Source organism: Microbacterium sp. AG790 (genome assembly GCF_003634765.1).
Lineage (GTDB): Bacteria > Actinomycetota > Actinomycetes > Actinomycetales > Microbacteriaceae > Microbacterium.
Window position 1 is genome coordinate 1 of the sequence record NZ_RBWZ01000010.1, and the last position, 55,407, is coordinate 55,407.

Sequence of the window (55,407 nt, forward strand, 5' to 3'; positions counted from 1 at the left end):
AGTGCGGGAACTAGACAGCTCCACTCTCGACCGGGAGGTCCTCACCCGTCTATCGCGTCACACCTCAACCAACGTCCCTGGGCAGCACAGCTAGCGGAACCCGCGTCGAGATGCCACTGAACATCGCCTCGAAGACGGTCTCCGCGAGCGAGTCGAGGTGGGCGAGAACCTGGCGGCGCTTGGAGCGGATCGCGTCGGCCCGGTCGAGCATCGCGGCAATCCGCCGCTGCTCGTCTAGAGCCGGCACTGACACGGGTATGCGATACACGTCGTCTCGATTGAGCCCAGGAACCGCCGCAGATTTGTTCATGCTCGCGAGCGGCAAAGAGGTGAGCAGCCAGTAGACCCATCGAAGATCAAGACCGGCCGTCTTCAGCTTGACGTAGTATGCGGTGTCGATCGGCCAAGCGGGCCCGTCGACCCACGTGATCGACCCAATGCTCCCCTTCCGGCCGACCACAATGGTCTGGTCTGTGGTGATGGCTTCCGAATGGGCCCCGACGACTCCCCCTGAACCGACGACAGGCACGCTACCGCCAGAGCGGTCTTCGGCTTTCAGCGCCTTTCCGTAGGCCAGTTCCAGCAGGTCCCCCACGGTGTTCACGACAGCATCGCCTTCAGTTCGGCGAGGTCGGCGGCGATCTCGGCGTCCAGATTCTCGATGTCGGCGATGATGTCGAGCGGAGCGCGGTGCTCGACCTCTTCGTGGACGACTTCCTTGTACCGATTGAGGGAGAGGTCATATCCCTGCGCGACGATGTCGGCCTTCGGAACGAAGAACGACGGGTCGGTGCGCGCACGATCCTTCTCGCCATCCCGGTTGCGCCACCGCGCGAGCACATCGGGCAGGTCGTTCGCTTCGACCGGGTTGCGCTTGTCGTCGAGGGAGAATCCGTCGGCGCGCACGTCGTAGAACCACACGTCATCGGTGCCGCCGGAGTTCGTCTTGGTGAAGAACAGGATCGCCGTCGAGACACCGGCGTAGGGCCGGAAGACACCCGAGGGCAGCTTGACCACCGCATCGAGCTTCTGGTCTTCGATGAGCATCTTGCGCAGCGCCTTGTGCGCGGTGCTCGACCCGAAGAGGACGCCATCGGGCACGATCACAGCGGCACGCCCACCGGGCTTGAGCAGCTTGAGGAAGAGAGCGAGGAACAGCAGCTCCGTCTTCTTCGTCTTGACGATGCGCTGCAGGTCCTTCGCGGTGGACTCGTAGTCGAGCGACCCTGCGAACGGCGGATTGGCGAGGATGAGCGTGTACTTCTCGGCATCCGTCGCCGCCCCCTCGGACAGGGAGTCGCGATAGCGGATGTCGGGCGCCTCGATGCCATGCATGAGCATGTTCATGCTGCCGATGCGAAGCATGACGTTATCGAAGTCGTACCCGTGGAACATCGAGTGGTGGAAGTGGCGACGCTGCTCGGCGTCGAGCAGCGCGTCTGCGTGCGTGTCGCGCACGTACTCGGATGCCGCGACGAGGAATCCGGCGGTACCGCACGCCGGGTCGCAGATCTCATCACTCGGAGTCGGTGCAGTCATCCGCACCATGAGCTCGATGATGTGGCGCGGTGTACGGAACTGGCCGTTGACACCGGCCGACGCGATCTTAGACAGCAGGTACTCGTAGAGGTCGCCGTTGGTGTCGCGGTCGGTCATCGGGATGCCGTCGAGCATGTCGACGACCTTGGACAGCAGCGCCGGGGTCGGGATGGTGAAGCGGGCGTCCTTCATGTGCTCGCTGTAGGTGGTGCCGTCGCCCATCTGGCGAAGGAACGGGAACACCGCGTTGCCGACGATGGTGAACATGACCTCGGGCGAGGTGTTCTTGAAGTGACCCCACCGCAGCTCGGACTGTCCGGGCAGAAAAACGGGGTCCTCGAGCGGCGTGCCCGTGGTGCGAGCCTTCTTCTCTGCGAGCGTCTGGATGTCGTCGAGACGACGGATGAACAGCAGGTAGGTGATCTGCTCGATGACTTCGAGTGGATTGCTGATCCCGCCCGACCAGAAGGCGTCCCACACGCGGTCGATCTTGCTCTTCAGTTCACCTGTGATCACGTGAGCAACCTTAGCCACGGTCGCCGATCGCTTTCGCGGCGCGGAGCGTCTGAGCCCCAACGAGCCGGCTCCGCTCCTCAGCAGCCCGCCCTACCTCTGGACGCATCAGCATCTGCCGCATTGCTCTCTCGCAGAAGAGGGACCCTCATAGGCTGGAAGCCATGAGTCTCATCGACCCGAAAGCCGCGGCCGCCGCACGGGATCGAAAGCTCGTCGGCTCGCCACGGGCACTGACGGCCACGATCCTCTGGGGGCTCGCCGGCTTCGCCGCCGCGACGGTCATCGGCTTCGGCATCGGCGGCTTCTTCGACCAGGTGCGCGTCGTGTCGATCAACAGCGTGTTCAGCACCTGGGACGGCGGCATCCCCGTCGCCGTCCGATCGACGGCGCTGCCGGTGGGCATCATCGGCAGCATCATCACGATGGGCGTGTACTCGGCGTGGAACCACCGCTACACGGGCCGGCGCACGTACTACGCCTTTCTCGGCCCGGCATCGATCGTCCTTCTCGGCCTCGCGACCGGCGTGCTCCTCTCGCTTCCGATGTGGGCGATGCCGCATGCCGTGGGCGTCGCCGTCGACCCCGTCTTCCACGAGGACGAGGCCTGGGGCTTCGGCGCGTGGATCATGTACGCGGGCATCTGGTGGCTGCCCGGCATCTTCATCGCCCTGGGTCTCACCAGCATCATCGGCCGCCTGCGTGCCCAGCGCTTTCGCCGGCGCAACACCGACCTCGCTGCTGGACTCCTCACGACCGGCCGGCTCGTCGACGCCGAGGTGACCTCGTCGCCGCAGCTGTCGACCGAGGCCATGGCCGCCTCGCGCGCGGCGGTGTCCCTCAACTTCGCGTTCGACGACGCTCAGGGCGCGCGCCGCTGGGTCACGTGCCTGGCCCTCCTGCCCCCGCGCGAGGTGCCCACCGAGGGCGCGTCGCGTCCTCTGGTGTTCGACCCCCGCACGCCCTCGGACGTGAAGCGGATCTTCGTCTCACCGACCGGCGACCTCGAGCCCTCGGCGTTCGTCGCCGTGCGCGCCGCCTGAATCGGACACCGACGCCGGCGCGCCTGGTATCTTTCCCCGTGCCGCGCACCGCACGGGGGCGGCGATCGGGGGATCATGACGCACGACGCCGCTCCGCACCGCACACGCTGGGGGCTGCGACGGATGACAGCGCGCGACGCGGGCGAGCAGCACCGCGCTGCCAGCCCGCTCGAGCTCTTCTTCGACCTGGTGTTCGTGGTCGCCGTGTCTCTGTCGTCCCAACAGTTGCACCACATGGAATCGCACGGCCACCTCGGCGCGGGGGTGGGCAGCTACCTCATGCTCTTCTTCGCCATCTGGTGGGCGTGGATGAACTTCACCTGGTTCGGCACCTCGTTCGCGGTGGACGACTGGGCCTACCGCGTGACGACCATCGTGCAGATGGCGGGAGTGCTCGTCCTGGCCAGCGGCAGCGCCGCTGCGATGGAACATCAGGACTTCACGATCGTCACTCTCGGCTACGTGATCATGCGGTTGGCGATGGTCGGGCAATGGCTGCGCGCGGCGGCATCCGTGCCCGAGTTCCGTCGCGTCTGCCTGCGCTACGCCGCCGGCATCACCGTCGTGCAGGTCGCGTGGGTGCTGCGGCTGCTGCTCCCGCCGACGGCGGGCCTCGTCGCATTCGTCGTGCTGGTGGCGGCCGAGGTCCTGGTGCCGGTCTGGGCCGAGCATCGCGAGCACGCACCGTGGAACGCCCACCACATCACCGAGCGCTACAGCCTGTTCACCCTGATCCTGCTCGGCGAGTCGATCCTCGCCTCCGCCGGGGCGATCATCGAGGCATTGCAGAAGCAAGAGCACCTCGCCGAGCTCATCGTCGTGTCGGTCGCCGCGCTGGTGATCGCGGCGGGCATGTGGTGGGTGTACTTCTCCCGCGAGCACACCGGACACATCCGCACCCTCGGATCCTCGATCCGCTACGGCTACTTCCACTACGCGATCTTCGCCGCCGCCGGCGCCTTCTCGGCCGGCATCGAGATCGCCGTCGACGACATCGGTCACGAGGCGCACCTGTCGAGCACCGCCGCCCACGCGACCCTGACGGTTCCCGTGGCCCTCTTCGTCCTCGGCATCTGGGCGCTGAACCTGCGCACCCAGCTCACCGCGACCGGCAACACGATCCTGCTGCTCGGCGTGGCGGCGATCGGCGGGGCGACCTTCCTGCCGTCATCGCTCGGCATGCTGCTGGTCGCCGCAGCCGGAACCGTAGCCGCAGTCGTCGCGGTCGAGACGGGACGACCGCCGACGCACGCCCGTCAGAGGCAGGTGTCGACGACGGTCTGATCGTCGAGCACGGCGACGATGCGCTCGGCCAGCGGCCAGTACGGGGCGTAGTGCGTCGGATCGCGATTGATCTGCACGCGATGGGCGACCTCCGTCGGCTCCGTGGCCGACCGCTCCGGCTCGGGCACTTTCTCGGCCATGGCACGGTAGAACAGGCTCGCCGCCGTGTACGGGTCGAGCCGCTGCTCACGCGTTCCCCAGCCGTCCTGCTGCTGAAACAGACCGATCGAGGTCGTGCGCGAGCCGTCCGGGTTGGTCACTCCGCTCGTCTCCCAGTCCCCGTAGTCGATGTTCTGCAGACTCGACTCTCCCAGCGCCGTCATCACCGCGATCGTCTGGTCCCGCACAGGCAGTCCGGCATCGCGGCCGGCCGCCACGATGCTGCGTGCGTTGTCGAGCTGCTGCCGCCCGAATCCCTCGGCCTCCGCGCAGACGGCGGCATGGCGCACGGCCTGCCCGATCGCGACCCCCGCCACGCCCAGCCCGACGGCGAGCACGGCGACCACCGCCAAGGCGACCGCCCGCCGACGACGCAGCTGCCGCCGCCGCCGGGCGCTGAGCGCCGGGCGACGAACGGATCGACGCCTCGCCGAGCCGCCGCGGCCGGATGTCGAGGAGCGCGGGGTCACCGCGGCATCCTGTCATGCGCGACTATCCGTCACCCGAACGTCGGCTGATCACCGCCCGGCGGGCACCCGAAGATGGGGATGGCGCCGCCTCAGCCGATCGGCTCCACGGCGTCGCGCACGCGGCGCCCGGCGGCGCGCACGGCGCCGATGGATGCCGCGATCACCAGGACGATTCCCACGATCTCCAGCCACGCGAGATGCTGTCCGAGCAGTGCCCAGCCGGCCAACGCCGCGACCGCCGGGGCGAGCGACATCAGAATGGCGAACGCCGCCGCCGGCAGGCGCCGCAGCGCGATCAGCTCGAACGCGTACGGCAGCGTCGACGACAGCAGGGCGACCGCGGCGCCGAGCGCGAGCATCTCCGGCCGCAGCAGCGCTGCACCCGCCTGGACGATGCCGAACGGCAGCGACAGCACGGCGCCGATCGCCATCGCGATGGCCAGCCCGTCCAGGCGCGGGAACGCGGCGCCCACGCGCGCCGACGCGAGGATGTAGATCGCCCAGCTCGCCGCGGCGCCGAGCGAGCACAGCACGCCGAGGAGGTCGAGTCGATCCCATCCGCCGCCGGCCAGGGCGACGACGCCGATGAGTGCGACGCCGGCCCACAGCCAGGACGAACGACGGCGCCCGGCGATGATCGACAGCGCGAGCGGGCCGAGCACCTCGATCGTGACCGTCACTCCCAGCGGCAGACGTTGCAGCGCGAGGTAGAACAGCCCGTTCATCGTGCCCAGGACGACGCCGAACACGATGACATCGCGCCACGCGTTCGCCCCGTGTCCGCGCAGCCGTGGGCGTGCGACGGCCAGAAGGATCAGCGCGGAGAACGCGAGGCGCAGCATCACCATGCCCAGGGCGCCGACGTGCGGGAACAGCGTGACCGCGATCGCGGCGCCGCCCTCCTGACACACCAGTCCGGCGGCGACGAGGCCGACCGCGGCCGGCGCTCCAGATGCGGGTGTGCGCGCGGCGCTCACGCGGCGCTCATCGGCAGCTCACACCGTGCTCGATGTCACGGGATCGGGCATACCGCGGCGGCGGTGACCTGCGCGGCCATGTCCTCCGCCGTCCACGGCAGCCCCGCCTGCGGGGCGGTGCGTCCCGAAGCCGCCGGCGCCTTCGACGCGATGGCCGCGAGCTCCCACGCGAGACTGCGGACGAGGTCGCTCGACGCCCGCGAGTTGTTCAACGTGACGACGACGCTCATCCCGGTCGTGCTGTCGGCGAACGCGGCCGTCAACGCACCGGGGACCGAGCCGTACTGCCCAATGAGGCTGCCGGCTTGGTACGCCCCGCCGCGCGCGGTGAACCACGACGGACCGTTCGCGACCGCCGGCAGCGGGTTCTCGAAGCGGCCCGGCGCGTCGTAGGGACGGAGCCCCATCGCCAGCGCCTGCACGTATCGACCCGTGTCGGTGAGATCGCTGATGACACCGGATGCCGTGAAGCCGGCACTCGACGACAAGCCGACCACCGGGGTGGGAGCGGTGCACGCCGCGCTGCCATCGGCCGCGGTTCCCGTCCACAGGCCGTCCAGCTCGGCGGTGCCGTCGTCGGGCAGCGACGAGGAGGTCATCCCGTTCGGACCGAACACGTACTGCTGATAGAGCTGCGACGCGGTCTTGCCGGTCGCGCGCTCGAGGGCGAAGCCCAGCAGCACGTACCCGGTGTCGGAGTCGGCGAACACGGTTCCGGGCTGGGCGGTCAGCCCGCGCGACATCCCGAAGGCCATCAGCTCCCGCGGCGTCCAGACACGGGAGGGAGTGGCGCGTATGCGCGCGTCGATGCTCGGATCGTACGGACCGATACCCGACGTCGAGTCGCAGAGCTGACCGAGCGTCAGGCCGTCCCGAGCGCCCTGGTCGCCGAGGCCCGTCACATACTTGCCGACCGGGTCGTCCAGCGACACCACGCCGTCGTGGACGAGTCCGTAGAGCACGTCGCAGGTCATCGACCGTGTGACCGCACCGGCGTGAAAGGTCATCGCGTCGTTCACCGCGGCGCCGCCGGGAGCGACCGTGCCGATGCCGGCATCCCAGACACCCGCCCACGGAACGCGCACGCCCACGATCGCGGCCGAAGCCCCCGAGGCCGCCACCGCACGCTCGACGGCCGTCTGCAACTGGGTCTGCACATCGCCGCCGATGGCGGCATCCACCTGATCCGGCAACGGCAGCGACACCGTGTCGGTCGACGAGCACGCGGCCAGCGCGATCGCCACCGCGAGCGTGCCGGCTACCGCCGCAAGACGCCGCGATCGACGAAAAGCCCGCATCCTCACCCCCTGGTCAGTCCTTTCAGCGTAGATCACGATGCGCGGACGACCCGACGCCGTGACGCTCCTGTGACGAATCCGTCGCGGGAGCCATTGCGCCGGCGCAGACCCGTGGCACCGCGCACACCCGCCCCTAAGGTGGGTGCCATGGCGCACACCTTCGACGACGACACTCTGACCGGCGTTCTCGGCCACATGAACGACGACCACTCCGACGACAACCTGCTCATCGCGCGGGCGTTCGCGCCGGAGGTCGACGTCGTGGCATCAGAGATGGTCACGTTCGACGGCGCGGCCGGTCAGTGGCATGTCACGCTCGCCGACGGCGGCGAGGACGTCATCCGTGTCCCCTGGCCCGGAGGGCAGATCAGCGAGCGTCGGGACGTGCGCCGCGAGATCGTCGCGCTGTACGACGAGGCGTGTGCACGACTGGGGATCACTCCGCGCCCGCACGGATGACCGCGGGGGCCGTCCAGCCGCTCAGCGATCCCGCAGGCAACCTTCAGTTTAGGTGAGCCTTAGTTTCAGATACACTGACGGCTGTGACCGAGCCGATCCCGTTCTCCACCGCCCTGCGCGAGCGTTCGCGCACCGCCCACTCCGGCAGCGAGCACGCCGGGTTCATGGACGACCTCATGCGCGGCCGCGGCACGCGCGACGACTACGTCGCGCTCGTCGCCCAGCACTGGTTCATCTACGAGGCCCTCGAGGCCGCCGCCGACGCGATGCGCGATGACCCGGTCGCCGCGCCCTTCATCAGCGAGAAGCTCACGCGCCTGCCCGCCATCGAGGCGGATCTCGCCTTCCTCATCGGCGACGACTGGCGCGAACGCATCGCGCCGCTGCCGACGACCCGCCGCTACGTCGAGCGCATCCGCGCGGTGGGCACGACCTGGCCGGGCGGCTTCGTGGCCCATCACTACACCCGCTACCTCGGCGACCTCTCCGGGGGCCTGTTCATCGGAAAGCTCATGGCGCGCCAGTTCGGCTTCGAGACGAACGGCATCGGCTTCTACCTCTTCGACCAGATCGCCGACCCCGCCGCTTTCAAGGACGTCTATCGCGAGCAGCTCGACGCCGTCGCATGGGATGCCGAGGAGCGCGAGCGCGTCATCGACGAGGTGCTGGCCGCGTACCAGTTCAACACCGACCTCTTCGTCGATCTCGCCACCGCGAAGGCCGCCGCCGCGGCATCCGTCTGACCCCGCGTTTCGACTCCTCGCTGCGCTCATCGCTCACCGACCGGGAGCCGCCCCCCGGTCGTTGAGCGAGCGCAGCGAGTCGAAACGCCCCGCGGGCCGGTCAGAAGCCCGCGGCGCGGACCCCGGCCATGAATCGGCGGACGTCGGCATCCACGAGGATGTCGCTCGGGCGCAGCGGACGCGACAGGTAGAGGCCGTCGAGCGAGGTCAACCGCGACAGCGCCACGTACGTCTGCCCGGGTGCGAACGCTCCCGAGCCCAGGTCGATGACGGCGCGGTCGTACGTCTTGCCCTGCGACTTGTGGATCGTCACTGCCCAGGCCAGTCGCAGCGGGAACTGCGTGAACTCCGCGACGATCTCGCGGGTGAGCTTTCGCGAGCCCGGGTCGTACGCGTAGCGGAACCTCTCCCAGACGGCCGGCTCGACGTCGACCTCTTCACCGTCCAGCTCGACCCGCACCGTGCCCCCGGCGATGCGCGTGACGGTGCCGATCGAGCCGTTCACCCAGCGCGGGCCGTCGCCGCGACCGCCCACATCGTTGCGGAGGAACATGACCTGCGCGCCCACCTTCAGCTGCAGCTCGGTGTCGGCGGGATACGACGCCTCGCCCCGCCCGAAGTCGCCGCTGACGTCGGCACGCGCCGTCTGCACCGGGCCGGGCAGGGCGTCGAGGTGGCGCTGGTTGATGCGCGACACGATGTCGTTGCGGGTCGCCAGGGTGATGATGGGAGGCTCGCCCTCGACCGGTTCGGGCACCGGGCGGGCACCCGCGGCGTTCAGCATGCCCGCGATCTCGGCGGTTACGACCCCGTGGCGGACGGCGTTGAGCATCGCCTTGAAGCCGTCGTCGGCCTGGCGGTGGATCTGGCGCAGTTCGCGGATGTGCAGGGGCGCCCCGACGCGGCCGAGATCGAGCAGCCCGTCGGAGCGGATCGCCGAGCCGTCCGCCGAGGGGCCTGCCCACACCTGGGCGTCGAAGAACCAGAACGAGCGGTAATGATCCTGGATGTAGCGCAGCTCATCGCCGCGCGGCGGCACGGGCGAGAGCTGGTAGGGGTCGCCGAACATGATGATCTGCACGCCGCCGAACGGCTCGGAGCGCCGGCCCCGCGCCTGGCGGAGCGAGCGGTCGATGGCATCCATCAGGTCGGCGTTGACCATCGACACCTCATCGATGACGAGGGTGTCGATCGCCTTGAGCACCCGGCGCGCGGGTTCGGACTGCTCGAGCTCGCTGTCGGCGATGAGGCCGATCGGCAACCGGAAGAGGGAGTGGATCGTCTGTCCCTCGACGTTCAGGGCAGCCACCCCCGTCGGGGCGCAGACGGCGATCTGCTTCTCGGTGTTCCAGGCCAGATGCTGCAGGAGAGTGGACTTGCCGGTGCCCGCGCGCCCGGTCACGAAAACGTGCTCCCGCGTGTCCTCGATGAGGCGGAAGAGCTCCTCCTGCTCGGCGGAGAGGGAGGGGATGCTCACCGGATCCATGCTAGCCATCAGGAAGGGTTTCCTAGACTGGAGCTGTGGACGGGGTGGTGGGTGATGACGTGCGCGCCGCGGAGGCGGGCGCGGATGCCGCGACGCGCCGTTCCCCGGCCCGTCGCGGAAGCCGCCGACTGGCGTTCGACCTGACCGCCCTGTCGGTCGTCGGTCTGCTCCTGGTGGGCGCGATCGGGGCGGCGACCGCCACGGTGTACCGCGATCTGTACAGCCCCGGCGCCTTCGTCACGCGCTATCTCGATCTGCTCAGCCAGGGGCGCGTCCCCGAAGCCCTCGCCCTGCCCGGCGTGCCGATCGAGTCCTCCGATCTCACGGATGCCGGGCTTCCCACCGATGCGAGCGAAGCCCTCCTGCGCCGCGCGGCGCTTGCCCCGCTCAGCGACATCCGGGTGGTCGGCGAGCAGGAATCCGACGGGGTCGAGCTCGTGACGGTGTCGTACCACGCCGGCCCGCACTCCGGCACGTCCACGTTCCGCGTGGAGCGGGCGGGGTGGGTCGGACTGGCACCGACCTGGCGATTCGCGCAGAGCCCGCTGGCGGTGATCGATCTGACCCTGCGCGGCGCCACCGCCTTCTCCGTGAACGGGTTCGCGGTCGACACCCGACAGGTCTCGCCCAACGGCACGAACGCCGATCCGCTGACCCCGGTCGCGCTGCTCGTGTTCTCGCCCGGCCTCTACTCGATCTCGGTCGACACCCCGGTCTCGTCCAGCCCGGGAGTGGCGGTTCTGTCCGATACGCCGCAGGCCGAGGTGCCCGTGGACATCCAGACCCAGCCGACCTCCACCTTCGTCGATGTCGTACAGGAGCGCGTCGAGTCGTTCCTCACCGCCTGCACGACCCAGCAGGTGCTGCAGCCCACCGGGTGCCCGTTCGGGCTGCAGGTGCGCAACCGCATCCTCGAGCCCCCGGTGTGGTCCATGGTCGACCAGCCCAAGATCTCCCTCCAGCCCGATGGCGCCGGATGGTCGATCGTCCCCGCGAATGCCGCGGCGCACGTGGTCGTCGACATCAAGTCGATCTTCGACGGCTCGGTGACCCACGTCGACGAGGACGTGCCGTTCCGGGTCGGCGGCACGATCACGATGCTCCCCGACGGGACCGCCTCGATCCAGGTGCAGTCCGGCGGCTGAGCCCGACGGGGCTGCCGCCGTCAGCGTGTGAGGCGGGCTTCCCGTGCGTCGCGGGCCGCGAGCTGCGAGAGCTTCGCGTTGTACGCCTCCAGCTCGGCATCCCCCGTCCGATCCGCATGACGATCGCCCCGACGCTGGGCACGCTCATCGGTGCGACTCCACTGGATCGCCACGGTGATCGCCAGGATCAGGGTCGGGATCTCGCCGATCGACCACGCGATGCCGCCCCCGGTGTACTGGTCCACCAGCGGGGCCTCCCCCCACGTGCGCCCCATCGAGCCGAACCACTCGGCCACGAACAGTCCCGACGACATCATGATCGAGATGCCGAAGAACGCGTGCATCGCCATCACACCGATCAGCGTGAGCAGCCGGAACGGGTAGGGGTAGCGCAACGGCACGGGGTCGATGCCGACGAGTGACTGCACGAACAGGTAGCCCGAGATGAGGAAGTGGGCGACCATCCACTCGTGTCCCAGGTGGTCGTAGAGCGTCCAGCGGAAGAGGTCGGTGTAGTAGAACGCCCAGAGCGATCCGACGAACATCGCCGCCGCGAACAGCGGGTGGGTGACCACGCGGGCGAACGGCGTGTGCACCGCCCACAGGATCCACTCACGCCCCCCGCGCGAGCCGTCGTCGCGCTTGGCGATGGCCCGGGAGGCCAGGGTGACGGGGGCGCCGAAGACGAGCATCATCGGAATGGCCATCGTCAGCAGCATGTGGCCCATCATGTGCATGCTGAACAGATAGTCCTGATAGGCGTTGATCGGACCGCTCGTCACCCAGAGCAGGGAGAGCATGCCCAGCACCCACAGCAGCGTGCGGTAGATCGGCCAGCGATCACCCCGGCGGTGCAGACGCCACGCACCGGCGAGGTAGAAGAAGAGGCCGAAGCCGACGGCGAACGCCCAGAGGATGTCGATGTCCCACTGCGTGAACCAGCGCGAGATGGTCAGTTCGGGGGGCAGGGGCACCTCGGTGAGGATCTCCGCCGGCGTCTTGACGTCGGGAAGGCGCGTGTCGACCGGCGGCGGCGTGCGCGACAGCGCCACCGCCGCTCCGCTGGCGATGCCCATGAACACGAGTTCGAGCGTCACCAAACCCCAGAACCGCCGCGACGAGCGCTCTGCGCTCGGCTTCTCGTCCCGCTGAATGCGGGAGATGAGCCCGGTGCGGTACCGCGCGCCGAGCGCCCCCATCAGCAGCAGGGCGACCACCTTCACGCCGAGCAGGACCCCGTAGGCGGACAGCAGGTACTTGGGCTCGACGATGCCGACGGCCGCGCGCGCGACCCCCGAGAGCGAGACGACGACGAAGGCCACCAGGGCGATGCTCGAGTACCGCGCGAGGGCGTCGCCCAGCTCGGCGCCGCGCAGCTGGGGTCGCAGCACCGTCAGCAGCAGCAGGCCGCCGAGCCAGGCGGCGGCCGCGATGATGTGCAGCGCGAGTGCGGAGACGGCGATGTTGTGGCCGGCGTCGTCGCCGGAATGGCCCTGCGTCGCCATCGGCACGAGGCTGGCGATCGCCAGCGCGGCGACGAACAAGGTCGAGATCCATCCGCGGACGGCGAAGGTGAGCACCGTCAGCGCGGCTCCGGCAAGCGTGGTCAGCGCCCAGGCGCGGCCCGGGTCGGTCGACACGAGAAAGCGCCCCAGCTGGCCGCCGAACTCGGCACCCGCGTTCGGGGTGGCGTTGAAGATGTTGACGAACGTGAAGAAGGCGGTGAACCCGCTCGCGACGGTGAAGAGGGCGGCCGAGATGGATGCCACGTCCAGCGCCGTGTCGAAGGGGCGCTCCCCGGCGCGCAGCGCGAAAAGCGCGAGCACAAGGGATCCGATCATGCCCGCCGCCGACAGGTTCACGCCGAGGGTGACGATCGGCAGCCCCCAGCGCACGACCGGACCGGCGTCGCCGACGAGCAGCGGGGCGGCGCCCCCACCGCACAGGAGCCCGAGCACGAGGGAGACGAGGGCGGCCGCGACGAGGATCGCCGGGCCCACGAAACGCATCACACGGGTCGGGATCACCCGTCCAGCCTACGCGGCGCCGGACACGCCAAAGGGGGGATGCCGAGCGGCATCCCCCCTTGTGAAGGGCCGTGCTTACTTGACGGCGGCCTTGAGCTTGGAGCCCGCGGTGACCTTGACGCGCTTGCCGGCGGCGATCTTGATCTCCTCGCCCGTCTGCGGGTTGCGGCCCGTGCGCGCGGCGGTGGCGACCTGCTCGAACGAGAGGAAGCCGGGGATCGTGACCTTCTCGCCCTTGGCGACGGCCTCGGAGACAGCCGAGAACAGGCCGTCGACGACGCGGCCGACGGTGGCCTGGCTCTCGCCGGTGGCGCTGGCGATGCTTGCGACGAGCTCAGTCTTGGTGATAGCCATTGGGGTTGTCCTCCAGACGGCAGCGAATGCCGCCTTCAGTGAGATCGGACCGGACGGCGAACGCCCGGTTTGGTCGATGGGACCGCACCCGAATATACCTACGATCCCCGGAAATCCGCGGATTTACGCCCCCCTGAGGTCATCTTCCCCGGCGTGTCGGCATCGAATGGTGACGGATGAGGCTGGTGTGACCGCGGCATCCGCCTGCTGCTCGGCCCCGGATTCGGAGGTCGACACCGGAATCGGATGCCGCGGCCCGCCCCGTCCGCATCCGTTGCCGATCTCCGAATCCGCTGCCGGACGGGAACGCAGAAGGCCCGCCCCTGACGGGACGGGCCTTCGAAACGTGTGCGTCGGTGCTTACCAGCTCGACTTGGTCACACCGGGCAGCTCGCCCTTGTGCGCCATGTCGCGGAAGCGGACACGCGAGATGCCGAACTTCGAGAGGTAGCCGCGGGGGCGACCGTCGATGGCGTCGCGGCCACGCAGGCGCACGGGCGACGCGTTGCGGGGCAGCTTCTGCAGGCCGACGCGGGCGGCCTCGCGGGCCTCGTCGGTCGCGTTCGGGTCGACGAGGGTCTTCTTCAGCTCGGCACGCTTCTCGGCGTAACGGGCGACGACCTCCTCGCGCTGGTTGTTGCGCGCGATCTTGCTCTTCTTGGCCATGAGATCAGCGCTCCTCTCGGAATTCGACGTGCTTGCGGATCACCGGGTCGTACTTCTTCAGCACGATGCGGTCGGGGTTGTTGCGACGGTTCTTACGCGTCACGTAGGTGTACCCCGTGCCGGCGGTCGACCGGAGCTTGATGATCGGACGAACGTCCTGAGCCTTCTTCGCCATTAGAGCTTCACACCCTTCGCGATGAGGTCCTTGACGACCGACTCGATGCCGCGGGCGTCAATGACCTTGATGCCCTTGGCCGACACGTTCAGCGTGATCTTGCGACCGAGCGAAGGAACGTAGTAGGTCTTCTTCTGCACGTTCGGGTCGAAGCGGCGCTTCGTCCGGCGGTGCGAGTGCGAGATGTTGTGACCGAAGCCGGGAACAGCTCCGGTCACCTGGCACACTGCTGCCATAGTGATTCTCCTTAGTACCGTGACACCGGACGGTGCCACCCAAGATCCCTTGTCTGCATCCCAGGTGGGATCGGACTCCTCCGCCGGTCGTTGAGCGAGCCGGAGGCGAGTCGAAACGTGGTGGGATACGAACTGCGTGCTGGAGTGCGCGCAGACAAAGAGTCAGTCTAGCACGGCCGGGCGTGTCGGCTTGACGTGAGCCGGTCGCCGATCAGGCGGCGAGGCGGCGCACCATCCGCGGGGTGGCGACGGAGATCAGCACCAGCACGAGCCCGGCGAAGATGCCGAGGACGACGGGGAGCGGAAGCCAGGCGAGAGCGGCGCCGATCAGCAGGGTCGGCACGGCGAGTCCGACATAGGCGATCAGGAAGATCGCCGCGAGCACCTCGCCGCGGGAGCCCGTCGGCGCGAGCGACCCGGCGACGCCCAGCGACGCCCGGAACATCACGCCCACGCCCGCCCCCGCCGCGATCCCGCCGATCACGAACGGGGCCAGGGCGCCCATCGCGACGGCGACCGCGACGAGCGCGATCCCGGCACCCATGAGGATCCACGACAGCAGCAGCTGACGACGCAGGGTGAGACGCACGGTGAGCACCTGCGCGACGGCCGCCGACATGAACACAGCGAACGGCACCGCCCCGGCGGCGAGGCGCGACGTGACACCCATGGCCTGGGCCAGCACGGTCGGGGTGAGGGCCATCATGAGGCCGAACACCGCGAATCCGGTGAACGCCCCGGTGCCCGCTGCCCAGAACGCGCCGCGTGCGGCTGCCGGAATGGCGATGCGCTGCGGACGGTAGCGCCGCCGCTGCCCGCGGTCGACGGTCTCGGGAATCGCCGCGGTGGCCACGAGGGCGATGACGAGCAGCACGAGGAACACCGCGTACGGCGTCTCCAGCGGAGCGGGCACCCACGTGATGAGCACCCCCGCCACGAGCGGTCCGACGGCGAGTCCCCCGATGTTCGCGAAATTGGAGACGACCGGGGCGATCGTCGACGACGGCACCGCGACGGCGCGCAGTTCGGCGATGTGCGCCGTGGCGGTGGCGGTCAGCCCGCCGATGCCGATGCCCGACACGAATCGGGCGACGATCAGTCCCGTGACGTCCTGCCAGAGCAGGAACATGACGGCGGCGACGATCTCGACGGCGAGTGCGGCGAGGAAGACGGACCGTCGGCCCCACCAGTCGCTGACGTGGCCAACGAGGTAGAGGCTCACGGCGACCCCGACGGCATACGCGGCGAAGATGACCGTCACCACGATCGGCGAGAAGCCGTCGCGCTGCTGATAGAGCGCGTAGAGGGGGGTGGGGATGGTCGAGAACGCCATCGCGACGGCGAAGGACAGCACGGCCGTCCAGAAGCCGGCGGAGTGCGCCGCGCGCGAGCGGCGCGGGGAGGGCGCGGATGCCGGGGCGAGCGCCTCGGCGGCGGGGAGGCTGGTGGTGGTCATGACCTCAGGATGCACTCTCGGCTGCATCGAGTCCAACGAATTCGAATGATGCATTGCATCGACATCATCGATAGTTTGGCGAGGTGGACACCCGCCTTCTGGAGTACTTCGTCGCCGTCGCCGAAGAGTCGAGCTTCACGCGTGCCGCGGCCCGCCTGTACGTCGTGCAGTCGACGGTGTCGGCCGGCATCCAGACCCTCGAGCAGCGGATGGGAACCCGCCTCATCGAACGCTCCGGACGGCGCGTCGCGCTCACCGCCGCCGGCGAGCAGCTGCTGGAGCCCGCTCGTGAGATCGTCGACGCGACGAGCCGACTGCAGAGCGCGGCGACCGGTCGCGTCGAGGGCCTGCTGCGCGTGGGCATCTTCGTGAATCTCCCGACCCTGCGCATGCCCGAGCTGTTCGCCGCGTTCCGCGCGCAGCATCCCCTCGTGCGCCTGCGGCTGGTCTCGTCGCCGTCCGGCTCCACCGGCCTCGCCGACGACCTGCGGCGCGGCCGGATCGACCTCGCCTTCATGGGACTGCCGGCGGCGGAGCTGCCCGACCTGGAGACGGTCGAGCTCGTACGCTCGCCCTTCGTGGCACTGCTCCCCGATGGGCATGCACTCAGCGCGCTGCCGGAGGTTCCCCTCGAACTCCTGGCGGCAGAATCATGGATCGACGCTCCGCACGGCTTCGGTCACCGCGTGCTCCTCGAACGCGCCCTGACCCGCGCCGGGCTGGTGCGCGAGGTGGCGACCGAGGTCTCCGCCGTCGGCGACATCCCCGCGTTCGTCGCCGCCGGTTTCGGCGTGGCGCTCGCGCCGCAGGTGCTCGTCGTCCCGACGCCCGGCACGATCGCGGTGCCCGTCACGCCGGTGATCGAGTGGCCGCTGAGCGTGAGCACCCGGCCGCATGCCGGACCGGCGGCGGTGGCGCTGCGCGCGGTCATGCTGCAACGGTTCGCCGTCGGCTGACGAGTCAGCGCGTCGGACCCGCCCCGCGCCCCCAGCGGAACGGCGAGACGGTCGGGTCGCCCGCGACCCAGAACCGCCAGGGGAACGCGGCTGTCCCCGCGACGCCCGCCACCCCGACGCGAGGTCCCGCCTCGATGTCGGAGCGGGCCGCCACCGGCAGCCACAGACGGGCGACGGCGCCGGCCCGCGGGACGCCCGCGATCGCGTCGATGCCGTCGTGCACGGGATGGCGCAGGCCCACGGCATCCCCGAGCCGGCCGGGCCCGCGTGCCAGATCCCGGGCGGCGCGCGCGGCGGGTCGGCGGGCGAAGGCGGCGTCCTCGCCCGCGATCACCTCCCCCGCGCGCAGCAGGACGGCCCCGGCCTGCCCGTCGGGAGCGCAGACGACGTTGACGCAGGAATGGATGCCGTGGCTGAGGTAGACGTAGAGGTGGCCCGGCTCGCCCCACATCGTGGCGTTGCGAGCCGTTCGCCCCATCCGCGCGTGCGATCCGGGATCGGGCTCGGCTCCCGTGCCGGCGCCGTGGTACGCCTCCACCTCGGTGAGGCGCACGGCGACCAGCGCGTCGCCGACGGTGACCTCCAGCACCCCGCCGAGCAGGCGTGGCGCAACCTCCACCGGCAGCGCCGCGAGCGCCGCGCGGGTCGCGGGGATCAGGCCGGACCGCTCACTCATGTGCGAGGCGGCGTCTGACACCACGAGATGTCGAAGCCCGCGAGCGCGCCGACCTCGGTTCCCGCCTCCGGGCCGGAGAGGGCCACGACGTGGGTGCGCAGGTGCGTCGGCATCGGCAGCTTGTACCCGTCGTACGGGTTCGACACGGCATCCGGGGCCACGAGGAACGCGGCGTACCGCCCGCTCGGAGACACGCACGACTGGATGAGGATGTCCTTCGGGTCGACGGAGAAGACCGGTGTCGCCTTTCCCGCGGTGTCGACGACGTTGACGGTGGTCGAGCGCACCGTGAAGCCGTCGACGACGGCCAGCACCCGCAGCGTGTCGCCGTTGCTCATCGGCACCATCTTGTTGGTCTGCCCCAGCGCCTTGTCGGTCGGCGGCAGGTCCACCTGTTTGGCCGTGGCCAGATCGATGGCCGCGGGTCCTTCCACACGCTCGACGATCGCGGTGGTCGTTCCGCGGGCGATGCCGTCGATCGAGACGGCGTTGCCGAGGGTGACGGGGTCGGCGCCGGACGGGGAGATGAGGGTGAGGGCGCCGTCGTAGGTGAGCATGAGGATGCTGTCGGTGCCGGGGACGAACCGCCAGTCGTCGACGCGGGACTCGCCGCCGCTGCGCTGGATCATCGTCGGCTGCGCAGCGCCCTGCGCGGTGGCGAGCGACGCCGTGAACAGCCGGGCTTCACGGGCGCCGGACGTGCCGACGGTCGCATCCGTGTAGGTGTAGCCGACGAGATCGCCACGATCGGCGCTCTGCAGGTCGGTGACCGTGCCGTCGCCGGGGAGGGGGAGCTCACGCTCGTTCCCCCCGTCGAGATCGGTGACCACGAGGTGCGACTTCTTGTCATCGTCGAGCGTCGACATGACGAGATGGCCGGCGGTGGCGCGGAAGTCCTCGATGTGCGCGTTCGTGTAGACCGGCTCGGGGTCCTGACCGGCGAGGCCGGTGCGCAGGATGCGGTCGCCGCCGTCGCCCCGCTGCAGGACGAAGGCCTGCAGCGTCGGGGTGGTGAAGCTCTGTGAGACGGATGCCGTCGGGCCACCGCCGATGCCGCTCACCCCGGCGATCGTCACCGTGTACGAGGTGTCGTCCCACAGCGGCTGGGTGAAACGGATGCCGACGCTGCGTCCGGACGTGTCCACGGTGAACGGCGCGGCGGGCGAGACCGTGACCTGGGCCGGGGTGATCTTGGCGAGGGACTGCGTGGTCGTGATGATCAGCCGCGATCCGGCCGCGCTGACCGCGGCATTCGGGTCGACACTCACGTTCGTCACGCGCGGCCCCTGCGCGACCGTCACCGCGGCGCCGGCGAGACCGACGACGGCCAGCGCGGCCACGACGATCGCGAACCCCGCGAGGAAGGCACGGGAGCGGCGGCGGCGTGTGCGCTCACGACGCGTCGCGCGCTCAGTACTCATACGGATCCTTGGGTTGATCGACCGTCTGCACGGAGGCCGGCTGGATCTGCAGTCGTCCCCCCGCATCGCGGATCGTGCCCGTCACGGTGACCCACGTGCCGGTGGCCGGGATGTCGCCGGAGGCGACCGGCACACTCGCCGGCTGCGCGTCGATGACACAGTGCGTGATCACCAGGCGGGTGAGCCCGAACCCACCGTCGGTGGGGGTCACGAAACCGGTGAGGGTGATGGTGTCGCCGTCGAACGCCTCGGGGTTCGTCGCCGTCGCGAACACGCTCGCCCACTCCCCCACGCCGAACTTCGAGGTGTCGCCCGTGGAGGCCAGCGCCACGGTGTCGGAGCCCTGGAACAGCGGCGGGGCACCCGTATCGCGCTGCATCGCGAGTTCGGCGGACAGCGTCGCCGGTGGAGTCAGCATGATCGCCGCGACCACGCCGACCGACAGGACGCCGCCGGTCACCGTCGCCGTCGCCGCCCACACCCCGCGGCGAGCGTGGTCGTGCCCATGGTGGTGCTCATGCCCGCCGCCGGTTCTCGAGCGTGCGGAGCGCGTCGGAGCGTCGTCGCCGTGGTCGTGGTTGTGGTCGTGATCGTTGCCGTGGTCGTGCCCGTGGTCGGACTCGGCGCCCTTCGGCAGGGCGAAGCTGATCACCGTGCCGACGAGGGCGATGACCGCCATCGGCACCGCGAACCAGTTCGACGAGGGGTTGATGTACAGCGCCAGCTGGCCGTTCAGCCACAGCACCACCGTGACCGCGGCGAGGCCCGCAGCCAGTCCCACCCCGAGCAGGCGCGATCCGATCAGCTCACGCAAGGAGGTTCACCACCGATCCGACGGCCACGGCGAACAGCACGACGATCACGACCAGCCCGGCCAGCACCTTGGAGCGGAAGGTGGTGCGCAGCAGCGCCAGCATCTTCACGTCGACCAGCGGACCGACCAACAGGAACGCGACGATCGAGCCGGGCGTGAAGGTCGACGCGAACGAGAGCGCGAAGAAGGCATCGACGTTCGAGCAGATCGACACGATCATCGCGAGCGTGATCATGGCCACGATCGACAGCGCCGGGTTGGATCCGATCGCCAGCAGCGCCGAGCGGGGCACGAGCACCTGCACGGCCCCGGCGAGGGCCGAACCGATCACCAGCGCGGGCATGACGGCGCGCAGCTCGACGACGAACTGGGCGAGGCTCTGCTGCGCCTTGCCCGGGCCGCCGCCGTGGGCCGCGTTCTCGAGCGAGATCTCGCAGCTGGCCCGGAACCGGTCAGTGATGAGGCCGTCGGGGTCGGGATGCCGGCTGTACAACCAGCCGATGAGGTTCGCGACCGCGTAGCCGCCGAGAAGGCGCGCGATGAGGATGCCGTCGTCGAAGCCGAACGCCTGGTGCGTGGTGATGATCACGATCGGGTTCACGATGGGCGCGGCGATGAGGAAGGTGAGCGTCTCGGCGACCCCCAGCCCGCGCATCATGAGACCGCGGGCGAAGGGGACGTTTCCGCACTCGCAGACCGGGATGAGCATGCCCAGAAGCGACAGCACCGCGCGTCGGGCCCACGGCGCCCTCGGCATCCACCGTTCGATCGCACCCGCCGGCACCCACACCTGCACCACGATCGAGAGCAGCACGCCGAGGATCACGAACGGGAGCGACTCGATCAGGACGCTGATGGAGAGGGTGAGGCCGTCTTGCAGTCGCGTCGGCAGCGCGGGGCCCGGGGCGAGGAAAGCGACCGCGATGAGCACGGCCACCACTGCCGCGCCGATACCGACGACCACGAGGGTGCGAGCCGGCGCGGCGCGCACCTCAGTCGACACGCTCTCCGACCGGCTCGGCGGCGCGCAGCGCGGAGCACGACGCGCAGAGACCGAAGATGTCGACGACGTGCTCGGCGGCGGTGAAACCGTGCGCGGCGGCGGTGCGCTGCGCCCACGCCTCGACCTCGTTCGCCTCGATCTCCACGGCGAGGCCGCAGGAGCGGCAGATCAAGTGGTGGTGGTGACCCGTCGTCGAGCACGCACGATAGATGGCTTCGCCGTCGGGGCTCTGCAGCTGATCGGCCTCGCCGCTGGCGGCGAGCGTCGCGAGCGCCCGATAGACGGTGGCCAGTCCGATGCCGGTGTTCTCGTCACGAAGGGTCGCGTGCAGTGCCTGTGCGCTGACGAAACCGGAGGCATCGGTCAACGCCTCGCGCACGCGGTCGCGCTGCCAGGTGTTGCGCTGGGCCATGCCGGGAGTCTACCCGCGGGGTCTAGGAGCGGGCTGGACGCGTTTCCGGGGTGACGTGGAGCCTCGGCGTCACGCCTCCACCGTGCCCCGCCGGCGCGCGCCGTCGATGACGCGGCAGACGAGATAGATGAGGAACGACAGCGTCGTGATGTAGGGGCTCACCGGCAGCGTCCCGGCGATGGCCAGAAGGATGCCGCCGACCGCCGCCGTAACGCCGAAGCCTGCGGCCAGCAGCGGCACGGCGATCGGACCGGTGGAGACCCGCATCGCCGCCGCCGCCGGCGTCACCAGCAGCGAGAGCACCAGGAGGGCGCCGATGATGTGCACCGCCACCGCCACGACGATTCCCAACAGGATCATGAACGCGAACGAGACCACGGTCGTCGGCACGCCGCGCGCGGCGGCGGACTGCGGGTCGAGCGAGTCGAAGTTCAGCGGCCTCCAGATGAGCAGCAGTCCCACGAGCACGATCGCACTCAAGACGATCAGCACGGTCAGCTGGTCGCTCTGCACCGACACGATCTGGCCGGTGAGCAGGCTGAAACGGTTGGCGCTGCGCCCGTTGTAGAGCGAGATGCACAGGATGCCGATGCCGAGCCCGAACGGCATGAGCACGCCGATGATCGAGTTGCGGTCGCGGGCGCGCGCACCGAGCCAGCCGATGAGACCCGCGGCGATGAGCGAGCCCACGATGGAGCCCGTGACGACGTCGACGCCGAGAAGGAGCGCCGCCGCCGCGCCGGCGAAGGACAGTTCGCTGATGCCGTGCACGGCGAAGGCCATGTCGCGCTGCATGACGAACACGCCGATGAGCCCTCCGACGATGCCGAGCACCGCACCGGCCCACACGGAGTTCTGCACCAGGGCGAGGATGTCGCCGTAGCGCGACATTCCGCCGAACAGCGCGTTGCCGATGTCACCCCAGCTCACGCGACACCTCCCGCGGGCACGGCGACGGCCTCGCCGTGATGGTGGTGATCGGCATCCGAGTCGGGCGCTCCGACCACGACCAGGCGCCCGCCGACGCGGGCGACGTGCACCGGGGTGCCGTACAGGGCGGTGAGGGTCTCGGAGGTCAGCACCTCGTCCGGGCTGCCGAGGGTGAAGCGGCCGCCGGTGAGGTAGAGGATGCGATCGACCTTCTCCAACACCGGGTTGATGTCGTGTGTGACCAGCAGCACGCCGGCGCCGCTGGCGGTGCGGTAGCGATCGATGAGGTCGATCACGTCGCGCTGGTTGGCCAGGTCGAGACTGGTCAACGGCTCGTCGCACAGCAGCAGACCGGGCTCGTCGGCAAGCGCCTGTCCCACGCGCAGACGCTGCTGCTCGCCGCCGGAGAGCAGCCCCACGGGGCGGTCGGCGAAGGCCGCAGCCCCGACGGCATCGATCAGTGTCTGCACACGATCGCGGTCGCCGCGGCGCGGTACCGGGAAGCCGAAGCGGTGACCGTCGACGCCGAGACGCACGAGGTCGCGCCCACGCATGGCCGTGTGCCGGGGCAGGGGCCGCTGCTGCGGGATGTAGCCGATGCGACGGTTTCCGGCCCGACGCACGGGCTCGCCGAGCGCCTCGATCGTGCCCGCACTGAGGCGCTCAAGGCCCAGAACGGCACGAAGAAGCGTGGTCTTGCCGGCGCCGCTGGGACCCAGCACCGCGACCAGCTCTCCCGGCTGCAGCTCGAGGTCGAGGCCGCGCCACAGCTCATGGCCGCTGCGCGAGAGCGCAGCGGCCATGATGCGAAGAGGAAGGGGGGAGGCGGGGGTCACGAACCCAGCGCGGTCTTGATCTGCGTAGCCATGTCAGTCATCCACGATACGTAGTTCTGACCCTCGGGGAGCAGCTCAGAGGCCTTGATGACGGGGACCTTGGCCTCGGCCGCCTTCGCTTCGGCCTGCGTGGTCTCGGCGCCCGCGGCCTGCGCGTTCACGAAGAGGATCTTCACCGAGCCGCTGCCGATCAACGTGAGCGCGTCCAGGAGCGTCGCGGGCGGGACGTCCTGACCCTCCTCGACCGCCTCGCTGAAGGCGGACGGCGTGACGTTCTTCAGTCCGGCGGCCTCGGCCAGGTACAGCGGGACGGGCTCGGTGACGAAGATCTCGGCACCGCTGTGGGCCTTCGAGATGTCGCCCAGGATCGGCGTGACCTTCTCGTCGATGTCACTGCGCAGCGCCGTGGCGTTGGCGGTGAAGACGCTCGCATCGGCGGGGTCGAGCGTGCCGAGCTGCTTGGCGATCTCGTCGGCGACGGCGGCGATGGTCTGCGGGTCGTAGAAGACGTGCTCGTTGAAGCCGTCGACGGCCGCGGAGGGGTCGGAGCCCTTCCACTCCGGCGAGAAGGTGACGGCGCTGATCAGCGGAGCGGTCGACTTCGCGGCATCCTTCAGCGAGGCCATGAACGGGTCGTACCCGCCGCCGTTCTCGATGAGCAGCTGCGCGTTCTGGACGTCGAGCTGATCGGCCGCGGTCGCCTCGAACTCGTGCGGGTCCTTGCTCTCGTCGGCGATGAGCGAGGTGACCTCGACGTGGTCGCCGCCGACCGTCTTGACGATGTCGCCGTACACGTTGGTGGAGGCGACCACACTCATCGTCCCGCCGGAGGAGGCGGAGCCGCTGGGCGACGACGAGGTGGCAGAACTGGAGCAGCCGGCAAGGGCGAGGGCGGATGCCGCGACGAGCGCGGAGAGGAGGACGACGGGACGCTTCATGTCCTCAACCCTAGAACTACTGATAATCGTTATCAAAACCAGGGCGGCCGAAATGCTGTCAGTTCATAGCTTCCGCTTGCCCTGCCCCACGAGTGCCCTCCAGGCTGTACTTCGGCCTCCGTGTCCGACGGCGCTCACGGGCGGCCGTCGCCCGTCCGACCGTGTCGAATCCGGTCACCGTCTTCCCCTTTCGAGGAGCCGTCATCTCTGCCTGGACTCTGTTGTTGTTGGCGCTCGGCGTGTCCGCCGACGCGTTCGCCGTCGCGTTGGGCAAGGGCCTGCAACTGCGGGCACACGTGCTGCGCACGGCGCTCGTGTTCGCGACCGCGTTCGGCCTGTCGCAGGCGATCATGCCGCTGCTGGGCTGGCTGCTCGGTTCGACGTTCGCCGACGCGATCGCGCCGTGGGACCACTGGATCTCGTTCGGTCTGCTCGCCCTGGTCGGCGGAAAGATGCTGTGGGAGGCGCTGAGCCCCGACGCCCCGGTGGATGCCGAGCACCCCGAGCACGTGCACGACATCGAGGCCTTCAGCGGTCGCGAGGTGGTTCTCCTGTCGATCGCGACGAGCATCGACGCCCTCGCCATCGGCGTGTCCTTCGCATTCTTGAACGTCGACGTCGCGATCGCCGTCACCACGATCGGACTCGTCACGTTCGCGCTGTCGTTTCTCGCCGTCTTCGTCGGCTACCGCATCGGTACGCGCTTTCGCCGACCGGCGGAGATCGTCGGCGGCCTGGTGCTGATCGGCATCGGCACGCAGATCCTCATCGAGCACCTCACGGCCTGACCGTCGCAAACGGCTGCGGCACCCCTTTCGCACGCCGGTGACGTGCGACAGACTGTCGATAAGGAGGTGCCCTCATGCGATTGCTCGACCGATTCCGCGCGTGGCGCACGAACCGCAAAGAGAACCCGTACGTTCCGCCCGAAGGCCGGTTCACCGGCAGCGTGCTCACGCAGCTTCCCGGCGTCCGCGGTCCGTCGCTCTGGACGGGCAAGCGCGGCGGCCTCGGCGACGTGCTGCAGCCGGCGAACCTGTCGGGGAACTTCCACCCCGTCGTCGATCCCGTCGACGACCCGCGGGCGCGCTGATCCGACGCGGCCCTCAGGCGAGGCCCGGCAGCGCCGCAGTCAGGCCGTGCACGAGGATCTCTGCGCCGATGGCCAGGATCAGAAACCCCATCACGCGGGTGATCGCACCGACGCCGGTCGGACCGAGCTTCTCGGCGAGCGGCGTGCCGTAGCGCAGGAGCACCGCGATCACCCCCGCGATGACGAGGACGGCGACGACGATCCCGACCCGGTCCAGGATGCCGGGATTGCGCGCCGCGAGTCCCACGACCACGCCGATCGCGCCGGGGCCGGCGATGAGCGGCAGCGCCATCGGCGAGAAGCTGATGTCGGTCTTCGTGGCGGCGTGCTCCTTCTCGGCATCCGAGGCGCCCGCGCCCAGCGCACGCGGGACGACCATGCCGAACCCGGAGTGCATCACGACCAGGCCTCCGGCGATCTGCAGTGCGCCGAGCGAGATGCCGAAGAACTGCAGGATCAGCGTGCCGAGCAGCGCGAAAACCGTGAGGATGGCCGCGACGTAGACCCCCGTGAGCCACGACTGCCGGCGGCGGTCGGCCTCGCCGAGGTGAGCGGACAGCCCGGCGTAGGCCGCGACCGCGCCGATCGGGTTCGTGATCGGGACGAGCGCCGCGAGCGCGGCGACGAAGACGGTCAGCATGCCTTCATTCTGACGCAGCGGATGCCGCGGCTCAGTCCAGCAGCAGCGCCGGCTCCTCCAGGATCGACGCGACGTCGGCGATGAAGCGGCTCATGCCGTCGCCGTCGATGACGCGGTGGTCGAACGAGCCCGAGACCGTGGTGACGAAGCGGGGACGCACCTCGCCGTCGACGACCCACGGCTTCTGGCGGATCGTGCCCATCGCGACGATGCCGGACTCTCCGGGGTTGATGATCGGGGTGCCGGCATCCATCCCGAACACACCGATGTTCGTGATCGTAATCGTGCCGCCCTGCTGGTCGGCCGGGGTCGTCTTGCCCTCTCGGGCGGTCAGCGTCAGCTTCTCGAGCGCCTTCGCGAGCTCGCGGAGGTTGAGGTCCTGCGCGTCCTTGATGTTCGGCACCAGCAGACCCCGCGGGGTCGCGGCGGCGATGCCGAGGTTGACGTAGTTGCGCACACGGATCTCGGCCGAGCCGTCTTCCTTGTCGATCCACGCGGCGCCGATCAGCGGCGTGCGCCGCACCGCCCAGATCACGGCGCGCGCCATGATCAGTAGCGGCGAGACCTTGATGTCGGCGAAGTCGGGCGACGCCTTCAGCCGCTTGACGAGCTCCATCGTGCGCGTCGCGTCGACGTCGGTCCACACCGAGACGTGCGGCGCCGTGTAGGCCGAACGGACCATGCCCGAGGCCGTGGCCTTGCGCACGCCCTTCACCGGAATCGCCTCTTCGCGCTCGCCGACCGGCGGTGCGGGGACGGGCGCGGCGGAGACCGGGATCGTCTGCTCCCGCTCGGCGGGCGCGGTGGGCGTCGCGATGTTGCGGAAGACGCTCGCCTGCTCGGCGTGGCGCACGACGTCATCGCGGGTGACCTCACCGGCGGGGCCCGTGGGGGTGACCTCGGCGAGGGTGACGCCCAGGTCGCGCGCGAGCTTTCGCACCGGCGGCTTGGCGACGACGCCGACGGAGGCCCGCACGGTCTCGGCGCGCTCGGCCGGGCGCTTGCGGCGAGAGGTTGCGCCGGCGCCCGTGCCGTACCCGACCAGCACGGCGCCGCCGTCGTCGGATGCCGCGGCCGGCTCGGGCTGTGCGGGTGCGGGGGTCTCGGCATCCGCCGCCCCGCCGATCGTGATGATCGCCGCGCCGACCGTGACGGTCTCGCCCTCGGGGGCGAGGAGCTCGCCGACGGTGCCGGAGAACGGCGACGGCAGCTCGACCAGCGACTTGGCGGTCTCGATCTCGACGAGCACGTCGTTGACCTCGACGGTGTCGCCGGGGGCGACGCGCCACTGGACGATCTCGGCCTCGGTGAGGCCTTCGCCGACGTCCGGCAGGTGGAAGATCTGCTCGCTCATGTCGTTCTCCTTCAGGGCGTGAGTCCGCGAGACACGTGATGCGCACCGAGGCACGGGGCTACGACGCGTGTCTCGGTGCAGGGATGGTGTCTCGCGGTCATGGGCGGGGCGGGGCGGGGCGGTCAGTAGGCCAGGGCGCGGTCGACGGCCTCGAGGATGCGGTCGGCATCCGGGAGGTAGGTGCCCTCGAGCTTGGCGGGCGGGAACGGCACGTCGAAGCCCGACACGCGCAGCACCGGCGCTTCCAAAGCGAAGAACGCCCGCTCCATGACGGTCGCGGCCACCTCCGAGCCCACCGACGTGAACCCGGGCGCCTCCTGGGCGTAGACCATGCGACCGGTGCGGCGCACCGAGTCGAGGATGGGGCCGTAGTCGATCGGCGAGAGCGAGCGCAGATCGATCACCTCGCACGAGGTGCCCTCGCTCTCGGCGAGCGCGGCGGCCTGCAGGAGCGTCGTCACCATCGCACCGTGGCCGACGAGCGTGACGTCGGTGCCGCGGCGCACGAGCCGCGACGCGTGGAGGGGCAGGGGGCGCTCCACGGTGTCGACGTCGCCCTTCATCCAGTACTTGGCCTTCGGCTCGAGGAAGATCACCGGGTCGGGCGAGCGCACGGCATCCTGGATCATCCAGTACGCGTCGTTCGCGGTCGAGGGAGAGACGACTCGCAACCCCGCGGTGTGCGTGAAGTACGCCTCCGGGCTCTCCTGGTGGTGCTCGACGGCCCCGATGTGGCCGCCGTACGGGATGCGGATGACGACCGGCATCTGCAGGGCGCCCTCGTGCCGGTTGGTCAGCTTCGCGAGCTGCGTCGTGATCTGGTCGAAGGCGGGGAAGACGAAGCCGTCGAACTGGATCTCGATGATCGGACGGAACCCCGCCATCGCAAGCCCGATCGCGGTGCCGACGATGCCCGACTCCGCGAGCGGGGTGTCGAGCACGCGCTGCTCACCGAACTCGGCCTGCAGGCCTTCCGTCACGCGGAACACGCCGCCGAGGCGGCCGATGTCCTCGCCCATGAGTAGAACGTGGTCGTCGGCGGCCATCGCGGCGCGAAGACCCGCGTTGAGCGCCTTCGCCAGAGGCATGGACTCCACCATCAGACTCCTCCCTCCAGCGACGCCTCGTAATCGGCGAGCCAGCGACGCTGCTCCACCATCAACGGGTGGTCCTCGCTGTAGACGTGCGCGAACATCGACTCCGGCTCGATCGTGCCGAGGGCGTTGGTGCGCACGCGCACGTCGTCGGCGTAGGCCTGGGCCGCGGCATCCACCTCGTCGAAGAAGGATGCCGCCGCACCCCGCGCCTCGAGGTACGCGCGCATGCGGGCGATCGGATCGCGCCGCGCCCACGACTGCTCCTCGTCGGACGTGCGGTACTTGGTGGGGTCGTCGCTCGTCGTGTGGGCGCCCATGCGGTAGGTCATCGCCTCGATCGCGCGGGGCCCCTCGCCGGCGCGCGCCTCGTCGAGCGCGAGCTTGGAGACCGCGTAGCTGGCCAGCACGTCATTGCCGTCCACGAGGATCGAAGGCATGCCGTAGCCCGCCCCGCGGCGGTAGAGAGGCGCTCGCGACTGCGTGGCGACCGGGACCGAGATCGCCCAGTGGTTGTTCTGCAGGAAGAACACCTGGGGCGTGCGGTAGGTGTTCGCGAAGACCATGGCCTCGTGCACGTCGCCCTGGCTCGAGGCGCCGTCGCCGTAGTAGACGACCACGGCTTCATCGCGTGCCGGATCACCCGTGCCGCAGCGCTTGTCGAAGACGAGGCCCATGCCGAAGCCGGTCGCGTGCAGCGTCTGCGACCCGAGAACGAGCGTGTAGATGTGGACGTTGCCGTTCTTCGGGTCGGTCGGGTCCCAGCCGCCGTGCGTCAGACCACGCATCACGCGGATGATGTCGATCGGGTCGACACCGCGGGTGGTGGCGACGACGTGCTCGCGGTACGACGGGAACAGGTGATCCTGCGGCCGGGCGGCGCGCACCGACCCGACCTGGGCGGCCTCCTGACCGAGCGACGGCGGCCACAGCGCGAGCTGACCCTGCCGCTGCAGGTTGGTGGCCTGCCGGTCGAAGGCGCGCACGAGAACCATGTCGCGGTAGAACGTCTCGAGCTCGGCATCGGAGAGCGCGTCGATGAGGGGCAGATACCGCTCGGCTTCGGGCGTGGGGGCGAACGTCCCGTCCGCCGCCAGAACGCGCACGAGGGCCGGGTCGTCAGGCGGGGTCATGTTCCCACGCTAACGCCCCGCGCATGCGTCCGACTGCATGGGATCGACAACGGGAATCGCGATCCGCCGTGCGCCGACCACAACGCGCAGGAACTATGGACGCGGAGCGACGGATGCCGCGACCCGAACGATGGGCTCGATCGCCTCGTGCTCCCCGATGGAGATACGCACACCGTCGCCGGCGAAGGGGCGCACGATCAGACCGGCCTCCTCGAACGCCGCGGCGACCTCGAGCGCACGCGCGCCGGCCGGCAGCCAGACGAAGTTGCCCTGCGCTTCGGGCACGTCCCATCCCGTCGCGCGCAGCCGCGCGGCCAGGTCGTCACGGTGCGCGGCGAGGGTGCGCACACGCTCGAGCAGCTCCTCCTCGGCATCCAGGCTGGCCAGGGCCGCCTCCTCGGCGGCGGCGGTGACCGACAGCGGGATGCCGGTGCTGCGCGCGGCCGCGAGGATGCGCGGGTCGCCGACCGCGTAGCCGACGCGCAGCCCGGCGAGCCCGTAGGCCTTCGAGAAGGTGCGCAGCACGACGACGTTCGCGTGCCCGGCGGCGATGACGTCGGCGCCGGCCACGGCATCCGGGTCGGTGACGAACTCGGCGTACGCCTCGTCGAGGATCACGAGCACGTCGTTCGGGACACGGCCGAGGAACGCGTCGAAGTCCGCCTGGGTCACCACCGGGCCCGTCGGATTGTTCGGGCTGCAGACGATGATCATGCGCGTGCGCTCGGTGACGGCAGCGGCCATCGCGTCCAGGTCGTGGCCGCCGGCCGCATCGTTCGCCACGGTGACGGCGGTCGCGCCGGCCACCGTCGCCAGGCTCGGATAGGCCTCGAACGAACGCCAGGAGAAGAGGATCTCGTCGCCGGGTCCGCTCGTGGCCTGCGCGAGCTGGAAGAGGATCGACACCGAGCCGGCGGCGATGTGCACGGCGTCGTCGCCGACGCCGAAACGCTCCGCGAGGCGGGCGCGGAGGCGCGGCGAGGAGGCATCGGGATAGCGGTTGACGGCGATCGCCGCCTGCACGGCCGCCACGACGCTCGGCAGCGGCGCGAAGGGGTTCTCGTTGCTGGACAGCTTGAACGCCTCGGCGCCGGCCTGCTTCCCCTGCTTGTAGGCGGGAAGGGCGGCGATCTCGGGGCGGATGCGCACGGGCAGATCGGTCACGCGTCGAGTCTACGAGGGGCGCCGCGACCTGGAGTGAAGCCTTTCGAGCGCGGCATCCGCGTGGAAGACTGTGAGGACCATGCGCTTCATCGTCCGCGTCGTCGTCAACGCCTTCGCCATCTGGGTCGTGACGCTCATCCCCGCCCTCCAGGTCGGGGTGACGCCGTTCGCGCCCGGCGAGACCCTGCAGCTCGTGCTGACGCTGCTCGCCGTCGCCGCGATCTTCGCGCTGGTCAACACGATCATCGGCACCGTGATCAAGATCGTCGCGATCCCCCTGTACATCCTGACGCTCGGGCTCATCTCGTTCGTCATCAACGGGCTGCTGCTGTGGATCACGGCGTGGGTCACCAGTTCGTGGGGCTGGGGCCTGACCGTCGAGAGCTTCTGGCTCGGCGTCGTCGCCGCGATCCTCATCTCGCTCATCAACTGGGTGTTCGGCATTCTGCTGCGCCCGCAGGAGAAGAAGCGCCGCAGCTGACGGTCTCGTCACCTCATCGGAACCCTCCTCCCCCCGAACGCCGTCGTCGATCCGCCGAGCGGGCCTGCTCTCGGTGGGCGCCGTAGACCGTCGAGGTGACGACGACCGCGCCCGCCAGGGGTGCGAGACGCTCGCGCAGCGCGTCGATGCGCGGATCGTCCGAGGAGTCGACCATCGCCGCCGTCTCGCGGTAGGCGTCGAGCTGGTGCACCGCGAACGTCGCATCGCTCCACCGCGGCATGGGATCGGCCTCGCGTTCGACGACGACACTGTCGCCAGAGCCCGAGACACCCGGAAAGCCGCCGACCGCGAGCGCCGCGACCGGATCGTCCGTGTGCCGGACGGCGACCGAGAGCACACCGTCGGCCTGTTCGGCCTGGACGGGGCTGCCGAAGCTGACCTCGGTCACGACGTCGAAGTCGCCGTCCCGCGCCAGGTAGGCCGCGATCATGCCGCCCTGCGAGTGACTGAACACGTGCACGCGATCTCCCGCGACCGCCCCCGCCGCCGTCAGCGCGCGCTCCACCGCGAGGTACGACGACGACTGGGCGCCGAAGTACAGCTGGAGGTTGGAGGTCATGTCCCACGGCTCGTCCGCCGCGAACGCGGCGCGGGTTCCCGCGATGTAGGCCACGAACTCGCGCTCGCCGGACGCGTAGCGGTACTCCTCCACGCGCACGCGCGCATCGTCGAGGCCGTCCTGTCCCGGCATCCGATCGATGACGTCGACCAGTCCGCGCGGCGCGGCGTCGGCACCGGTCGCGCGATGCGTGCTGATCTCCTCGACGGATGCCGCCTCTGCCCCGGGCCGCAACGGGGGCGCCGCGGCGGGCACCGTGCCCCGACCGGCGCGGCGGACGGCGGCGGTCAGCTGCGTCAGGGCGGGTCCGAGCGGGCCGTACACCCCGAGCATGAGGGTGCTGTCTTGCATCTGATCCTCGATGTCGCGGTGACGGCCCTCGATCCACTCGGCCGCGAGCCGCCTCGCCGCCGCCGCGACATCCCCCTCGGCCTGCATCCGTGCCGCCGCGAGCTGCATGACGTCGACGTCGCGTGTGCCATGGAGCGCGTGCAGCGCCTCCTTCTCGGCGAGGTCGTACGTCTGGGCGAGCGTGTCGAGCGTGCGCGAGAGGTCGGTGGCGATCGCGTGCGCCTCCCGCGCGCGCCCGGCGGGATCGGGAACCCAGAGCCCGGCAGCCAGCGACGCGGTCCCGGCGCCGGCGAGCGCTTCTGCGACCTCATCGAGACGAGCCGAGATCGGCCCGAGGGCGCCGGACAGCTCTCGCAGCGCATCGGTGTCGACCGCGACGAGCCCGCCGGAGCGGATGTCGACGTCGTCGCTCATCCCGCCGCCTCGATGAGCGCCCGCTCGGCCGCCTGAGCCAGGTCACGGTCCCAGATGTCGATGTCATCGATCGCGACCGCGCTCAGGTGCGCGCAGGCGTCGAGACGCTCCCGGATGGGTTCTGCCGCCGTGGTCGCCCACTGCGCGTCGGCCCGCAGCCCGAGCATCCGCAGATTCGACTCCACGAGAGTCTCACGCGCCTGACGCAGGAGGGCCCGGGCATCGGCGATATCTGTGAGTCGGTCCACAGGACGATCGTCGGCCCGGGCGGCGCAGCGCCGTGCGACGGTCTCGACATCCGTGGACAGGCGCGGCGCGCCGCCCGCGTGGGGAGGAGGTCTTTCGTGCGGCCGTCGACCTGCACCACAATGGGGAGGTGACTGCCCACGCCGCACCGTTTCGCGTCGTGTTCGTCTGCACCGGCAATATCTGCCGCTCCCCCATGGCCGAGATCGTCTTCCGCGACATCGCCGACCGCGCCGGCCTCGGCGCTCGCGTCGTGTCGACCAGCTCAGGGACGGGCGACTGGCACGTGGGCGAACGCGCCGACAGCCGCACCCTCGATGCGCTCGCGCGACGCGGCTACGACGGCGCACGCCACCGCGCCCGTCAGTTCACGCTCGACGACTTCGAGCGCAACGACCTCGTGGTCGCCCTCGATCGCTCGCACGAGCGCATCCTCGCGACCTGGGCGCGCACGACGACGGATGCCGACAAGCTCGCGCTCCTGCTCTCTTTCGACCCCGAGGCGCACGGCAACCTGGACGTCCCCGACCCGTACTACGCCGGCCCGGAGATGTTCGACGACGTGCTCGGTATGATCGAGAGCGCGAGTCGGGCGCTCTTCCGGCAGCTCGAACCGGCCATCCGTCCGTTGTGAGCCTGTCGTTGTGCGCACCGGCCGCGCGTCGACAGACACCGTGATCGGAGCCCGCGTCGTGACCACCGCGAACACCCTCGCCCACCAGCCCCTCAGCCCGCTTGACGGCCGTTACCGCGGCGCCGTCGCCGACCTGTCGGCGTACCTGTCGGAGGCCGGCCTCAACCGTGCGCGCGTCGAGGTCGAGGTGGAGTGGATCATCACGCTCACCGACCGCGGCCTGTTCGGCTCGACGGCGCTCACGGCCGACCAGAAGGACGCCCTCCGCGAGCTCTACCGGGCGTTCGGCGCAGCGGAGATCGAGTGGCTCGCCTCCACCGAGTCGGTGACCCGCCACGACGTGAAGGCTGTCGAGTATCTCGTGCGCGACCGCCTGCAGGCACTCGGCCTCGACGCCGTCGCCGAGCTCACGCACTTCGCGTGCACCAGCGAGGACATCAACTCGGCGTCATACGCCCTGACGGTCAAGCGTGCCGTCGAGAACGTCTGGCTGCCGAAGCTGCGCGCCGTGATCGACGCTCTGGCGGCGCTCGCGCACGAGCACCGGGATGCCGCGATGCTCTCGCGCACGCACGGTCAGCCGGCCACCCCGTCGACGATGGGCAAGGAGCTCGCCGTCTTCGCCTGGCGGCTGGAGCGTGTGGCCGCGCAGATCGCCGGCGGCGAGTACCTGGCGAAGTTCTCCGGCGCCACCGGCACCTGGTCGGCGCATCTGGCCGCCGCCCCCGACGTCGACTGGCCCGAACTGTCCCGCGCGTTCATCGAGGGCCTCGGCATCGACTTCAACGTGCTGACGACGCAGATCGAGTCGCACGACTGGCAGGTGGAGCTGTACGACCGGGTGCGTCACGCCGGCGGCATCCTGCACAACCTCGCGACCGACATCTGGACCTACATCGCGATGGGCTTCTTCGCGCAGATCCCGGTCGCCGGCGCCACGGGCTCGTCGACCATGCCGCACAAGATCAACCCGATCCGTTTCGAGAACGCCGAAGCGAACTTCGAGATCTCCGGCGGCCTGTTCACGACGCTGGCGTCCACCCTCGTCACCAGCCGCATGCAGCGCGACCTCACCGACTCCACGACGCAGCGCAACATCGGCGTCGCGTTCGGTCACTCCCTGCTCGCTCTCGACAACCTGCAGCGCGGGCTCACCGAGATCTCGCTCTCCCGCGACGTGCTCCTCGCCGACCTCGACGCGAACTGGGAGGTGCTCGCCGAGGCGATCCAGACGGTGGTGCGCGCGGAGATCGTCGCGGGACGGTCGCAGATCACCGACCCCTACGCGCTGCTGAAGGAGCTCACGCGCGGACGCCGCGTCGGCGGCCCCGAGCTGGCGGAGTTCGTGCGCACGCTCGACATCGGGGATGCCGCCAAGGAGCGGCTGCTGGCTCTCACGCCGGCCGGATACACCGGCCTGGCGGACGAGCTCGTCGACCGGGTCTGAGCGGCGTCTGAGCGCGTCTGTCGACGTGCTCAGCGGCGCGGCGCGGCGCCGTCGTCCGTGGCGTCGGGAGACGCCTCGGCATCCGTGTCGTCCATGAGCACGCCGTGGTCGATCTCGCCGCCCATCTGGGCCGGATCGATCGCGAGCATGCACAGCGCGATGATGACCAGGGTCGCGATGAAGGCGACGCCGGCGACGACCAACGAGACCACGACGACGTGCACCCGCTCATCGCCGGTGAGGTCCTGGAAGAACCCCATCGAGACGAGCGTGACGAGGCCGGAGAACAGGGCGGCGGCGAAGGCGAAGCCCAGCAGCTGCACCGGCTTGAGCAGATCACGACGGGTGGGACGCGGCTCGCTCATGCGGATCCTCCTGAACGGGTGCCGTCCTCGGCGGCGGGGCGTCGCGGCGAGAAGCCGGCGATGCCGAGGAAGACGGCGATGATGGCGGCATAGCCGCCGAAGAGGCCGACACCGATGGTGATGCCGGTCAGGGTGAAGGAACGCCCGGCCTCGGAGATGAAGTACTCCAGGCTGTACGCGGGGTTCACCAGAAGCAGACCGATGCCGAGCGCGATGGTGAGCGCACCCGCGATCACGCCGTCGCGCCCCTCGTCGCGGCGCTCGCTGCGAAGGGCGCCCTCGAGGGACGCGGCGCTGCGGCGCTGCCGGATGCCCCCGATGAGCTCGGCGACACCCGCGATCAGCGCCCACGCGATGACGACGACGAAGAACAGCGCCGTCGAACGCAGCCCCGGAATGCCGGTGGCCATCCCCGCGAGCAGGGTCAGCACCCCGAGCAGGATCGGAACAGAACGGCGCTCGCGCGGGAAGGCGAGCCACGCACCGATCAGGAGCACGAGCGCGGTGGCGATCGCCCACCCGCTGAAGACGGCGAGACCGACGGATGCCGAGTGGTCGGGCGAGAAGGTCACCATCACGGCGGCGAGGGCCGCGAGGAGGGCGCGACCGAGCTGCACATGACGCACATCGAAGGTGCGGGTCGCTCCTGCGCCGTGGGTACGGGTGGGAGCGGGGGCGTCGTCGGACACGTCGGACTCATCGGATCGGGGACGGTGGAACCCCACCAGTCTAGGTCGTCGCCCGCGCCGACCCGGCGCCGTCCGGCGCCGTCCCCCGGCGAACGCCGGTGGTGCGCGCTCAGCCCACCGAGCGGGCGACGAGCTCTCGCAGCGTCTTTTCGACGGCCGGTGTCACCGCGACCACGGCGAACGAGGTCGCCCACATGTCACCGTCGTCCAGCAGCGCGTCCTCCTGGAAGCCCACCGTGCCGTATCGCGTGTCGAACTTCAATGCCGGCTGGTAGAAGACGACCACCTTCCCCTCGCGGGCGTAGGACGGGAAGCCGTACCAGGTCTTCGGCGCGAGCTGCGGCGCTTCCTCGGTGACGACGCGGTGCAGCAGTGTGGCCACCTCCCTGTCGGTGCCGGTCAACGCATCGATCGCCGCGATGCACGCCTCGAGCTCCGCGGCCTGTTTGGCCGCGCCCTTGAGCCCCTTGGTGGTGCGCAGCTCCTGGGCGCGCTGCGCCATCGCCGCACGCTCATCGGCACTGAAGCCGCTCTTGGTGTCGCTCATGAGTTTCTCCTGTCACTGGGGCCGCGGGGCGGGGAGCTGCTCGGCACCGGCACGGATCGCCTCGACCGCGCGCAGCACGTCGAGGCTGCGCCGCTGGTCGGCAGATGCCTCGTCATCTCCACGGACGAGCTGGGCGAAGCGGGCCACCTCGAAGCGCATGTTGTTGTCGGGGCCGTCGATCTCGATCTCCTCGTGCACGCCGGAGAACAGGTCGAGTGTGATCCGGCGCGGCGCCGTGATCTCATCGATCTCGATCGTGCCGAGCTCGCCCTGGATCTCGTTCGGTCGACGCGAGGCGCCGATCTTGGAGAAGGCGATCTGCACGACGAAGCCGTCGTAGGAGAGCACGGCGGCACCCGCGCCGTCGGCACCGGTCGCGATCGTGGCCGTCGCCCCGACCACCGCACGCGGTGCGCCGAACAGCTCGATCGCGGCGCTGAGCGGATAGACACCCAGATCGAACAGCGCTCCGCCCGCGAGAGCCGGGTCGAAGATGTTCGGCGTCTCCCCCGCCAGGACGAGGTCATACCGCGCCGACCGCTGGCTCTGACCGAACGACACCAGCCGCACCGTTCCCACCTGGGGCAGCAGGGCACGCAGGCGGGTCATGCCCGGGTCGTACGCGTTGCGCATGCCCTCGAACACGACGACCCCACGGGCCTGGGCCGCCTCGACGAGGTGCGCGAACTCGTCCGCCGTCGGTGTCGCCGGCTTCTCGAGGAACACGTGCACGCCCGCCGCGATGGCCGCTTCGGCCTGCGCGGCGTGGGCGCCGTTCGGCGACCCCACGTAGACGGCATCCACCTCACCCGAGGCCAGCAGCGCCTCGAGGTCGGTGCTCACGCCGTCGATGCCGAGCCGATCGGCGAACGCGCGACCGCGCGCCGCGTCGCGGGAGAACACCACGTCGATGCGGATGCCGGGCGTCTGCGCGACGGCATCCGCGAACTTCTCGGTGATGGTGCTGGTGCCGATCGTGGCGAGTCTGATCACGCCCCCAGAATAGGCGCGAGGCTCGTCCGGAGGAATGGATGCCGGGAGCGCACGGTTGGGATCGAGCATGAAGGCACTTGTCTATTCGGATTTCGGCGGCAACGACCGCTTCGAGCTCACCGATCGTGAGGAGCCGCACGTCGGTCCCGACACCCTGGTGGTGAGGGTGGTCGCCGCCGGCATCAACCCCGTCGACTACAAGATCCGTGAGGGCTACCTGCGCGGCCTCATCGACACGCGTCTTCCCGTCGTGCCCGGCTGGGACGTCGCCGGCATCGTCGAGAAGACGGGACTGGACACCCCCGAGTTCGCCGTGGGAGACGCGGTGCTCGCCTACGCACGCGCCGACATCGTCGAGAACGGCTCGGTCGCCGAGTTCATGCCGGTGCCGGTGCGCACCGTCACCCTCAAGCCGGAGGGCCTGTCGTTCGAGGATGCCGCCGCCCTGCCGCTGGCCGGGCTGACCGCTCTGCAGACGCTCGAGCGTGCCGGAGTGGGCGCGGGCCAGACCGTGCTGATCCACGGCGCCGCGGGCGGCGTGGGATCGTTCGGCGTGCAGCTCGCGCGCCGGCGCGGCGCCCGCGTGGTCGGCACGGCGTCTGCGCGCAACCACGACTACCTCCGCGAGCTGGGCGCCGAGCCCGTCGTCTACGGCGAGGGCCTCGTGCCTGCGGCCCGCGAGATCGCCCCCGACGGGTTCGACGTCATCATCGACTTCGTCGGCGGCTCGACGCTGGACTCGACACCCGACCTGCTCGCCGACGGCGGCGTCGTCGCCTCGATCGCCGACGCCCGTGCGCGCACCGAGTTCGGCGGCCACTACGTGTGGGTGCGTCCGAACGCATCCCAGCTCGGTGAGCTGGCTGAGCTCGTCGCGGCGGGCGAGCTGCGCGTCGAGATCGCGGCGACCTACCCGCTCGACGAGGCCGCCGCCGCCTACGCCGCTCTCGAAGAGGGCCACACGCGCGGCAAGATCGTCGTCACCGTCTGACCGCGCAGGCGCCTCTCCGCCCGCTCCGGCGTCTCTCCGGCCGCTCCGGCGTCAGGGGCGCAGCGGCAGCAGGGGCGCGAGGTCGGCCCGGGTGCCGGACGCGAGAATGCGACCGGCGCCCAGGGCATCGGCCCACGACTCGGCACCGGTCGCCAGCGCGATCCAGGTGGGGGCATCGGTCTCGACGACGTTCGGCGGCGTGCCGCGCGTGTGTCGCGGCCCCTCGATCACCTGCACGGCGCCGAACGGCGGCACCCGCACTTCGACGGTGTTGCCGGGGGCCTTCTCGGCGAGCAGTTGAAGCAGGTACCGGACGGCCGTGGCCAGCTCGGTGCGGGCCGGCGTCGACCCGGCATCCCGCGCGGCGGCGACCGCGGCGAGCGCGTCACGACCGTCGGCGGTGGAGATCTTGCGGGCCATGCCTCCACGCTAGCCCGCACTCACGACGCGGCGGCCCGTCGGTAGGCTGGCCGGGTGCGCATTCTCGTCCTCGGTTCCGGTGCCCGCGAGCACGCCATCCTCCTCGCTCTGAAGGGGGAGCACGCGGGCCACGACCTGTTCGCGGCCCCCGGCAACGCCGGCATCGCCGCCGACGCCACGATCGTCGCCGCCCTCGATGCCAACAGCCCCGCCGCGGTGACCGAGTATGCCAACGACCACGACATCGACCTCGTGATCATCGGCCCCGAGGCGCCGCTGGTCGCGGGAGTCGCCGACGCCCTGCGGGAGCACGGCATCCCGGTGTTCGGCCCCGGAAAGGCCGCGGCGCAGCTGGAGGGCTCGAAAGCGTTCGCGAAGCGGATCATGGATGCCGCCCACGTGCCCACCGGTCGGGCGACGCGGGCCACGACCCGCGCCGAGGTCGAAGCGGCCCTCGACGCCTACGGCGCCCCGCACGTCGTGAAGGCCGATGGACTGGCCGCCGGAAAGGGCGTCGTCGTCACCGACGACCGCGACGCGGCGCTCGCGCACGCCGACACGTACCTTCCCACCGGTCCCGTGCTCGTCGAGGAGTTCCTCGCCGGCCCGGAGGTGTCGCTCTTCTTCGTCAGCGACGGCGACACGGTGCGCGCGCTCAGCCCCGCGCAGGACTTCAAGCGCGCGTACGACGGTGACGCGGGCCCCAACACGGGCGGCATGGGCGCGTACTCGCCGCTGCCCTGGCTGAGCGACGACTTCGGCAGCGAGGAGGCTTTCGTCGCCGAGGTGACCCGCACGGTCGCCGAACCGGTCATCCGCACGCTGGATGCCGAGGGCACCCCTTTCATCGGCTTGCTCTACGCGGGACTCATCCTGACCGCCGACGGCATCAAGGTCATCGAGTTCAACGCCCGCTTCGGCGACCCCGAGACCCAGGTCGTGCTCGCCCGTCTGACCAGCCCTCTGTCGCGGCTGCTGATGGCGGCGGCATCCGGCACGCTCGAGGACGAGCCCGCACCGGAGTTCGCCGACACCGCCGCGATCACCGTGGTGCTCGCCAGCGAGGGCTACCCCGAGGCGCCGCGTACCGGGCGGGTCATCACGGGGCTGGATGCCGCGGCATCCGTTTCGGGAGTGCACCTCGCCCACGCCGCGACGGCGGTGCAGGGCGACGAACTGGTGGCGACGGGTGGACGTGTGCTCAACGTGGTGGCGACGGGCGCCTCGTTCAGCGCCGCGCGCGACCAGGCGTATGCCGCTCTCGAGCGGATCGGCCTGGAGGGCTCGCACTACCGGCGCGACATCGCCGCCCGCGTCGCCGTCGACTGACGATCCGCGTCGTCGACGGCCCCGCTCATCGCTTGGTGAGGTGCGGCGGGCGCGGCCGCACCTCCCGCCAGCTTTTCGGGGCGCTCGCCGAGAATCGGTGGCGTGATCTGCGGCATCCCTCCCCCGGGAACAGCAGAACGCGCCACCCGTTTTCCCAGGACACAGAATCGGTGGCGCAGACGGCGCTCGCCCACACCCGGGGGCCGCAGAACGCGCCCCCTTTTCAGCGCGCTCGGGGGGGGGATGCCGAGACGGCACCCTCCCACCGCCGCCCAGAATCGGTGGTGTGATCTGCGGCTCCCCTTCCCCGTTCTGCCCACCGGGGAACCGATGGGCTGCGCCGGGTCCGCTCAGCGCTTGGTGAGGTGCGGCGGACGCTGCATGAACAGCACCGCGACGACGCCGATCAGCAGCACGATCGCCGGCAACAGGATCGTCTGCGCCATGGCGTTCGAGAAGCCGTCGACGACGAATGCGGGCAGCTGCCCCGTGCCGAAGTCGCCGCCGGCGTTCGAGGCGCCCGGCAGGTTCGCCTCGAGACGCGACTGCATGAAAGCTGCGATCGCGGCGGAGCCGAGCACCGAGCCGATCGTGCGCGTCGTGTTGTAGATGCCCGCGCCCGCGCCGGCCTGACGCGGCTCGAGGTTGCGCGTCGCCGTGGTGGCCAGCGGTCCCCACATGCCGGAGTTTCCGACGCCCATCAGGAACGAGGGCAGCAGGAACATCCAGATCGGGGTGTCGGGGTGCATCAGCGAGGAGTACCAGAAGAGCGATACGGCAACCAGCAGCAGGCCCGGCACCAGCAGAACCCGCGCATCGACGCGATCGAGCAGGCGGCCGGTCAGCGGGGAGAGCACACCGGCGGCGACCGCCATCGGCACGAGCAGCAGCGCCGACTCGGTGGGGGTCAGACCGCGCGCCAGCTGCACGAAGAACATGAGCGGCAGCGACATGCTGGTCACCGTGAAGCCGACCGTGGCGATCGTGAAGTTCGACACCGAGAAGTTGCGATCACGGAACAGTGCGAGCGGCACGAGCGGCTCACTGCGGGTCTTCGCCTGCTGCCAGATGAAGAGGGCCATGACGACGACGCCGCCCGCGATCATCGTCCACACCCACGCGGCCCAGTCGAAGTGCTCGCCTTCCTGCAGACCGAAGACGATGAGGAACAGGCCCACCGCGCTCAGCACGACGCCGACGAGGTCGAAACGGTGGTGGTGCGTCTCGAGGTTCGGCACGAGCACCCACGCGAGGACGAAGCCGATCACGCCGACGGGCAGGTTGACGAAGAAGATCCACTCCCATCCGAGGCCGTCGACGAGCAGGCCGCCCGCCAGCGGACCGACGAGCATGGCGACCCCGGAGGTCGCTCCCCACAGGCCCATCGCGGCGCCGCGGGCGTTCGGCGGGAAGGTGCGCGTGATGACGGCCATCGTCTGGGGCGTCATGAGCGCGGCACCGAGGCCCTGGATCGCGCGGAAGACGATGAGCATCTCGAGCGACCCCGACAGGCCGCAGCCGAGGGAGGCGAGCGTGAAGATGGCGAGACCGATGAGGTAGATGCGCTTCGGGCCGAATCGGTCTCCCAGGCGCCCGGTGATCAGCAACGGCACGGCGTAGGCCAGGAGGTAGGCCGACGTGACCCACACGACGTTGTCGAGGTTGTTGGTGGTCGGGTCGAGGGCCGCCTTGATGGCGGGGTTGGCCACCGAGACGATCGTGGTGTCGACCAGGATCATGAAGAACCCGATGACGAGCGCCCACAGGGCGGGCCACGGGCTGCGTTCGGGGATGGGTGCGGGCGCGGTCACATCGCGCGTGCGTTGTTCGGTCATGAGCGTGCGGCTTCTCTCTGTGCCAGGTAGCGATCGGTTTTCTCGTGTGATCCCCACACGAAGTCGGGGTGGGCGAGCCGCTCCAGCAGGGCGGCGAGCCAGTCATGGTCGGCGGCGAGCAGGGCACGCTCTCGATCGATCTCGATGAGGTACTGCTCGATCACGCGGGCGGCTCCGGCCGAGTTCTCCCGAGCACTGCGGATGCCGGCGGTCATCTCGTCGCGCGTGCGCGCCAGGCCCGACAGCCGCGTGGACAGCAGGTCGATGACCTCGTCACGGGGCAGGTTGTGCGCTTCGGCCAGGGCCACCCGGAACTCGACGGGCCGGTCCAGGAGCGGGAGTTCTCGACGCACCCAGTCCTGGACGGCCTCATGGCCGGCGTCGGTGAGGGTGTACGTGGTGCGCTCCGGGCGGTTGCCGTCGCGGCCGACACCGACTTCGGCGAGCAGAGCGCACTTCTCCAGCCGCGCGACCGTGTGATACATCGTGCCGTTGGTCACCGAGACGATCCGGTCATCGTGCCGATGCCGCATGAGCCGGATCATCTCGTACGGGTGCATGTCGTCTTCGCGCAGCAACGCGAGCACCATCACTCCCAAGGGTGTGAGCCGGTCGACAGCGGTCTTCACGGCATCCTCCTTCGATGATCTCTCGACTACTCCATGTCGATTAGTCCACGTGGACTATACGCTGATTTCTCACGGCGCGCTACTGTCTGCTCATGACGGCAGAGGCCCGGGCGGTGTTCGACGACATCGCCGCCGAGTACATGGTGCTCCCGGGCGTCGACATCGGACCCATGTTCGGCAGCGAGGGCCTGCGCATCCGCCGGAAGGTGTTCGCCTTCATGGGCTATCGGTCGGGACTGATCGCGAAGCTGCCCGAAGAGAGGGTCACCGCGCTCGAGCGGACCGGCAGAGCCGAACGCATGACCATGCGCGGCCGCGCGATGCGCGAGTGGGTCTTCGTCGGACCGGATGCCGTGGAGCTCTGGCCCGACGTCGTCGCGGAGGCCTACGCGTTCGTCGACCGCATCACCCCGCGATAATGGACGCGTGACCGACGCCTCCTCGCCTTCCGCCGCGCCCGCCGATCTGCCCGGCTGGACCCACGTCTACTCGGGCAAGGTACGCGACCTGTACCGCCCCGCGGAGGGTGGCCCCGCGCCGGCGGAGCGCATGCTCGTCGTCGCGAGCGACCGGGTCAGCGCCTTCGATCACGTGCTGAGTCCCGGCATCCCGGGCAAGGGTGAGCTGCTCACGACGCTCAGTCTGTGGTGGTTCGATCAGCTCTCCGGCGCCGACGGCGGACGGCGCATCCCGAACCACCTCGCCGCGACCCACGCGCTCGTAGCCGGGTCGGACGATGCGGTGGATCTGGTTCCGGCCGCCGTCGTGGGTCGGGCGATGATCGTGCGCACCCTCGACATGCTGCCCATCGAGTGCGTCGTGCGCGGCTACCTCACCGGATCGGGGTGGAAGGAGTACGTCGCCGAGGGGACGGTGTGCGGCATCCCCTTGCCCGCCGGCCTGCAGGACGGCGACCGCCTGCCCGAACCACTGTTCACTCCGGCGTACAAGGCGCCGATGGGAGAGCACGACGAGAACATCTCGTTCGCGCGCGCCGAAGAACTGGTCGGCGCCGAGCGGGCCGCACAGCTGCGCGACCTGTCCCTCGAGATCTACCGTCGCGCGGCGACGACCGCGGAAGCAAAGGGCCTGATCCTCGCGGACACGAAGTTCGAGTTCGGGGTGGATGCCGACGGCGTGCTCACCCTGGCCGACGAGGTGCTCACGAGCGACTCGTCGCGCTACTGGGATGCCGCCGCCTGGGCGCGCGGGACGACCCCCGCCGAGCGGATGGCGAGCTTCGACAAGCAGATCGTCCGCGACTGGCTCGCCGCGGCCTGGAACGGGCAGGGGACGCCGCCCGAGCTGCCCGCCGAGATCGTCGAGCGCACGGCCGCCAAGTACCGCGAACTGCTCGAGAAGCTGACCGACTGACGGGGAAGCGCGTTTCGACTCGCTGCGCTCGCTCAACGACCGGAGAGGTGAGCGCGTCTTCCACGGCGCGCGTCCGCGGCTCACAGCCCGCTCCCAGGTAGCCTGACCTCGGCATCCGCCGACCGCCCCACCCCGCCGACCGCACGGCCGACCGCCCGCCGAAGAAGGAGCACGAGCATGCCCATCTGGACCACCCACGGAGACGGCCGCACCGTCGAGCCCGGCGCCGTCGTCAAGCCGCACGAGCGGCTCGGATGGCCGGCGACGATCGCCATCGGCGCCCAGCACGTGGTGGCGATGTTCGGCGCGACCTTCCTCGTGCCGCTGCTGACGGGCTTCCCCGTGTCGACGACGCTGCTGTTCTCCGGCGTCGGGACGATCCTGTTCCTGCTGCTGACCGGCAACCGCCTGCCGAGCTACCTCGGCAGCTCGTTCGCGTTCATCGCTCCGATCCTCGCGCTCGGCCCCGGCGACGGCAAGGCGCTCCAGACGGGCGAGCAGATCAGCCAGGCGCTGCTGGGCGTGTTCGTCGCGGGTGTGTTGCTGGCCGGCATCGGCTTCCTCGTGCAGGCGACCGGCACCGGCTGGATCGAAAGGCTCATGCCGCCCGTGGTCTCGGGCGCGATCGTGGCGCTGATCGGCCTGAACCTCGCCCCCGTGGCGTGGACGAACTTCCAGAAGGACGCGCTGCTCGGCGCGATCACGCTGGCCGCCTGCATCCTGTTCGCCGTGTTCTTCCGCGGGTTCCTCGGGCGCATCTCGATCTTCCTCGGCGTCGTCGTCGGCTACGTCGTCGCCGCGATCCTCGGCCGGGTCGACTGGTCCGGCGTCGCGGATGCCGCGTGGATCGGCCTTCCCCAGTTCCACCTGCCGGCGTTCGGCGACGCGCACGCGTGGGCGATGCTGCCGATGTTCCTGCCGGTGATCCTCGTGCTGATCGCCGAGAACGTGGGCCACGTGCGCGGCGTCGCCACCATGACCGGCGACCCCTCGATCAACAAGCGCACCGGACGTGCCCTCATCGCCGACGGCCTCGCGACCACGATCGCGGGCTTCGGCGGCGGCTCGGGCACGACGACCTACGGCGAGAACATCGGCGTCATGGCCGCGACCCGCGTGTACTCGACCGCGGCCTACTGGGTCGCCGGCATCGTCGCGATCCTGCTCGCGTTCTCCCCCAAGGTCGGTGCGGTGATCTTCGCGATGCCCGCCGGCGTGCTCGGCGGCGTCACGACCGCCCTCTACGGCCTGATCGGTGTCATCGGCATCAAGATCTGGGTCGACAACCAGGTGGACTTCTCGCGGCCGGTCAATCAGTACACGGTCGCCGTGGCCTTCGTCATCGCGATCGCGGGCTTCACGATGAACCTCGGCACGCTCAGCTTCGGCGCCATCGTGCTGGGCACCGTCGCCGCTCTCGTCATCTACCACCTCGGCAACGCCATCGCCCGAGCGCGCAAGACCGGCGCCGACGACGGCGGCCCGATCGTGCCCATCGGCCCGCTCGGCGGCGATCCCGAGAACGTCGGCTGACGCCGGCGGGCGGGACGACGCGGCGGGCGGGACGACGCGGCGGGCGGGACGACGGGTCGGCTCAGCTCATCGGTGGCGCAAACTGCGGCATCCCGCCCTCAGACACCGCAGATCGCGCCACCTGTTCTCACGACGCGCCGAATCGGTGGCGCAAACGGAGGCATCCCACGCCAGACAGCCGCAGAACGCGCCACCCTTTCAGCACCCGCAGCGCAACGGGTACGGAGAACGTCGGCTGACACCGGGCGGCGGGATCGTCACGCCCGCGTCGTGAATCGGTGGCGTGATCTGCGGCATCCCTCGCCCGGGCACCGCAGAACGCGCCACCCGATTCCCCGCCACGCAGATCGGTGGCGCGTGCGGCGGCATCCCCTCCCCGGGAACAGCAGAACGCGCCACCCGCTTCGCCGCCGCCGCCACTCCGAGTCGGTGACGCAAACGGCGGCATCCGGCACCCGGACACCGCACAATGCGCCACCAGTTCGGGAGGGCGTGCGGCGCCCGGCGGGGGAGCGCGCGGACGCGCGACGGATGCCGGGTCAGGCGGAGTCGCGGACGATGAGCTCCGTGGGCAGGATCGTCACACGATCGGGCGCACCGCCCGAGAGGATCGACAGCAGCATGTCGGCCATCCGCTGCCCCTGCTCGTGCGACGGCTGGCGCATCGTGGTGAGCTGCGGGTTGACCGTGCGGGCAACGGGCGAATCGTCGAAGCCCACGATCGCAACGTCCTCGGGCACGCGGATGCCCGCGCGGCCGAGCGCCGCGAGCGCGCCGCGGGCCATGAGATCGCTCGCGACGAAGAGCGCGTCGAACTCGGCCCCCGCATCGAGGATCCGCTGCATCGCGGCGGATCCGCCGTCGGCCGTGAAGTTGCCGTCCTCTTCGGCGACCGGCTCGAGTCCCGCGGCGGCGAGGGCATCGCGGAAGCCCACGAGACGGTCGACGCCGGCGGGCATGGTGACGGGGCCGGCGATCGTCGCGATCCGGCGGAAACCGCGGCCGATCAGATACTCCGTGGCCTCGCGTCCCCCCGCCACGTTGTCGACGTCGACGTAGTAGTCGCGCTCGCGCTCCCGGACGGGACGCCCGCCGTAGACGACCGGGACGACGTTCGCGATCCGGTCGATGAACGTGTCGCTCGTGTGGTGCGAGACGACGATGGCGCCGTCGACGGCGCCGCTGCGCACGTACGCCGAGGTCTTGTCGCCCGGATCGTCGCTCGCGATGATCAGGTTGAGCACGTACTCAGACCGGCTGAGCCGCGTGTTGATGCCCGACACGACCGATGCGAAGAACGGGTCGCCGAAGAAGCGCGTGGTGTCTTCGGGCACGACGAGGGCGATCGCCATCGTGGCACGACTCGCGAGAGAGCGCGCGGCCCGATTGGGCACGTAGTTCAGCTCCGCGATGGCGCGCCGCACCGCTTCCAGCGCCGCCGGGCTCACGGCCGTGGAGCCGTTGACGACGCGGGAGACGGTCGACCGCGACACTCCCGCGGCGGCCGCGACTTCTTCGATCGTCGGGGCGACTCGCGGAGTGTCGATGGTCACGGGCTACCTCTGAAGAGTCGAGATCGGAGCACCGGGATGCGAGACGGCCCCGGAGACCGGAACCGCCGCGTCATCGAGTGCGCGGGCGGCGATGACCCGACGATACTCCAGCGCGCTGTCTTTCGCGGTGCGCACCTGGGTGTCGTAGTCGACGTGGACGATCCCGAAGCGCTTGGCATATCCCCAGGCCCACTCGAAGTTGTCCAGCAGCGACCAGTAGAAGTATCCCCGGACGTCCACGCCCGCATCTGCGGCATCGAGGATCGCCTCCAGATGGGCAAGCAGGAACTGCGTGCGCGGGAGGTCGTGCACGCGCGCGACACCGTCTTCGACGACGAGCTCGTCGTCGTACGACGCGCCGTTCTCGGTGACGTACAGGACGGTGCCGGTCGGCTGGGCGTACTCGTCCCACACCCGCTGCAGCAGACGGGTCAGCCCCTCGGGCTGCACCTCCCAGTGCATGTTGGTGCGCGGCAGGCCACGATCGTGCCAGTAGATCCCCTCGTACGACGGGAAGGGGGATGCCGCGGGCCGGTCGGTCGGCGCATCACCCGGCAGCGGCGGGTGCGGATCAGCTGTGCCCCCGACGAGCTCACCGTGGTAGTAGTTCACCCCGAGGACATCCAGCGACTGCGAGATCGTGGCCAGGTCGCCCGGCTGGTTCGCCGTCTCGAGCGCATCGATGGCGGCGGGTGCGACGGCGCGGATGTCCTCGATCACGTCGGCGGGGTACTCGCCGCGGAAGATCGGGTCGAGGAACCACCGGTTGAACTGTCCGTCGATACGGCGGGCGGCATCGGCATCCGCGGCATCCGTGGGGTCGACGGCGTCGGCCACCGTGAGGTTCAGCGTGATGCCGAGGCGCAGATCGGCGTCACGCTCGCGGAGCTCCCGCACGACCGCGCCATGGCCGAGCATGAGGTGGTGCGCGGCGAGCACGCCATCGGTCGCGCTGTAGCGACCCGGCGCGTGGATGCCGGCGGTGTAGCTGAGGAAGGACGAGCACCACGGCTCGTTGAGCGTCGTCCAGTTCTGCACCCGGTCGCCGAGCACGTCATGCACGCTCAGCGCGTACTCCAGGAACTGCTCACTGGTGGAACGGACCGTCCAGCCGCCCTTCTCCTCGATGGCCTGCGGCAGGTCCCAGTGGTAGAGGGTGAGCCACGGCAGGATGTCATTCGCCCGCAGTTCGTCGACCAGGCGCTCGTAGAAGTCGAGCCCCTTGCGGTTGACGGGGCCGCCGTCGGGGCGCACGCGCGACCAGGAGACCGAGAAGCGGTAGGTGTCGAGTCCGAGGTCCTTCATCAGGGCCACATCGTCGCGGAAGCGGTGGTAGTGATCGCACGCGACGTCACCGTTGTCGGCGCCGATCACCGCGCCGGGCACGCGGCTGAAGGCGTCCCAGATGGATGCCGTGCGGCCGTCTTCGAAGGCGGCGCCTTCGATCTGGTAGGCGGCGGTGGCCGCGCCGAAGAGGAAGCCCTCCGGGAAGGAGCGGGAGAACTCTGTCATGAGTCGACCTTTCTGAAGCGGTCGGGCACTCAGCCCTTGACCGCGCCTTGCATGATGCCACTGACCAGCTGCTTGCCGGCGAACACGAACAGGATGAGCAGCGGGATCGTGGCCAGAAGCACGCCCGCGAGCACGATCGAGTAGTCGACGAAGTAGTTGGACTGCAGGAGCGACAGCGCCACCGGCAGCGTCGGGTTCTGCCGGTCGAGAACGATGAACGGCCAGAAGAAGTTGTTCCACGCCGACACGAAGGTGAACAGGGCGAGCATCGCGGCGGCCGGTCGCGCGGCCGGCAGACCCACGGTGAGGAAGGTGCGGAACGAGCTCGCCCCGTCGACACGCGCCGCCTCGATCAGCTCATCCGGGACGGCCTGGCGCAGATACTGCGTCATCCAGAACACGCCGAACGCGCTCACGAGGGCGGGCACGATGATCGCGCCGAGCTGACCGGTCCAGCCCATGTCGCTGAACAGGATGTACAGCGGCACGACGCCGAGCTGGGTGGGGACGGCCATCGTCGCGATGACGAAGACGAGCAGCCAGCTCGATCCCTTGAACTTGAGCTTGGCGAACGCCCAGCCCGCGAGCGTGGAGAAGAAGACGACGGAGATGGCGATCAGGCCGGAGCTGATGATCGAGTTCCACAGGGCCGTCCAGAAGTTCACGGCCGGATCGTTCATGACCTTCGCGGCGTTGGCGAAGAAGTTGCCGCCCGGAATCCACGACATGTTGGGATCGCGGATCGTGTACGAGTCGCCGGAACCGATCAGCAGCGACCAATAGAACGGGAAGAGGCTGCCGACGAGGACGGCGGCGAGGCAGGCGTAGACGATCCAGCCCGGACGGGTGCCCTTCACGTGGCGCGGACGGTGCTTCTTCTCGCCTCGGCCCGGGGTCGGCAGTGCGTCGTCGATGACGGGGACGGCGCGTTCGTTGAGGACGCTCATCGCGTCACCTCCGCTGATTCGTTCGTGCGACGGGGATCGGATGCCGCAGCGCGATCGGCGGCGACCGCGGCACGGGCCGCGCGTCGGGCGACGCGCATCTGTGCCCGGGTGAGGGTGTTGCGGCTGCCTTCGTCGCGCACCAGGTTGCGGGTGATGAAGAGGTTGATGACGCCGATCACCAGGATGATGATGAAGAGGATCCAGGCCAGCGCCGCGGCGCGGCCCAGGTTCCACTGTCCCCAGCCGAGGTCGTAGAGCCAGAGCGAGATGGTCAGCCACTGGTTGTTGGCGCCGCCGGTGCCGGTCTGGTCGTACATGCGGGGCTCGTCGAAGATCTGCAGGCCACCGATGGTGGACGTGATGATGACGAAGATCAGCGTGGGGCGCAGGCTCGGCATGGTGATCGCGAAGAACTGCCGCACCTTGCCGGCACCGTCGACGGTGGCCGCCTCGTAGTAGTCGCGCGGGATCGCCTGCATGGCGGCGAGGAGGATGAGGGTGTTGTAACCGGTCCAGCGGAAGTTCACCATCGTGGCGATGGCGATGTGGCTGGCGAAGGTGTCGGAGTGCCACATCACCGGGGGCAGCCCGATGCTGCTCAGCCAGGTGTTGATGATGCCGTACTGGTCACCGAACATGTTCGAGAAGATCAGGGCCACGGCGACGGGGGCCATGACGTAGGGGACGAGCACGCCCATGCGCCAGAACGTCTTGGCGCGGATGTTCTGGTCGAGCAGCGCCGCGATGAACACGGCGGCGATGAGCTGGGGCACCGACGACAGCAGGAAGATGCTGAAGGTGTTGCGCAGCGCCGCCCAGAACTTCGGGTCGGAGATCACGGTGGCGTACTGGTCGAAACCGACGAAGGTGCCGGAGTTTCGCACCAGGTCCCAGTCCATGAACGAGATCACCGCGGTGTACCCGATCGGGAAGAGCCCGACGACGAGGAACAGGATGAAGAACGGGGAGATGTAGAGGTACGGCGAGAGCTTGAGATCCCAGGAGCTCAGCCGGTTGCCGAAGCCGATCCGTTTCGGCTGACGCGCGACGGCGGCGGTGCCGCGCACGCGCGTGGAGGTTCTGGTGGTGTCCACTCTTCAGTCCTTCGATCTCGTGGTTGAGGCAGGGAGCGGGCCCGGGAGGGTCCCCCGGGCCCGCTGTCACATGTCTGCCGTCGTCCTTACTTGATGGCGGCGACTTCCGTCTGCCACTGCGCCCACGAGGCGGCCTTGTCCTGCGTTCCCTCTTCGACGCGGGTCAGAGCCTTCTGCATCGCGTCGTTGATCTGGAAGTAGAACTGGCCCTTGAAGGGCGACACCGTGACCGCGTTGGCGCGGTCGGTGAGGATCTGGCCCACCGGAGCGTTGTTGAAGAACTCGTTCTTCGAGCTCAGCAGCGTGTCGGACTTCATCGCGTCGACCTGGCTCGGGAACGTGCCGGCCGCCGCGAACGCCTTGAGCTGCGTGTCGGGGCTGGTCAGCCAGTCGGCGAGCTGCTGCGCAGCCGCGACGTTCTTGCCGTTGGCGGGGACGGTCAGGTACGAACCGCCCCAGTTGCCGCCGCCGCCGGGGAAGACGTTGGCGATGTCCCAGCCCTTGACGTCCTTGGCGTTGCCGGAGATGACACCGAGCATCCAGCCCGGGCAGAGCATCGTCGCGAACGAACCGTTGGACAGACCGGCCATCCAGTCGTCGGACCACTGGCTGAGGTGAGCGGACTGCGTCTTGGAGGCGTCGAGCACCTGGTTGTAGATCGTCTCGACCTGCGGGTCGATCGTGATCTTGCCGTCCGAGGGGTTCTCGTACGCGGCCTCGACCTGGTTGATCATGCCCTGGTAGGTGCCGCCGGCGGAGTCGAAGAACGCCTTGCCGGTTGCGGCGGTGTACTTCGCGCCGGTGTCGAAGTAGGTCTTCCAGTCACCGGTGAGCAGCTTCGCGACCGACTCGCGGTCGGTGGGCAGGCCCGCCGCGGCGAACAGGTCGGAGCGGTAGCAGACGCCCTCGGGACCGATGTCGGTGCCGTAGCCGATGAGGTTGCCCTTGGGGTCGGTGGCGGCCTTGGTCTTCCAGTCCAGCCAGCGGCTCTTCAGGTCGGCGGGGACCGGGGCGAGCAGGTCGGAGTACTTCATGACCTCGGGCAGCCAGTCGACCTCGATGGCCTCGATGTCGGCGAGACCCGTCTTGCCGAGCTTCTGGAAGTAGTTGGCGCGCGCGTCGTTGCTCGTGGCCGCCTTGTTGTGCACGATCGTGACGTTGGGGTGCTCCTTCGTGTACTCGGCGAACAGGGCGTCCGAGTATCCGAAGTCGTTGAAGGTCGCAACGGTCAGGGTGACCTTCTCGTTGGGGTCGGCCGTGGCTGCTCCGCCGCCGCCACCGGCACAGCCGGCGAGGACGAGGGCGGAGGTGGTCGCGACGCCGGCCACGAGGCCGATGCGCCGCAGTGCGCGTGTGTTCACGTGTCACTCCTTTGTGGATGTGTTTCAGGTGCGTGGGTTGCGTTCCCGTCTCCCCGCGTTACCGCGTCGCTATCGGAATGGGAGCGCTCTCACCGGACACCGATGACGTTATGGGATCGCTCCCAGGAAAGCAAGGGAGCGCTCCCACGAGTGGATCACGGTTGCGTAACGACGGCCGTGGCAAATCGGCGGCATCCGCTGCGCGGGGGGTCTCCTCACCAACGGATGCCGAGGGCCGGATGCCCGTAGACTGAGGGCGACCCCTTCCCTCCCGCGGCGCGCCGGCTCCGGCATCGATCCGCGGGACGACCCCGCGGCCGTCAGGCGGCCCTCAGGAGGACCGAATGCCCACCATCGTCGTCGATGTCATGCCCAAGGCCGAGCTGCTGGACCCGCAGGGCAAGGCCGTCGCCGGTGCCCTCGGCCGTCTCGGCGTGGAGGGCTTCTCGGCCGTCCGCATCGGCAAGCGGTTCGAACTCACCGTGGACGTCGCCGACGAGAAGACGCTCGAGACGGTGCGCACGTTGGCTGACGAGGTGCTCTCGAACTCGGTGATCGAGGACGTCGTGGGCATCGAGGTCGTCGAATGACCGCACGCATCGGCGTCATCACCTTTCCGGGCTCGCTCGACGACGGCGACGCCCAGCGCGCGATCCGCCTCGCGGGCGCCGAGCCCGTGGCCCTCTGGCACGGATCGCACGATCTCGAGGATGTCGACGCGCTCGTGCTGCCGGGCGGCTTCAGCTACGGCGACTATCTGCGCGCCGGCGCGATCGCCGCGCTCGCCCCAATCATGACCGAGGTGAAGGATGCCGCCGCCAAGGGCGTGCCCGTGCTCGGCATCTGCAACGGGTTCCAGATGCTCGTCGAGGCACACCTGCTGCCGGGTGGTCTGATCCGCAACGCCCACCAGCAGTTCATCCGGCGCGATCAGCGCCTGCGCGTCGAGAACGCGTCGACCGCCTGGACCTCCGCTTTCGAAACAGGCCAGGAGATCACGATCCCGCTCAAGAACGCCGATGGCGGCTACATCTGCTCGGCCGAGACGCTGAACCAGATCGAGGGCGACGGTCTCGTCGCGTTCCGCTACCTCGGCGTGAACCCCAACGGCTCCCTCGACGACATCGCCGGTCTCACGAACGCACGCGGCAACGTCGTCGGCCTCATGCCCCACCCCGAGCACGCGGTGGAGCCGGGCTTCGGTCCGAACACCCCCGACGCGATGCGCTCGGGCGTGGACGGACGGGGATTCTTCACCTCGGCGATCGCCGCCGTGGTTGGCGCCGCCGCCTGAGTCCCGCCGCAGCAGCCGCCATGCCGGACTGCAAGGCTCGGCGCGCGACACGCGGGTGAGGTCCACCGCCGAGCGGCGTGTCTTGCGACATCCCTTGCAGTTCGGGCGTGGGTGGAGTTTGGGCGGGCGGAGGGGCAACGCCCGCGTCAGTCGGAGGTGTCGCGGTCGCGGCCGTGCCACAGGTCGGCGCACTCCACCCGTTCGGCGCCGTGCGCCCGCAGGTACGCGCCGGCGCCGCGGTCGCCCGTCAGCGCACCGGCCACCCGCGGCACGTGCGCCTGGCCGATCAGCACCGGGTGGCCCGGGCGACCCCGGTACACGGCCTGACGCAGGGCGTTCGCGTCGGCATCCCGCATCATCCGACGACACGCCGATGCCGGCAGCTCCGGCACATCCACGGGAACGAGGAGCGCAGCGACGGCACCCGAAACGCCGGCCGCCTCCAGCCCGAGACGGACGGATGCCGACAGCTCACGGCACCCGTCGGCGACGCGCACCACGACGGCCCCCGCCGGCACGAGCGGCTCCGCCTCGTCGGCGCCCGTACCCAGCACGACGACGACCGGCTCGCACCCGGCGGCACGGAGGGTGCCGACGGCGAGAGTCAGCCACGGCTCGCCCGCGTCGGTGCGGGCCAGCGCCTTCGGGCCGCCGAAGCGGGTGCCGGCGCCCGCCGCGAGGACGATCCCGCAGATCGTCACGGCCGCCAAGAAGATGCCGGGCCGACGGCGGCGATCGGCGCGCAGACCACGGCGCCCGCCGCTTCGGGCGCCGTCCGCGCGTCGCGGCGTCCGGCGGCGTGGACGGGTCCGGCCAGGCCCGACAGCCGTGCGCCCGACCCGCCCCGGCGATCGGCGACGATCTCGGCGAGGATCGACAGGGCGGTCTCGTCGGCGCAGACGCCGCCGAGGTCGAGGCCGATCGGCGAACGCAGGCGTGCGAGCTCGGCGTCGCCCACTCCGGCGTCGCGGAGGCGGCGGAGGCGGTCGTCGTGGGTGCGGCGGCTGCCCATGGCCCCGACATAGTCGGCGGGCGAGCCGAGTGCGACCCGCAGCGCGGGAACGTCCAGACGCGGATCGTGACTCAGAACGCAGATCGCCGTGGCAGCGTCGAGCCGCTGGCCGGCCAGATAGCGGTCGGGCCAGTCGACCACGACCTCTGCCCCGGGAAAGCGGTCGGCGCTGGCGAAGACCTCCCGCGGATCGACCACGCTCACCCGCTGCCCCATCGCCTGACCCAGTCGGGCGAGCGCGACGGCGAACTCCACGGCGCCCACCACGATGAGCCGCGGGCGTGCGCCGACCTCAACGACGATCGCGTCGGCGTGCGGCGCGGCATCCGCCCCCGACGCGTCGGCGGTCCCGTGCTCGACGACACCCGTCCCGCGGAGAGCGCCCGACGTCACGAGACGGAACCGGGTGGGGATGCCGACGGCATCCCGCTCCGCCAGCAGCGCGAGCTGGGCCGCCGCGGCGCCGCCGGGCGGCACGGGGCGCACGAGCACCTCGACCGCTCCCCCGCAGGTGAGGCCCGCGGCGAGGCCCTCGCCGTCGCTGTAGCCGAAGCTGTCGACCGACACCGCTCCGCTGTCGATCGCCTCGAGACACCGCTCGTAGACGGCGCCCTCGACACACCCGCCCGACACGTTTCCGAACACCGCGGCATCCGAGACGATCATGCTCGCCCCGACCGGCCGCGGCGCGCTGCCCGAGACCGCGACGACCGTCGCGATCGCGAACGCACGCCCCTCGCGCACCCACTGGGCCGCCGGGGACAGGATGTCGCGCATGGTCGTCACTGTAATCGCCGCTCGTTGCGAGCCTGTTGCGTGCGCGTGAAACACGGGCGAAACGGCACTCTGTTTCACTCGGACTCGATCCGGTCCGCGCACCCGACGCCGCGGACGGGACGCGAAACAGATCGGAGCGGCACATGGACATCACCAGCGTGCGCTCGTTCCGGACGGCGCGCACCCGCGAGGACCTCCTGCTCGCGCCGGGCGAGACGATCATGGCGGGCGGCACGTGGCTGATGAGCGAGCCGCAGCCGGCAACGACCGGTTTCGTCGACGTCACCGGCATGGGCTGGCCCGACCTCGACGCCGATGCCGAGGGCCTGCGCATCGCCGCGACGTGCACCATCGCTCGGCTCGTCGCCTTCTCGCGGGAGGCTCCGGCGTCGTGGACCGCCGCCGCGATGATCCCCGATGCCGCGAACGCCCTCCTCGCCTCGTTCAAGATCTGGAACACCGCCACCGTCGGCGGCAACATCTGCCGCGCCTTCGCGGCGGGCGC

Annotated in this window: 60 protein-coding genes (1 of these 60 only partly in view); 19 read left to right on the forward strand and 41 right to left on the reverse strand. The window is 70.1% G+C overall.

The window, feature by feature from the left end; translation table 11 throughout:
• Positions 1-64: 64 nt before the first annotated feature.
• Complete coding sequence (locus DEU37_RS11100) at positions 65-604, reverse strand: restriction endonuclease subunit S (RefSeq protein ID WP_121190748.1); 540 nt, start codon at positions 602-604, stop codon at positions 65-67.
• Positions 601-2,055 carry a class I SAM-dependent DNA methyltransferase gene (locus tag DEU37_RS11105; protein WP_121190749.1) on the reverse strand — a complete coding sequence of 485 codons (1,455 nt, stop codon included), beginning with the start codon at positions 2,053-2,055 and terminating at the stop codon, positions 601-603. Before DEU37_RS11105 ends, DEU37_RS11100 begins: the two co-directional genes overlap by 4 nt.
• A gap of 161 nt (positions 2,056-2,216) precedes the next feature.
• On the opposite strand from DEU37_RS11105, the gene DEU37_RS11110 reads away from it, so the two are divergent.
• Complete coding sequence (locus DEU37_RS11110) at positions 2,217-3,095, forward strand: hypothetical protein (protein WP_121190750.1); 879 nt, start codon at positions 2,217-2,219, stop codon at positions 3,093-3,095.
• 123 nt (positions 3,096-3,218) lie between these two features.
• Positions 3,219-4,379, forward strand: coding sequence for a low temperature requirement protein A (locus tag DEU37_RS11115; RefSeq protein WP_121190910.1), 1,161 nt, complete (start codon positions 3,219-3,221; stop codon positions 4,377-4,379).
• Here the strand turns inward: DEU37_RS11115 and DEU37_RS11120 are convergent.
• From DEU37_RS11120 to DEU37_RS11130, 3 genes are all read right to left on the reverse strand, one after another.
• Positions 4,352-5,008 carry a peptidase M23 gene (locus DEU37_RS11120; RefSeq protein ID WP_259457259.1) on the reverse strand — a complete coding sequence of 219 codons (657 nt, stop codon included), beginning with the start codon at positions 5,006-5,008 and terminating at the stop codon, positions 4,352-4,354. The genes DEU37_RS11115 and DEU37_RS11120 overlap by 28 nt on opposite strands.
• Before the next feature lie 89 nt (positions 5,009-5,097).
• A complete protein-coding gene (locus DEU37_RS11125) occupies positions 5,098-5,985 on the reverse strand; it encodes a DMT family transporter (RefSeq protein ID WP_121190751.1) in 888 nt (295 codons plus the stop codon).
• Positions 5,986-6,020: 35 nt separating this feature from the next.
• Entirely contained in the window at positions 6,021-7,283 is a 1,263-nt protein-coding gene (locus tag DEU37_RS11130; protein ID WP_121190752.1) for a serine hydrolase, read from the reverse strand.
• Between the two features lie 147 nt (positions 7,284-7,430).
• On the opposite strand from DEU37_RS11130, the gene DEU37_RS11135 reads away from it, so the two are divergent.
• Positions 7,431-7,742, forward strand: a complete 312-nt coding sequence (locus DEU37_RS11135; RefSeq protein WP_005051782.1) for a DUF2470 domain-containing protein — start codon at positions 7,431-7,433, stop codon at positions 7,740-7,742.
• Positions 7,743-7,825: 83 nt separating this feature from the next.
• Positions 7,826-8,485 carry a heme oxygenase (biliverdin-producing) gene (locus DEU37_RS11140; RefSeq protein WP_121190753.1) on the forward strand — a complete coding sequence of 220 codons (660 nt, stop codon included), beginning with the start codon at positions 7,826-7,828 and terminating at the stop codon, positions 8,483-8,485.
• Between the two features lie 100 nt (positions 8,486-8,585).
• On the opposite strand, the gene DEU37_RS11145 is transcribed toward DEU37_RS11140, so the two are convergent.
• Complete coding sequence (locus DEU37_RS11145; RefSeq protein ID WP_396652201.1) at positions 8,586-9,971, reverse strand: ATP-dependent RecD-like DNA helicase; 1,386 nt, start codon at positions 9,969-9,971, stop codon at positions 8,586-8,588.
• Positions 9,972-10,018: 47 nt separating this feature from the next.
• On the opposite strand from DEU37_RS11145, the gene DEU37_RS11150 reads away from it, so the two are divergent.
• Complete coding sequence (locus tag DEU37_RS11150; protein ID WP_121190912.1) at positions 10,019-11,116, forward strand: hypothetical protein; 1,098 nt, start codon at positions 10,019-10,021, stop codon at positions 11,114-11,116.
• 20 nt (positions 11,117-11,136) lie between these two features.
• Here DEU37_RS11150 and DEU37_RS11155 read toward each other — a convergent pair whose 3' ends face one another.
• The 6 genes from DEU37_RS11155 to DEU37_RS11180 all read right to left on the reverse strand — a co-directional run bounded on the left by DEU37_RS11155 (position 11,137) and on the right by DEU37_RS11180 (position 16,030).
• Positions 11,137-13,125 carry a cytochrome c oxidase assembly protein gene (locus DEU37_RS11155; RefSeq protein WP_220699846.1) on the reverse strand — a complete coding sequence of 663 codons (1,989 nt, stop codon included), beginning with the start codon at positions 13,123-13,125 and terminating at the stop codon, positions 11,137-11,139.
• A gap of 93 nt (positions 13,126-13,218) precedes the next feature.
• Positions 13,219-13,497, reverse strand: a complete 279-nt coding sequence (locus DEU37_RS11160; protein WP_005051774.1) for an HU family DNA-binding protein — start codon at positions 13,495-13,497, stop codon at positions 13,219-13,221.
• A gap of 360 nt (positions 13,498-13,857) precedes the next feature.
• Positions 13,858-14,163: a 30S ribosomal protein S14 gene (gene rpsN, locus DEU37_RS11165; protein ID WP_005051773.1), complete on the reverse strand. Its 306-nt coding sequence runs from the start codon at positions 14,161-14,163 to the stop codon at positions 13,858-13,860.
• 4 nt (positions 14,164-14,167) lie between these two features.
• Positions 14,168-14,338: a 50S ribosomal protein L33 gene (rpmG, locus tag DEU37_RS11170; RefSeq protein WP_005051772.1), complete on the reverse strand. Its 171-nt coding sequence runs from the start codon at positions 14,336-14,338 to the stop codon at positions 14,168-14,170.
• Positions 14,338-14,574 (reverse strand): 50S ribosomal protein L28, encoded by a 237-nt coding sequence (rpmB, locus tag DEU37_RS11175; protein WP_005051771.1) that lies wholly within the window; start codon positions 14,572-14,574, stop codon positions 14,338-14,340. The genes rpmG and rpmB overlap by 1 nt, the downstream gene beginning before the upstream one ends.
• Before the next feature lie 211 nt (positions 14,575-14,785).
• A complete protein-coding gene (locus DEU37_RS11180; protein WP_121190755.1) occupies positions 14,786-16,030 on the reverse strand; it encodes an MFS transporter in 1,245 nt (414 codons plus the stop codon).
• Between the two features lie 83 nt (positions 16,031-16,113).
• Here DEU37_RS11180 and DEU37_RS11185 point away from each other — a divergent pair, with 83 nt between their 5' ends.
• On the forward strand, positions 16,114-16,986 hold the full coding sequence (locus DEU37_RS11185) for a LysR family transcriptional regulator (RefSeq protein ID WP_121190756.1): 873 nt from the start codon (positions 16,114-16,116) through the stop codon (positions 16,984-16,986).
• A 4-nt stretch (positions 16,987-16,990) separates the two neighbouring features.
• Here the strand turns inward: DEU37_RS11185 and DEU37_RS11190 are convergent, their stop codons facing one another.
• The 8 genes from DEU37_RS11190 to DEU37_RS11225 all read right to left on the reverse strand — a co-directional run bounded on the left by DEU37_RS11190 (position 16,991) and on the right by DEU37_RS11225 (position 24,016).
• Positions 16,991-17,662, reverse strand: a complete 672-nt coding sequence (locus DEU37_RS11190) for a DNA-3-methyladenine glycosylase (RefSeq protein ID WP_121190914.1) — start codon at positions 17,660-17,662, stop codon at positions 16,991-16,993.
• The gene (locus tag DEU37_RS11195) at positions 17,659-19,083 is read right to left on the reverse strand and encodes an Ig-like domain-containing protein (protein ID WP_121190757.1); all 1,425 of its coding nucleotides are present in this window, start codon (positions 19,081-19,083) and stop codon (positions 17,659-17,661) included. Before DEU37_RS11195 ends, DEU37_RS11190 begins: the two co-directional genes overlap by 4 nt.
• The gene (locus DEU37_RS11200; RefSeq protein WP_183043665.1) at positions 19,073-19,897 is read right to left on the reverse strand and encodes a TIGR03943 family putative permease subunit; all 825 of its coding nucleotides are present in this window, start codon (positions 19,895-19,897) and stop codon (positions 19,073-19,075) included. Before DEU37_RS11200 ends, DEU37_RS11195 begins: the two co-directional genes overlap by 11 nt.
• On the reverse strand, positions 19,890-20,900 hold the full coding sequence (locus DEU37_RS11205; RefSeq protein WP_121190758.1) for a permease: 1,011 nt from the start codon (positions 20,898-20,900) through the stop codon (positions 19,890-19,892). Before DEU37_RS11205 ends, DEU37_RS11200 begins: the two co-directional genes overlap by 8 nt.
• Positions 20,890-21,312 carry a Fur family transcriptional regulator gene (locus DEU37_RS11210; RefSeq protein ID WP_005051758.1) on the reverse strand — a complete coding sequence of 141 codons (423 nt, stop codon included), beginning with the start codon at positions 21,310-21,312 and terminating at the stop codon, positions 20,890-20,892. The genes DEU37_RS11205 and DEU37_RS11210 overlap by 11 nt, the downstream gene beginning before the upstream one ends.
• A 69-nt stretch (positions 21,313-21,381) precedes the next feature.
• Positions 21,382-22,242 (reverse strand): metal ABC transporter permease, encoded by an 861-nt coding sequence (locus DEU37_RS11215; RefSeq protein WP_121190759.1) that lies wholly within the window; start codon positions 22,240-22,242, stop codon positions 21,382-21,384.
• Complete coding sequence (locus DEU37_RS11220; protein ID WP_121190760.1) at positions 22,239-23,045, reverse strand: metal ABC transporter ATP-binding protein; 807 nt, start codon at positions 23,043-23,045, stop codon at positions 22,239-22,241. Before DEU37_RS11220 ends, DEU37_RS11215 begins: the two co-directional genes overlap by 4 nt.
• 29 nt (positions 23,046-23,074) lie before the next feature.
• Positions 23,075-24,016: a metal ABC transporter solute-binding protein, Zn/Mn family gene (locus DEU37_RS11225; RefSeq protein WP_121190761.1), complete on the reverse strand. Its 942-nt coding sequence runs from the start codon at positions 24,014-24,016 to the stop codon at positions 23,075-23,077.
• Positions 24,017-24,177: 161 nt separating this feature from the next.
• Between DEU37_RS11225 and DEU37_RS11230 the strand changes: the two genes are divergently transcribed.
• Positions 24,178-24,804 (forward strand): manganese efflux pump MntP family protein, encoded by a 627-nt coding sequence (locus DEU37_RS11230; RefSeq protein ID WP_121190762.1) that lies wholly within the window; start codon positions 24,178-24,180, stop codon positions 24,802-24,804.
• Positions 24,805-24,878: 74 nt separating this feature from the next.
• Positions 24,879-25,109: a hypothetical protein gene (locus DEU37_RS11235; protein WP_005051750.1), complete on the forward strand. Its 231-nt coding sequence runs from the start codon at positions 24,879-24,881 to the stop codon at positions 25,107-25,109.
• A 13-nt stretch (positions 25,110-25,122) separates the two neighbouring features.
• Here the strand turns inward: DEU37_RS11235 and DEU37_RS11240 are convergent, their stop codons facing one another.
• The 5 genes from DEU37_RS11240 to DEU37_RS11260 all read right to left on the reverse strand — a co-directional run bounded on the left by DEU37_RS11240 (position 25,123) and on the right by DEU37_RS11260 (position 30,494).
• The gene (locus DEU37_RS11240) at positions 25,123-25,749 is read right to left on the reverse strand and encodes a MarC family protein (protein WP_121190763.1); all 627 of its coding nucleotides are present in this window, start codon (positions 25,747-25,749) and stop codon (positions 25,123-25,125) included.
• Positions 25,750-25,780: 31 nt separating this feature from the next.
• Positions 25,781-27,103 carry a dihydrolipoamide acetyltransferase family protein gene (locus DEU37_RS11245; RefSeq protein ID WP_121190764.1) on the reverse strand — a complete coding sequence of 441 codons (1,323 nt, stop codon included), beginning with the start codon at positions 27,101-27,103 and terminating at the stop codon, positions 25,781-25,783.
• Between the two features lie 122 nt (positions 27,104-27,225).
• Complete coding sequence (locus tag DEU37_RS11250; RefSeq protein WP_005051746.1) at positions 27,226-28,203, reverse strand: alpha-ketoacid dehydrogenase subunit beta; 978 nt, start codon at positions 28,201-28,203, stop codon at positions 27,226-27,228.
• Positions 28,203-29,330 (reverse strand): thiamine pyrophosphate-dependent dehydrogenase E1 component subunit alpha, encoded by a 1,128-nt coding sequence (locus DEU37_RS11255; protein ID WP_121190765.1) that lies wholly within the window; start codon positions 29,328-29,330, stop codon positions 28,203-28,205. Before DEU37_RS11255 ends, DEU37_RS11250 begins: the two co-directional genes overlap by 1 nt.
• Positions 29,331-29,423: 93 nt before the next feature.
• Positions 29,424-30,494, reverse strand: a complete 1,071-nt coding sequence (locus DEU37_RS11260; protein WP_121190766.1) for a histidinol-phosphate transaminase — start codon at positions 30,492-30,494, stop codon at positions 29,424-29,426.
• A 79-nt stretch (positions 30,495-30,573) separates the two neighbouring features.
• Here DEU37_RS11260 and DEU37_RS11265 point away from each other — a divergent pair, with 79 nt between their 5' ends.
• The gene (locus tag DEU37_RS11265) at positions 30,574-30,975 is read left to right on the forward strand and encodes a phage holin family protein (protein WP_016463997.1); all 402 of its coding nucleotides are present in this window, start codon (positions 30,574-30,576) and stop codon (positions 30,973-30,975) included.
• Positions 30,976-30,988: 13 nt separating this feature from the next.
• Here the strand turns inward: DEU37_RS11265 and DEU37_RS11270 are convergent, their stop codons facing one another.
• Both DEU37_RS11270 and DEU37_RS11275 read right to left on the reverse strand, forming a co-directional pair.
• Entirely contained in the window at positions 30,989-32,320 is a 1,332-nt protein-coding gene (locus tag DEU37_RS11270) for a hypothetical protein (protein ID WP_121190767.1), read from the reverse strand.
• The gene (locus DEU37_RS11275; protein WP_121190768.1) at positions 32,317-32,568 is read right to left on the reverse strand and encodes a hypothetical protein; all 252 of its coding nucleotides are present in this window, start codon (positions 32,566-32,568) and stop codon (positions 32,317-32,319) included. Before DEU37_RS11275 ends, DEU37_RS11270 begins: the two co-directional genes overlap by 4 nt.
• 128 nt (positions 32,569-32,696) lie before the next feature.
• Here DEU37_RS11275 and DEU37_RS11280 point away from each other — a divergent pair, with 128 nt between their 5' ends.
• Positions 32,697-33,200 (forward strand): low molecular weight protein-tyrosine-phosphatase, encoded by a 504-nt coding sequence (locus tag DEU37_RS11280; RefSeq protein WP_121190769.1) that lies wholly within the window; start codon positions 32,697-32,699, stop codon positions 33,198-33,200.
• Positions 33,201-33,258: 58 nt separating this feature from the next.
• The gene (purB, locus tag DEU37_RS11285) at positions 33,259-34,647 is read left to right on the forward strand and encodes an adenylosuccinate lyase (RefSeq protein WP_183043682.1); all 1,389 of its coding nucleotides are present in this window, start codon (positions 33,259-33,261) and stop codon (positions 34,645-34,647) included.
• Positions 34,648-34,676: 29 nt separating this feature from the next.
• On the opposite strand, the gene DEU37_RS11290 is transcribed toward purB, so the two are convergent.
• The 4 genes from DEU37_RS11290 to DEU37_RS11305 all read right to left on the reverse strand — a co-directional run bounded on the left by DEU37_RS11290 (position 34,677) and on the right by DEU37_RS11305 (position 37,241).
• On the reverse strand, positions 34,677-35,012 hold the full coding sequence (locus DEU37_RS11290; RefSeq protein WP_121190771.1) for an amino acid transporter: 336 nt from the start codon (positions 35,010-35,012) through the stop codon (positions 34,677-34,679).
• Positions 35,009-35,701 (reverse strand): acyl-CoA synthetase, encoded by a 693-nt coding sequence (locus DEU37_RS11295; protein WP_121190916.1) that lies wholly within the window; start codon positions 35,699-35,701, stop codon positions 35,009-35,011. The genes DEU37_RS11290 and DEU37_RS11295 overlap by 4 nt, the downstream gene beginning before the upstream one ends.
• A 109-nt stretch (positions 35,702-35,810) precedes the next feature.
• On the reverse strand, positions 35,811-36,248 hold the full coding sequence (locus tag DEU37_RS11300; protein WP_121190772.1) for a hypothetical protein: 438 nt from the start codon (positions 36,246-36,248) through the stop codon (positions 35,811-35,813).
• Between the two features lie 12 nt (positions 36,249-36,260).
• Positions 36,261-37,241, reverse strand: coding sequence for a Gfo/Idh/MocA family protein (locus DEU37_RS11305; protein ID WP_121190773.1), 981 nt, complete (start codon positions 37,239-37,241; stop codon positions 36,261-36,263).
• A 67-nt stretch (positions 37,242-37,308) separates the two neighbouring features.
• Between DEU37_RS11305 and DEU37_RS11310 the strand changes: the two genes are divergently transcribed.
• Positions 37,309-38,232 (forward strand): NADP-dependent oxidoreductase, encoded by a 924-nt coding sequence (locus DEU37_RS11310; protein ID WP_121190774.1) that lies wholly within the window; start codon positions 37,309-37,311, stop codon positions 38,230-38,232.
• A 51-nt stretch (positions 38,233-38,283) separates the two neighbouring features.
• Here the strand turns inward: DEU37_RS11310 and DEU37_RS11315 are convergent, their stop codons facing one another.
• On the reverse strand, positions 38,284-38,652 hold the full coding sequence (locus DEU37_RS11315) for a sterol carrier family protein (protein ID WP_121190775.1): 369 nt from the start codon (positions 38,650-38,652) through the stop codon (positions 38,284-38,286).
• A 54-nt stretch (positions 38,653-38,706) separates the two neighbouring features.
• On the opposite strand from DEU37_RS11315, the gene purD reads away from it, so the two are divergent.
• A complete protein-coding gene (gene purD, locus DEU37_RS11320) occupies positions 38,707-39,981 on the forward strand; it encodes a phosphoribosylamine--glycine ligase (protein ID WP_121190776.1) in 1,275 nt (424 codons plus the stop codon).
• Positions 39,982-40,331: 350 nt separating this feature from the next.
• Here the strand turns inward: purD and DEU37_RS11325 are convergent, their stop codons facing one another.
• Both DEU37_RS11325 and DEU37_RS11330 read right to left on the reverse strand, forming a co-directional pair.
• Entirely contained in the window at positions 40,332-41,816 is a 1,485-nt protein-coding gene (locus tag DEU37_RS11325; RefSeq protein ID WP_121190777.1) for a DHA2 family efflux MFS transporter permease subunit, read from the reverse strand.
• The gene (locus DEU37_RS11330) at positions 41,813-42,445 is read right to left on the reverse strand and encodes a PadR family transcriptional regulator (protein ID WP_121190778.1); all 633 of its coding nucleotides are present in this window, start codon (positions 42,443-42,445) and stop codon (positions 41,813-41,815) included. Before DEU37_RS11330 ends, DEU37_RS11325 begins: the two co-directional genes overlap by 4 nt.
• Before the next feature lie 92 nt (positions 42,446-42,537).
• Between DEU37_RS11330 and DEU37_RS11335 the strand changes: the two genes are divergently transcribed.
• From DEU37_RS11335 to DEU37_RS11345, 3 genes are all read left to right on the forward strand, one after another.
• Entirely contained in the window at positions 42,538-42,864 is a 327-nt protein-coding gene (locus DEU37_RS11335; protein WP_121190779.1) for a hypothetical protein, read from the forward strand.
• Positions 42,865-42,871: 7 nt separating this feature from the next.
• Positions 42,872-43,819, forward strand: a complete 948-nt coding sequence (locus DEU37_RS11340; RefSeq protein ID WP_121190780.1) for a phosphoribosylaminoimidazolesuccinocarboxamide synthase — start codon at positions 42,872-42,874, stop codon at positions 43,817-43,819.
• A 177-nt stretch (positions 43,820-43,996) separates the two neighbouring features.
• Complete coding sequence (locus DEU37_RS11345) at positions 43,997-45,352, forward strand: uracil-xanthine permease family protein (RefSeq protein ID WP_121190781.1); 1,356 nt, start codon at positions 43,997-43,999, stop codon at positions 45,350-45,352.
• Positions 45,353-45,891: 539 nt separating this feature from the next.
• Here DEU37_RS11345 and DEU37_RS11350 read toward each other — a convergent pair.
• The 5 genes from DEU37_RS11350 to DEU37_RS11370 form a co-directional block, all read right to left on the reverse strand.
• Positions 45,892-46,905 carry a LacI family DNA-binding transcriptional regulator gene (locus tag DEU37_RS11350; RefSeq protein WP_121190782.1) on the reverse strand — a complete coding sequence of 338 codons (1,014 nt, stop codon included), beginning with the start codon at positions 46,903-46,905 and terminating at the stop codon, positions 45,892-45,894.
• A 3-nt stretch (positions 46,906-46,908) separates the two neighbouring features.
• A complete protein-coding gene (locus DEU37_RS11355; protein ID WP_121190783.1) occupies positions 46,909-48,417 on the reverse strand; it encodes a GH1 family beta-glucosidase in 1,509 nt (502 codons plus the stop codon).
• Positions 48,418-48,446: 29 nt separating this feature from the next.
• On the reverse strand, positions 48,447-49,364 hold the full coding sequence (locus tag DEU37_RS11360) for a carbohydrate ABC transporter permease (RefSeq protein ID WP_121190784.1): 918 nt from the start codon (positions 49,362-49,364) through the stop codon (positions 48,447-48,449).
• Positions 49,361-50,458: a carbohydrate ABC transporter permease gene (locus DEU37_RS11365; RefSeq protein ID WP_121190785.1), complete on the reverse strand. Its 1,098-nt coding sequence runs from the start codon at positions 50,456-50,458 to the stop codon at positions 49,361-49,363. The genes DEU37_RS11360 and DEU37_RS11365 overlap by 4 nt, the downstream gene beginning before the upstream one ends.
• 86 nt (positions 50,459-50,544) lie before the next feature.
• Positions 50,545-51,819, reverse strand: a complete 1,275-nt coding sequence (locus DEU37_RS11370) for an ABC transporter substrate-binding protein (RefSeq protein ID WP_121190786.1) — start codon at positions 51,817-51,819, stop codon at positions 50,545-50,547.
• A gap of 344 nt (positions 51,820-52,163) precedes the next feature.
• On the opposite strand from DEU37_RS11370, the gene purS reads away from it, so the two are divergent.
• Positions 52,164-52,409 carry a phosphoribosylformylglycinamidine synthase subunit PurS gene (purS, locus tag DEU37_RS11375; protein WP_121190787.1) on the forward strand — a complete coding sequence of 82 codons (246 nt, stop codon included), beginning with the start codon at positions 52,164-52,166 and terminating at the stop codon, positions 52,407-52,409.
• A complete protein-coding gene (gene purQ / locus DEU37_RS11380) occupies positions 52,406-53,113 on the forward strand; it encodes a phosphoribosylformylglycinamidine synthase subunit PurQ (RefSeq protein WP_121190788.1) in 708 nt (235 codons plus the stop codon). The genes purS and purQ overlap by 4 nt, the downstream gene beginning before the upstream one ends.
• A 146-nt stretch (positions 53,114-53,259) precedes the next feature.
• Here purQ and DEU37_RS11385 read toward each other — a convergent pair whose 3' ends face one another.
• Positions 53,260-53,814, reverse strand: a complete 555-nt coding sequence (locus DEU37_RS11385; protein ID WP_121190917.1) for an NTP transferase domain-containing protein — start codon at positions 53,812-53,814, stop codon at positions 53,260-53,262.
• On the reverse strand, positions 53,811-54,902 hold the full coding sequence (locus DEU37_RS11390; protein ID WP_121190918.1) for an XdhC family protein: 1,092 nt from the start codon (positions 54,900-54,902) through the stop codon (positions 53,811-53,813). Before DEU37_RS11390 ends, DEU37_RS11385 begins: the two co-directional genes overlap by 4 nt.
• 143 nt (positions 54,903-55,045) lie before the next feature.
• Here DEU37_RS11390 and DEU37_RS11395 point away from each other — a divergent pair, with 143 nt between their 5' ends.
• Positions 55,046-55,407, forward strand: partial view of a xanthine dehydrogenase family protein subunit M gene (locus DEU37_RS11395; RefSeq protein WP_121190789.1) — the beginning only. It continues 442 nt past the right edge of the window; the window shows 362 of its 804 coding nt (coding positions 1-362); it begins with the start codon at positions 55,046-55,048; its stop codon lies beyond the right edge, outside the window.

What these genes read in the sequence shown, in the direction of transcription:
- DEU37_RS11355 (WP_121190783.1), bottom strand. Translation starts at nt 48,417, where the DNA reads ATGACAGAGTTCTCCCGCTCCTTCCCGGAGGGCTTCCTCTTCGGCGCG.
- DEU37_RS11110 (WP_121190750.1), top strand. Translation starts at nt 2,217, where the DNA reads ATGAGTCTCATCGACCCGAAAGCCGCGGCCGCCGCACGGGATCGAAAG.
- DEU37_RS11240 (WP_121190763.1), bottom strand. Translation starts at nt 25,749, where the DNA reads ATGCTGACCGTCTTCGTCGCCGCGCTCGCGGCGCTCGTCCCGATCACG.
- purQ (WP_121190788.1), top strand. Translation starts at nt 52,406, where the DNA reads ATGACCGCACGCATCGGCGTCATCACCTTTCCGGGCTCGCTCGACGAC.
- DEU37_RS11390 (WP_121190918.1), bottom strand. Translation starts at nt 54,902, where the DNA reads ATGCGCGACATCCTGTCCCCGGCGGCCCAGTGGGTGCGCGAGGGGCGT.
- DEU37_RS11225 (WP_121190761.1), bottom strand. Translation starts at nt 24,016, where the DNA reads ATGAAGCGTCCCGTCGTCCTCCTCTCCGCGCTCGTCGCGGCATCCGCC.
- DEU37_RS11250 (WP_005051746.1), bottom strand. Translation starts at nt 28,203, where the DNA reads ATGGTGGAGTCCATGCCTCTGGCGAAGGCGCTCAACGCGGGTCTTCGC.
- DEU37_RS11195 (WP_121190757.1), bottom strand. Translation starts at nt 19,083, where the DNA reads ATGAGTACTGAGCGCGCGACGCGTCGTGAGCGCACACGCCGCCGCCGC.
- DEU37_RS11315 (WP_121190775.1), bottom strand. Translation starts at nt 38,652, where the DNA reads ATGGCCCGCAAGATCTCCACCGCCGACGGTCGTGACGCGCTCGCCGCG.
- DEU37_RS11145 (WP_396652201.1), bottom strand. Translation starts at nt 9,971, where the DNA reads ATGGATCCGGTGAGCATCCCCTCCCTCTCCGCCGAGCAGGAGGAGCTC.
- DEU37_RS11115 (WP_121190910.1), top strand. Translation starts at nt 3,219, where the DNA reads ATGACAGCGCGCGACGCGGGCGAGCAGCACCGCGCTGCCAGCCCGCTC.
- DEU37_RS11155 (WP_220699846.1), bottom strand. Translation starts at nt 13,125, where the DNA reads ATGCGTTTCGTGGGCCCGGCGATCCTCGTCGCGGCCGCCCTCGTCTCC.
- DEU37_RS11255 (WP_121190765.1), bottom strand. Translation starts at nt 29,330, where the DNA reads ATGACCCCGCCTGACGACCCGGCCCTCGTGCGCGTTCTGGCGGCGGAC.
- DEU37_RS11220 (WP_121190760.1), bottom strand. Translation starts at nt 23,045, where the DNA reads ATGGCCGCTGCGCTCTCGCGCAGCGGCCATGAGCTGTGGCGCGGCCTC.
- DEU37_RS11190 (WP_121190914.1), bottom strand. Translation starts at nt 17,662, where the DNA reads ATGAGTGAGCGGTCCGGCCTGATCCCCGCGACCCGCGCGGCGCTCGCG.
- rpsN (WP_005051773.1), bottom strand. Translation starts at nt 14,163, where the DNA reads ATGGCCAAGAAGAGCAAGATCGCGCGCAACAACCAGCGCGAGGAGGTC.
- DEU37_RS11270 (WP_121190767.1), bottom strand. Translation starts at nt 32,320, where the DNA reads ATGAGCGACGACGTCGACATCCGCTCCGGCGGGCTCGTCGCGGTCGAC.
- DEU37_RS11245 (WP_121190764.1), bottom strand. Translation starts at nt 27,103, where the DNA reads ATGAGCGAGCAGATCTTCCACCTGCCGGACGTCGGCGAAGGCCTCACC.
- DEU37_RS11130 (WP_121190752.1), bottom strand. Translation starts at nt 7,283, where the DNA reads ATGCGGGCTTTTCGTCGATCGCGGCGTCTTGCGGCGGTAGCCGGCACG.
- DEU37_RS11310 (WP_121190774.1), top strand. Translation starts at nt 37,309, where the DNA reads ATGAAGGCACTTGTCTATTCGGATTTCGGCGGCAACGACCGCTTCGAG.
- DEU37_RS11235 (WP_005051750.1), top strand. Translation starts at nt 24,879, where the DNA reads ATGCGATTGCTCGACCGATTCCGCGCGTGGCGCACGAACCGCAAAGAG.
- DEU37_RS11210 (WP_005051758.1), bottom strand. Translation starts at nt 21,312, where the DNA reads ATGGCCCAGCGCAACACCTGGCAGCGCGACCGCGTGCGCGAGGCGTTG.
- DEU37_RS11180 (WP_121190755.1), bottom strand. Translation starts at nt 16,030, where the DNA reads ATGACCACCACCAGCCTCCCCGCCGCCGAGGCGCTCGCCCCGGCATCC.
- DEU37_RS11290 (WP_121190771.1), bottom strand. Translation starts at nt 35,012, where the DNA reads ATGAGCGAGCCGCGTCCCACCCGTCGTGATCTGCTCAAGCCGGTGCAG.
- rpmB (WP_005051771.1), bottom strand. Translation starts at nt 14,574, where the DNA reads ATGGCAGCAGTGTGCCAGGTGACCGGAGCTGTTCCCGGCTTCGGTCAC.
- DEU37_RS11360 (WP_121190784.1), bottom strand. Translation starts at nt 49,364, where the DNA reads ATGAGCGTCCTCAACGAACGCGCCGTCCCCGTCATCGACGACGCACTG.
- rpmG (WP_005051772.1), bottom strand. Translation starts at nt 14,338, where the DNA reads ATGGCGAAGAAGGCTCAGGACGTTCGTCCGATCATCAAGCTCCGGTCG.
- DEU37_RS11265 (WP_016463997.1), top strand. Translation starts at nt 30,574, where the DNA reads ATGCGCTTCATCGTCCGCGTCGTCGTCAACGCCTTCGCCATCTGGGTC.
- purS (WP_121190787.1), top strand. Translation starts at nt 52,164, where the DNA reads ATGCCCACCATCGTCGTCGATGTCATGCCCAAGGCCGAGCTGCTGGAC.
- DEU37_RS11300 (WP_121190772.1), bottom strand. Translation starts at nt 36,248, where the DNA reads ATGAGCGACACCAAGAGCGGCTTCAGTGCCGATGAGCGTGCGGCGATG.
- DEU37_RS11325 (WP_121190777.1), bottom strand. Translation starts at nt 41,816, where the DNA reads ATGACCGAACAACGCACGCGCGATGTGACCGCGCCCGCACCCATCCCC.
- DEU37_RS11335 (WP_121190779.1), top strand. Translation starts at nt 42,538, where the DNA reads ATGACGGCAGAGGCCCGGGCGGTGTTCGACGACATCGCCGCCGAGTAC.
- DEU37_RS11135 (WP_005051782.1), top strand. Translation starts at nt 7,431, where the DNA reads ATGGCGCACACCTTCGACGACGACACTCTGACCGGCGTTCTCGGCCAC.
- DEU37_RS11160 (WP_005051774.1), bottom strand. Translation starts at nt 13,497, where the DNA reads ATGGCTATCACCAAGACTGAGCTCGTCGCAAGCATCGCCAGCGCCACC.
- DEU37_RS11345 (WP_121190781.1), top strand. Translation starts at nt 43,997, where the DNA reads ATGCCCATCTGGACCACCCACGGAGACGGCCGCACCGTCGAGCCCGGC.